Here is a 56,127-nt window from a genome sequence, read left to right on the forward strand (position 1 = left end):
AGGCGGCGGGCGATCGGTTACTTCAGCTGCTGCATGAAAATTCAGTTACATATGGCCGGCTGCGACGGCATCGCCGGTCGCAGCAGCGCTGGCGTCAGTTGCTCAGCAACGAGCCGCTGCGGAACGGCGTCGCGCCGGCGATGCGCGCGAACTCGAGGCCGGCCGTCGCGAAACGCGCCAGATGCCGCGCGTACAGCAGGCCGGCCACGGTGTTCTTGATCGTGACGACGCGGTCCGTCAACGGATCGACGATGTCGGCGATTTCCTGGCCCACGTCGACCCACGTGCCGACCTCGCAGCGATACACGAGCACGCCGCTGATCGGCGCGACGAGCGGCTCGGCGCCCGCGAGCGGCGTCGCCGCGAATTCGAGCGGCGGCAGCGGCGCCGGTTCGCCGTCGACCACGCCGCGCAGGGTCAGATACTCGATGATCGCCTGCGCGTCTTTTTCCGCGTACTCGTATGACACGTCGCGCTGGCCGCGCAGTTCGATCGTGACCGAGATGCCGCCGTTCGGGATCGGGAAGCGCTCGCCGAAACGGCCGCGCAGATCCGACCAGCAGAAGCTGTGGATCTCGTCGAACGGATTGCCGACCGAGTTCAGCGCGAGCAGCGACGCCTTCGCATCGATGTAGCGCGCGAGCGGTTCGACTTCGGGCCACAAGTCCGGATTGGTATACAGGTGCATCGCGGCTTCCCAGTCGCAATGCAGGTCGAGCACGACGTCGGCGTCGTACGAGAGTTTTTGCAGCGCGAGGCGTTGCGAGCCGAGTTCGGTGGTCGGCTTCTGCGCGTCGAGCGCTTCGCGCATCGCCGCGCGGATGGCGGCGCGGTTCTCATCGATGTCGCCGGTCAGACGCGACTCGATGGTCGGCAGCACGAGTTCCGCGAGGTCGTAGAAGTTGCGGTTGAAGTTCTGCGCGCTGCCGGTTTCGAAGCGCCCGAGCATCTGGCCGAGCAGATGCTGGTTCAGGCCGATCGGATTCGGCACCGGCACCACCACGACTTCGCCGCGCAGCTTGCCCGCGGCCTCGAGCGCGGCCAGCTTGCGGCGCAGCGACCACGACACCAGCATGCCGGGCAGCTCGTCCGCGTGCAGCGACGACTGGATATAGATTTTCTGTCCGCCGCCGGGACCGTAGTGGAAACTCGTCAGTTCACGGGCGGTGCCAAGCGACGGGGCAATCAGCGGATGGGTCTGGGTTTGCATGGTTTTGACTTCGCGGCCCGTTCGTAGCGGCCGCGCTAGGTTGTTGATTGCAAGGGGAAAGGTGCGCGCCGGCTGCGCGCGAGGTCCGCGTGCGCGGACTGCGGCCACCTGTCTCCCGGCGACCGCGCGTTGCACGATCTTAGCCGATATGCCGCACGATGTGGCTTCATGTGGCTGGATGTGGAGCCGCAAAACAAAACGGGCTCCGCATCGCGGAGCCCGTTTCGGACAAGCTGCCGGCGCGCCGTGCGGCGCGCGTCGGCGATTTAGCTGCCGTACACGTCGAAGTCGAAGTACTTCTTCTCGATCTTCTTGTAGGTGCCGTCCTTGATCATGTCGGCGATCGCCTTGTCGACCTTCGCCTTCAGATCGGTGTCTTCCTTGCGCATGCCGATGCCGGCGCCGCTGCCGAGGATCTTCGGATCGTTGAGGTCCTGACCGACGAACACGAAGCCCTTGCCGCGCGGCGTCTTCAGGAAGCCCTGGTCAGCCTGCACCGCGTCCTGCAGCGCTGCGTCCAGACGGCCCGAGATCAGATCGGCGTAGACCTGGTCCTGATTCTGATACGGCACGACTTTCGCGCCCGCCGGTTCCCAGTACGTCTTCGCGTAGGTTTCCTGGATCGTGCCCTGTTCGACGCCCACCGTCTTGCCCTTCAGCGATTCAGCGGTCGGCAGGATGCCCGAGCCCTGCTTCGCGACGAGGCGCGTCGGCGTGTTGAACAGCTTCGACGAGAAGGCGATCTGTTCGGCGCGTTGCGGCGTCATCGACATCGACGACAGCACGCCGTCGAACTTCTTCGCCTTCAGTGCCGGGATCATGCCGTCGAAGTCGTTTTCCACCCACACGCACTTCGCACCGACGCGCTTGCAGATTTCGTTGCCGAGATCGATATCGAAGCCAACGAGCTTGCCGTCTGCGCCTTTCGACTCGAACGGGGGATAGCTGGCATCAACGCCAAAACGGATCGTCGACCAATCTTTAGCGTGTGCGCCAATGGAGACGGTGGCAATCAAGGCAACCGTCAAAGCCGCTAGCAGTTTTTTCACTGTTTTTACTCCTCGGTGTAGTTCAATTTCGCCCTCGACGGTTGTGCCGCCTCGGGACGCCCGGCGCGACTGGCAACGGGCTTCTGGTCAGGATGCAAGCCGGGGTGGCCTGCAACGCGCGCCAAGCTTATCAGTTCAAAAATATTGGGAAGCTAGTAAAACACCGGATGGCGCAGGAGGAGGCCCTCTAGAGCGACGCGTGCGCCCAAGCCGATGTGACCGGATCGTACACCGTTGGTGGTGTTTGCGTAACACGGATGTAATGCACGAGGGGTAATACGGTGAGCGGCGAGCGTGATCGACCGGAATATACGGCGGCATTCTTTGCGAATTCGCCGAAAAGCGGTTCGAAACGCGGGTTTGAAACTTGGATATCGTTAAAGCTCGTGGCCGAATTTGCCGTTATTCAACAGCGGCCTCGATACCATTGGCTTACACGGTATTACCAGCGCCGATATTTTTGCGCAACCGTTTCGGACCTGTGCGAAAACCACGGCTTTTGGCGCTATCATCGATGCTCCATGCGTAGGGCGCCGACCGCCCGCGCAGGCGCGGATCGCCCCGAAGCATATCGTCGGACCGCCGTTAAGATTCAAATGCCGCGCATTTGCGCTAGATCAAAAGGCCTTTCTGCTCAACGGTGTTATTCATGCGCACGATGTCGTTTACGGCGGATCAAACAGGCTGTTGTAAACAGACTTTTAAGCGACAAATCGCGAGCGTCGGCGCGCGGGTGCGCGCGGCATTATTGCAGCGTCGTTTTTTTGTCGGCTTTTCGTCGAGAATTACATCGGGATTTATATCGATTGGCGTATCGGGGTATCGGTGCGACGTTTTGCCCCGCGCGTTGCGCGTTCTGACAGGCGCACTGCTGTGCGTGAGTTTCGCCGTGACCACGCCAGCCGCGGCTGCCGACAAGGTGCTGCACGTACTCGCATGGCCTGGCTACGCGGACCCGGATGTCGTCAAGGCGTTCGAAGCGCGCTACGGCGCGAAGGTCGAGGTTACGCTGGTCGATTCCGACGAGGCGCTGTGGGCGCAGATGCATAGCAAGGGCGAGCCGCCTTTCGACGTGCTCGCCGCCAACACCGCCGAAATCCGCCGTTATGCGCAGGCTAATCTGCTTGCGCCGCTCGATCTCGCGAGTCTGCCCAATACGAAGAAGCAGTTGCCGCGTTTCCAGGCGCTCGGCTCGATCGGCGGCCTGACGTCGGCGGGCAAGGTCTACGCGATTCCGTTCACCTATTCGTCGATGGGTCTCATCTACGATCGCAAGCAGATTCCGGTGGCGCCGCATTCGATGCTCGAACTGTGGAACCCGCGCTATCGTGGCAAGGTGCTCGACTTCAATAGCGCGCAGCACAACTTCTCGTTCACCGCGCTCGCGCTTGGCTATCCGCATCCGTTTCAACTCGACCCCGCGCAGATGCGCACGATCGCGCACAAGCTCGTCGAGCTGCGCCGCAATCTGCTGACCTACTACACGCTGCCCGAGGAGGCGACCGCGTTCTTCATCCAGCACAAGGTCGCGCTGATGTTCGGCAACTACGGCACGCAGCAGGTGCAGTTGCTGCGGCGCGCTGGTGCCGACGTCGGCTATGTGATTCCGGACGAAGGCGCGCTCGCGTGGCTCGACTGCTGGTCGATGACGCGCGCGGCGAGCGACCAGCCGCTCGCGCTCGCGTGGATCAACTACATGCTCGAGCCGAGCGTGAGCGCGCTGCTGACACAGCGCCAGGGGCTCGCGAATACGCTGACCGAGCCGGCCGAAGGCAACCCCAACGCGCACATCGTCTGGATCAGTCCGGTCGAGGATATCGACCGCCGCGAGCAATTGTGGACGCGCATCGTGTCGGGCGACCGTTCGGAGCGCTTCTGATGCTGCATCGCGGCCTGACCTTCAAGCTATCCGTGCTGCTCGCGTGCATCGGCGTGCTGGCGTCGGGCGCGACCGGTTATTACGCGTATCGCGCGAATCGCACGATGCTGGTCAACGAAGCGGAGCGCAGCCTGCAGACTTCGACGGAGCTGCTCGGCCAGCGCATCGCCGTATCGATCGACGACGTCGCGGCAGACGCGCTGGTGCTGGCGACGATGCCGTCATCGGTGAGCGTCACGCAGACCGACGACGGCATCCGCCCGAACCTCGGCCGCGAGCGGCTCGCGCAGGTGTATTCGAGCTTCATGCTGCACCACCCGGAGTATCTGCAGGTGCGGCTGATCACGCGGCAGCATCACGGGCTCGAGCTGATCCGTTTCGATCGCGACAGCGACGGCCTCGTGCGTGTACAGGGTGACGATCTGCAGGAAAAAGCTCAGTTTCCCTACGTATTCGAAACGCTCGCGTTTTCACCCGGACGCATCTACACCTCGCCGATTTCGATCAATCACGAATACGGCACGCATGCGGCGCAAGGCAGGCCGACGCTGCGTCTTGGCACGCCGATCGCGGATGCGCGCGGCACGGTGGTCGGCGTCGTCGTGATCGACGTCGATCTGGCCGGCATGCTGCGGCGTTTGCAGAGCGATCTGCCGAGCGACTACCAGGTCTATCTGGCGAACGAGTGGGGCGACTTCCTGGTACATCCCGACGCGTCGAAGACCTTCGGTTTCGACCGCGGCCGGCGCGTGCTGATGCAGGACAGCTTCCCGGTCACGAAGCAGCTGTTCGAGCAGCGGCGCAGCGAAGTGCTCGTCAACGGTCTCGCGCGGCCCTATGAGGCGCACGGACGGGTGCTCGCGTTCGTGCGGCGGCCGTTCGGCGATTCGGAAGGCAATCGCTTCATCGTGCTCGGTCTCGCGAAGCCGCTCGAGGACGTGTTGAGCGGCGCGAATCAGCTCGGCACGCGGATCATTCGCATGGTGCTGGTGTTCAGCGCTTTGTCGGTACTGCTGGCAATTCTGTTCGCGCGAGCGCTGACCAAGCCGCTGCATCAGCTCGCGCATGCGGCGACGCATCTGTTCGCCGAGCACGCGATGCACACCTTGCCGCTCAAACGCACCGACGAAATCGGCGTGCTCGCGCGCTGCTTCGAGCGTTTGCGCCGCGAAATCCGCGCGCAGATGGATGCGCTGCACAGCAAGCAGAGCGAGCTCGTGCATCTGGCCTCGCACGACGTGCTGACCGGCTTGCCGAACCGCATGCTGTTCATGCAGAAGCTCGAGAACGCGATCGAGGAGGCAAGCTTCCGCCGCGAAGGCCTCGCGGTGCTGTTCGTCGACCTCGACCGCTTCAAGCAGATCAACGATCAGTTCGGTCACTCCGTTGGCGACAAGGTGCTGGTCGCGGTCGCGCGCCGTCTGAAGGAGGTACTGTGCGCCGGGGACGTGGTCGCGCGGCTCGGCGGCGACGAATTCATCGTGCTGATCGAAGGGCAGCGCGCGGCCGAGGTCACGCCCGAAATCGCCGAGCGCATCATGGATGCGCTGAACGAAACGCTGAGCGTCGACGGCAATAGCATGACGGTCGGCGCGAGCATCGGCATCAGCGAGTTTCCGCACGACAGCGGCAATGCCGAGGAACTGCTGCTGAACGCCGATGCGGCGATGTATGCGGCGAAATCGGGTGGCCGCTGCGCGTATCTGCGCTATCAGGATCTGCTCGCCATGCGGCTCCACGAACAGGCCGAGCAGGCGCGGCTTGCCCACGCGCAGCTCGCGCAGGCGCACGCCGCGCGAGATGCGACCGAGGGGTGCGAGGAGGAGCCTACCGCGTGACGCGGTGTTATCCGCGCGGCTGAGCTGTCGACCTGAGACGCAGGCGCGCCTTCAGTTCCCCACTCAAACAATCCGCACCCCGCCGCGATAAGTCGCGCGCGGCACTGGCAGCTTGTCGAGCATCGTCACGCGCACGAGATCCGCGCGCAAGCCCGGCTCGATCGCGCCGCGGTCCGTGAGACCGGCGGTGCGCGCCGGTTCGGCCGAGACCGTTGCCATCGCGCGCGGCAGCGACCAGCCCGCTTTTTCGACGAGATCGAACACCGCGGTCAGCAAGCTCGACGGCACGTAATCCGACGACAGAATATCGAGCAGATCCGCGCGCGCGAGTTCGAGCGCCGACACGTTGCCCGAATGCGAGCCGCCGCGCACGATGTTCGGCGCGCCCATGATCGTTGCGATGCCGTGCTCGCGCGCGGCTTGCGCGGCGATGCGCGTGGTCGGGAATTCGGCCAGCACGATGCCTTCGGCCTTCGCCTGTTCGACGTGCTCGATCAACGTGTCGTCGTGGCTCGCGACCGGAATGCCGAGCCGCCGGCACCGCGCGACGATCTCGCGGCGATGCTCATCCGCGTAACGCTCCTGTTCGACCGCGAGTTCGGCGAGCGTGCTCGCGACATGCTCGTCGCTCATCTTGCCGTTGCGCTCCTGGAAGCGGCGCCATTGCTCGCGATCGTGCCATTGGCGCTGTCCCGGCGTATGGTCCATCACCGACGCGAGCCGCAAGAGCGGATGCGCGCACAGCGAATCGAATACCTCGAGCACGTCGGCGGTCGCAATCTCGCAGCGCAGATGCAGAAAGTGCTCGGCGCGCAGCAGCCGACGCGTGGACAGCCGCAGCAGCGATTCGGCGCATTGCGTTTGCACGTGGCGGTTACGCAGCCCAACGCTCGAGCGCGAGCCGATCGCGAGCGCGTCGAATACCGTCGTGATGCCGGCCGCGGCGACCTGCGCGTCGTGGATCACGAAAGCCGCGTCGGTATTCCATTCGACGCCGGGACGCGGCACGAGGTGCTTCTCGAGATTGTCCGTATGCAGTTCGATCAGACCGGGCAGCAGATAATCGCCGTCCCAGTCTTCGGCGTTGCGCGCCGAACTCGCGCCGCGTTCGACGTCGCGAATCACGCCGTCTTCCACGCGCACGGTGCCAATGAATTCTTCGTCTCGCGTCACGATGCGAGCGTTGCTGATCAACATCGACTTGCTCCGTAGTCAGTCGGGACTGGTGTCAATTTAATGCCGCAGCGGCGGCCGCAGTTCCAGGCGGCGCGTCGCGACCTTGTTGCGAGTCTCTTCGTCGTGAAAGATACCAACGATCGCCGCGCCGCGCTCGCGCGCCTCGACGATCAGATCGGCCACAACGTCGCGGTTTTCGGCATCGAGCGAAGCGGTCGGTTCGTCGAGCAGCAATAGCGGATGTTCGGCGATCAAACCTCGCGCGATGTTCACGCGTTGCTGCTCGCCACCCGAAAACGTCGCGGGCGCGAGCGACCACAGACGTTCCGGCACGTTGAGCCGCGCGAGCAATTCAGCGGCGCGCGCGTTTGCTTCAGGTTCTGCGACGCCATGCAGCATGAGCGGCTCGGCGACGAGCGCGAGCGTCGGCACGCGCGGAATCACGCGCAAAAACTGGCTCACATAGCCGACCACGCTACGTCGCAGACGCAGCACGTCACGCGGTTCGGCACCGGTGATCGTGACGGGCCTGCCCTGATCGCTGGTGTCGCGAATCGCAATCGAGCCGGTGCTCGCCAGATAGTTGCCGTACAGACAGCGCAGCAATGTGCTTTTGCCCGCGCCCGACGGCCCGACCAGCACCACGCATTCACCGCGCTCGACTTCGAGCGATACGTTCGCGAGCGCGTCGATTCGCACACCGCCCTGGCCGTGCAGCGTGAAAGTCTTGCCGATGCGGGTGGCGCGCAGCATCAGCGCCGTGTTGTCGGCGAAAGCGCGCTCGCCGTGACGTGCCGCGCTGCCTGCGTCAATTACTACCTCAGTGGATCGCATTGTGAGCCTCAAACCGGCAGAACCGAGGAAACCAGCGTTTGCGTATAAGGGTGCTGCGGATCGTCGAGCACCTGATCGGTTAGACCCGCTTCGACGACTTCGCCTGCCTGCATCACCATCAGCCTATGTGCGAGCAGACGCGCGACGCCGATATCGTGCGTGACGATCAGCACCGACAGATGCAGCGTCGAGGTCAGCGTGCGCAGCAGATCGAGCAGACGCGCCTGCACGGACACGTCGAGACCGGCGGTCGGTTCGTCCATGAACACCAGACGCGGACCGGTGACGAGATTGCGCGCAATCTGCAGACGTTGCTGCATACCGCCCGAAAAGGCGGCGGGGAATTCGTCGATGCGCGCTGGGTCGAGTTCGACGCGCTCCATCCATTGCGTGGCCGTGCGGCGAATCTCGCCGTAGTGCCGCGCGCCGACAGCCATCAATGGCTCGCCGATGTTGGCGCCGGCCGAGACGCCGCTGCGCAGGCCGTCGCGCGGATTCTGCTGCACGAAGCCCCATTCAGTGCGCATCAGCAGACGGCGGCGCGGCTCCGACAGCGCGCGCAGATCGAGCAGGTCGCCGTGCGAGGCGGCGTAGTGCAGCGAGCCGCTATCGGCCTCGGCCTTCAGCGCCAGCGTATTGAGCAGCGTGGTCTTGCCCGAACCCGATTCGCCGACGATGCACAGCACCTCGCCCGGATACAGATCGAAGCTCACGTTGCGGCAACCGTTGCGGCCGCCATACTGTTTGGTGAGCGCGCGGGCGCTCAGAAGCGGCGTCATGCGGATTCTCCTTCGCGTTCAGCGCGGGGCAGTGGTGCTTGCGGTTCGATCTCGCCGTCGCCGCGCCGCTCGTGACAGTAGTCGCTATCCGAGCACACGAACATGCGCGTGCCGGCGTCGTCGACGATCATCTCGTCGAGAAAGCTTTCCTTCGATCCGCACAACGCGCACGCGTGCTGCCACTTCTGCACCTCGAACGGATGATCGTCGAAGTCGAGACTGCGCACCGGCGTATAAGGCGGAATCGCGTGAATGCGGCGCTCGCGGCCCGCGCCGAACAGTTGCAGCGCGGCGTTCATATGCATCTTCGGATTGTCGAACTTCGGGATCGGCGACGGCGATGTCAGATAGCGATGATTGACGATCACCGGGTAGTCATACGTGGTCGCGATGCTGCCGTGATGCACGATGTCTTCGTACAGCTTCACGCTGATCAGCCCGTAATCGGCGAGCGCATGCAGCTTCTTGCATTCGGCGACGCGCGGTTCGAGCCGGAACAGCGGCTCGGGCATCGGCACCTGATAGACGAGGATCTGCCGCTCGGTTAGCGGCGTTTCGGGAATCCGGTGCCGCGTCTGGATGATCGTCGCCTCGCTGGTGTGCCGGGTGGTCGCCACACCCGTGGTGCGCGCGAAGAAGCGGCGAATGTTGACGGCGTTGGTGGTTTCGTCGGAGCCCTGATCGATGACCTTCAGCGTGTCCGTCTTGCCGATGATCGCGGCGGTAACCTGGATGCCGCCGGTGCCCCAGCCATACGGCAGAGGCATTTCTCGTGATGCGAACGGCACCTGGTAGCCCGGCACGGCGACTGCCTTCAGCAACGCGCGGCGCAGCATGCGTTTGGTCTGCTCGTCGAGATACGCGAAGTTATAGCCGTGCGCGGCGCTGTCGTATGAGGTGTTTGCAACAGCGGTGTCGGGCGCGTTCATGCTGCTTGCTCCTTATCGGTGGCGTGGCCTGATTCATCGTTGCCGTGATGCTGCGCGCGCAAGCGCCGCACCAGTTCCAGCTCCGCCTGGAAGTCGACGTAATGCGGCAGCTTCAGGTGCTGCACGAAGCCCGACGCCTCGACGTTATCGCTATGCGACAGCATGAATTCGATGTCCTGTGTCGGCGACGAGAGCGTCTCGCCGAGTTCTTCGGCGCGCAGCGCGCGATCGACCAGCGCCATCGCCATCGCCTTGCGCTCCGAGTGGCCGAACGCGAGCCCGTAGCCCTGCGTGAAGGTCGGCGGCACCGCGCTGCTGCCCGCGAACTGGTTGATCATCTGACATTCGGTGATGTCGATATCGCCGATGTCGACCGCTTCGCCGAGTTCGTCGAGGTCCATTTCGACCGCGATCGTGCCGAAACGGATCTCGCCCGCGAACGGATGCGAGTGCGCGTAGCCGCGTTGTGTCGCATAGCCCATTGCGAGCAGAAAGCCTTCGTCGCCGCGCGCGAGGTTCTGCAGACGCGTCGCGCGGCTCGCTGGAAACGCGAGCGGTTCGCGCGACAGATCGCCGGGTTCCGCGCCATCCGGTGTCGGGCGCTCCTGTTCGATCAGGCCTTCCTTGTCGAGCAGCGACACGACGCGCGGCATCGCTTCCGGCGCGGGCGGTTCTTGCGAAACCGGCGCATTGCCTTGCGTCACGTGCTGCCGCGCGTCGTCGCCATCGGCGAGCAACGCGAAATCGAGCAGGCGCTGCGTGTAGTCGTAGGTCGCGCCGAGCAACTGGCCACCGGGCAAGTCCTTGAAGGTCGCCGAGATGCGCCGCTCGACCCGCATCGATTCGGTATCGATGGCGCGCGTATAGCCGAAGCGCGGCAACGTGGTGCGATATGCGCGCAGCAGGAAGATCGCTTCGACCAGATCGCCGGCTGCCTGCTTGATTGCGAGCGCGGCAAGCTCCTCGTCGTAGACCGAGCCTTCGGTCATCACGCGCGCGACCGCGAGCCGCAACTGCTCGCGAATCTGCGCGACGCTCAGTTCGGCGATCTGCGTATCGCCGCGGCGCGCTTTGTCGAGCAGGCGCCACGACGCTTCGATCGCGCGTTCTCCACCTTTGACGGCAACGTACATCAGTTCACCTTCGCTTCAGTTGTGCGCGGCAGGCCGATCACGCGCGGGCCGCAAACCAGATAACAGTCGATGCCGCACGGAAACAGCGGTGCGAGCATCGCGCGCTCTTGCCAGAACCGTGGGGGAAGACCAACCGGCGAAATCGTTTGGCTCTCCAGAATGCCGGGGCCGCTCAGCGTGACCGGTGCGCCGCCCGTCAGCGCGTCGACGCGGATCAGCAGCGTGGCCGATTGCTCGGGCGACTCGGCGCTGCCGGGTGCGAAGCTTTCGAGCGACGGCAACGCGTCGGCGTCGTGCAGATAGACGAATGCGGCGTCGCCGGGCGCATCGACGAGCGGCGCGCCGGTGTGAAAACGCAACGCCGACGCGAGCGCGGTATCAGGCTGCGCGAGCCAGACCGGTGTCGCGTAGTCGCAGAGCGTCAGCAGCGCAGCGAAGGCGGCGGGTTCGACCGGCGTGTTGCGCAACTCGGGCAGCACGTCACGAATCACGCCGTTCGTGCCGGGGCGCGACAACGCGTCGAGCAGCGTGCGAAACACGGCCCGGGTGTCGTGGACCGGGTCCGCGAAACCCGGCGTCAGCGTGGACAACGCAATCGGTGAATGTTCCATCAGTCGCCTCGCACCATCGTGAAGAATTCGACGCGCGTCGCCGCGGCGTCCTGCTGCTGTTGCTCGCGCCGTGCCTTCTGTTGCGCGGCGAACGGCTCGATCAATTGACGATGCAGGCTGTCGTGATGCTCGGGCATCTGCAGCAAGGCATCGGCGAGCGCCGCAAGTTCGGCGCGACGGCGGTCGCGTCCCAGATGACAGGCGACGCCGACGGCGGCCTCGGCGTCGCCGCTGGCATGCAGACGCAGCGTGGCGCGCGTGACCGTTGCTTCGCCGAGATTGAAAGGATCGCCGCTGCCGCCGATGCGCCCGCGCACCATCGCGAGGCCGATTGCAGGGGGGCGCAGCCAGTCGTAGGCGGGGATAGGTTGATCTTGCAACGCGCGCTGCAGCGCGGCTTCGAGGTCGGCGCGCGGCGTGCGGGCCAGCACGGCCATCCAGGCGCGCCGCGCCGCCGAAGACACGGCGGGCAACGGCGCAGAGGGCGGAACGGAACTCGGGCTCATCGGATTTCCTGTCGATCCAGCGAGTGGACATTGGAGCATCTATTCATCTAAACGTCTAGACGTTTACAGGCGTAGTTGTCTGGACTGTGGTGCGCGGCGGACGTTTCATATTTCCATCACGGCTTGCGCACTACAATGCACGTCATGGCGATCATTTGAACCGAAGGGAATGACAGCACCATGACATCGAACGACAGCGCGGCGCCGGCCACGATGCTCGAACGCGGCGCGGGCGTGGCCGTCTGGAGACAGATCGAACAGATTCTCGCCGCCGAGATCGCGGCAAGCGGGTTTGGGGAAGAAGGACGGTTGCCGAGCGAGGGTGAGCTGGCGAAGCGCTTCGACGTCAACCGTCACACGGTGCGTCGCGCGATGCTCGGCCTCGCAGCGCTCGGCCTCGTCAGCGTCGAGCAGGGGCGCGGCACGTTCGTGCAGCCCGGCGCGATCGACTATTCGATCGGCCGCCGTACGCGTTTCACCGAGAACCTGCGTCAACAACATCACTCGCCCGGCGGCACGATGCTGTCGGGCGCGCGCGTGAAAGCCGAGCCCAGCGTCGCAAAGGCGTTGGGTCTGCGCGCGGGCGCGGCGGTCTATCGGATCGAATCGCTGAACGAGTCCGACGGCGTGCCGCTTACGTTCGCGCGCAGCTGGTATCCGGCCGCGCGTTTTCCGGAGTTGCCGGAGGTCGTGCAACGCCTCGGCGGCACGACGAAGGCGCTGGCCGAATTCGGCGTGGACGATTATCTGCGCAAGTGGAGCCGCATCGGCAGCGTGCTGCCCGAGCCGGAGGTCGCGCGGCGGCTCAACATCAACCGTCAGCAGCCGGTGCTGTGGGTCGAGAACGTCGACGTCGATTTGCACGGCACGCCGGTCAAATACGGCTTCACGCACTTTGCGGCCGACCGCGTGCAACTGCTCGTGGAGCATGACCTGTGAGCGGCCCCGCATGGAGTGCCGAAGCGCGCTTTGCGCTGTACTACGCGCCGTCATGTGAATCGGCGTGGTGGCAGGCGGGCTCGACATGGCTCGGCCGCGATGCGCAAAGCGGCGAGCGCCGCGCGCAGCCGCAGCCGCCAGGCCTGACGCGCCCGCTCGCCGCATTGACGGACTCGCCGCGCCGCTATGGCTGGCATGGCACGCTGGTCGCCCCGTTCCGGCTCGGCGCCGGTGTCACGCAGCACGACGTGCTCGCGGCTGCGCGGGCGTGGGCGCTAGGGCGGCAGCCGTTCGCGTTGCCGGTGGAAGCGGCCACGTTGGGCGACTTCGTCGCATTGCGACCGGCCGATGCAGATGGCGAGACGCGCATTCGCGAGCTTGCGTCGAACGCGCTGGAGTCGCTAGACGGGCTGCGCGCGCGGCCGTCTGCGGCCGATCTCGAGCGCCGGCTCGCCGCACCGCTCACCGAACGCCAACGTGCGTTGCTGCTGCAATGGGGCTATCCGTACGTGTTCGACGAGTTCCGTTTTCATATGACGCTGTCCAGTTCGCTCGCCGATCCTGACGAGCGCGCGACGCTGCTCGCATGGTGGCGTGAGCGCGCACCTGCGCTGGGGCCGCTCGCGGTCGATCAGGCCGCGCTGTTCGTCGAGCCGGCGCCGGGCGAGCCGTTCGTGCTGTGGCAGCCACTGCCGTTCAGCGACGGCGCGAGACACGGCGATCGCAAGGACGAGCAGCAAGACGAGGTGAGCAGCCAATGAACGGGCGTTTGATCTATGTGATGGGGCCGTCCGGCGCGGGCAAAGATTCGCTGCTGCAATTCGCGCGCACGCGGCTCGCCGGCGAGCCGGTCGTGTTCGCGCATCGTTACATCACGCGGCCGAGCGGCAATGGCGAAGTGCATGTCGCACTGAGCGTCGAGGAGTTCGCCGCGCGCTCGGTGCTGGGCCTGTTCGCGCTCGAATGGTCGAGCCATTCGCTGCGCTATGGCATCGGCATCGAACTCGATGCGTGGCTCGCGCGCGGCTGCACGGTGGTCGTCAATGGCTCGCGGCAGTACCTGCAGCATGCGCTCGCGCGCTATCCACGCGCGGAAGTGGTGCACGTGAGCGCCGCGCCGCATATTCTCGAAGCGCGGCTCGGCGCGCGAGCGCGCGAATCGTCGGAGCAGGTCGCGGCGCGGCTCGCGCGGCGCGCGCCGTTTGCGTTGCCGGCCGGCGTGCGCTGCACGACGATCGACAACTCCGGCACGCTCGAAGAAGCGGGGCACGCGTTGATCACGGTGCTCAAGGAGCGGGTGAGCGCGTAACGCAGTCACGCGACCTTATTGCACGGCCCCCATCCGCTCCCGCGTGACCTGCCGCAAACACGCGACGAACTGCTGTACGGCCGGCGTCGGCAGTAGATCGCGTCGCGAGATGATGCTCAGATCGTATTTCGGCAGCGCGTCTTCGATCTGCGCGACGCGAATGCCGAGCGGCGCGACCCGCTGCGCGAGCGGCCGCGTGAAGCAGCTGATCACGTCGGTCTGCGATACGAGCCCGAGCGTCACCGCAAACGACGACGGCGCGCGCAGCAGCCGCTTCGGCAGCGGCAGACCATGCGCGCTGAACATCGCCATCATCACGCTGTGCGGGAAGTGATCGGCGCCGACCGTGACGATCCACTCGGCGTCGAGCAGCTCGGACAGACGCGTGACGTTCGCGAGCGGATGCCCGGCGCGCATCGTGACGACGAACTGCGTCGAGTACAGCGGCACCTGCACCAGATCGTTATCCAATGCCTGAACGTGATGGATCGCCGCGAGATCGAGTGTGCCGTTGCGCAGACGCGCGAGCGCATCGGGCACCGTCACTTCCTCCAGATGCAGACTCACGAGCGGCATCTTCTCGCGAAAGCTCGACATCGCATGCGGCAGCACCGTCAGCGCGAGCGATGGCATCGTGCCGACGCCGACCTTGCCGGCCAGTTCTCCTTTCACCTGCTCGACGGCCTCGACAGTGCGGCGCATGTCGCCCAGCAACTGCTCGGCGCGCGGCAACAGCGCGAGCCCGCACGCGGTCAGCTCGATGCCGCGCACGCTGCGCACCATCAGCTCCGCATTGAGCGCGCTTTCCAGCTCGCGAATCGTATGCGTGACGGCCGGCTGCGTGACGCCGAGCTCACGCGCGGCGGCGCGCAGGCTGCGGTGATGCGCAGCGGCGACGAAGGCCTGCAACTGCTGCAGTTTCATCAGGGTAACCCCGTATATAAGAGCTGTTAATCAGGGTGAAAAAAATAGCATCTTATTTGAACGAAACGGCATGGATATAGTGCGAGGCTATTCACTGGAGCGATGCAAACGATGAACCAGACCCCGCGTTTGACCGAAGTGTCCGATCTGGAACCCGCCGCCGCGAGCCTGCGCGAGATTCGCCATCACATTCACCACCATCCCGAACTCGCGTACGAGGAAGTGCGAACCGCGGCGCTCGTCGCGGAAAAGCTCGAACAGTGGGGCTGGCAGGTCACACGCGGGGTCGGCAAGACCGGCGTGGTCGGCACAATGAAGGTAGGCGACGGCAAGCGCAGCATCGGCATTCGCGCGGACATGGACGCACTGCCGATCATCGAACAGACCGGCCTGCCGTACGCGAGCGGCACCCACGGCAAGATGCACGCGTGCGGCCACGATGGTCACACGACGATCCTGCTCGGCGCCGCGCAACGTCTCGCGGCCACGCGTAATTTCTCGGGCACCGTGCATCTGTACTTCCAGCCGGCCGAGGAAAGCGGCATCGACAGCGGCGCCTTGAAGATGATCAACGACGGCCTGTTCGAGCGCTTCCCGTGCGACGCCGTGTTCGGCCTGCACAATCATCCTGGCGCAGAGCCGGGCATGCTGCTGTTCCGCAAGGGGCCGTTCATGTCGGCGGGGGACAAGGCGACCATCACGATCGAAGGCGTCGGCGGCCATGCGGCGCGTCCGCATCTGACCGTCGATCCGGTCGTGGTTGCCGCGAGCATCGTGATGGCGCTGCAGACGATCGTCGCGCGCAACGTCGATCCGTCGCAGCCAGCCGTGGTGACGGTGGGCTCGATGCACGCGGGCACCGCGAACAACGTGATTTCTAGCAGCGCGCGGCTCGAACTGAGCGTGCGCTCATTCAGCCCCGAGGTGCGTGAGTTGCTGAAGAAGCGCATCACCGAGCTGGCCGAGTCGCAGGCGGCGAGCTATGGCGGCAAGGCGCACGTCGAGTACATCGAAGGTTATCCGGTCGTCATCAATACGGACGCCGAAACGGAGTTCGCGGCGCAGGTCGCGCGCGAGCTGGTCGGCGACGACAAGGTAGTCGAGCAGACCGACATCCTGATGGGCAGCGAGGACTTCGCGTTCATGCTGCAGAAGCGGCCGGGCACGTTTCTGCGCATCGGCAACGGCGTCGGCGAGGACGGCTGCATGGTGCACAACCCGCACTACGACTTCAACGACCGCAGTCTGCCGATCGGCGCGGCGTTCTGGGCGCGGCTGGTGGAGCGCTATCTCGCGCAGTGAGCGACAAGAGCAAATGCCGGGGCCCGCAGCAAACGCGCGCGTTCGCAGATAGCCGCGTGCGTCAGCCGCGCCGCGCGACCATCTCCGAGACCGTCTGCGCGGCTTGCTGCAGCGGTTCCAGAAACGCCTTCACCATCTGTTTCGCCGAATTGCGCTGCGCGTTGCCGCTGATGTTCATCGCGGCGATCACGCGGCCTTGGCGATTGCGAATCGGCGCGGATAGCGAAATCAAACCGCCTTCGAGTTCCTGATCGACGATCGCCCACCCCTGGCGACGCACCTGCTCGATCACCTTCTTCAGTTCTTCCTTGTCGGTGACGGTGCGCGGCGTGTGCGCGTAGAGCGGCGACGAGTTCAGCGTCGCGTCGAGCGTTTCCTCGTCGAGCGAGGCGAGCAGCACGCGGCCCATCGACGTGCAGTACGCAGGCAGGCGGCTGCCGATCGACAGATTGATCGTCATGATCTTGTGAGTCGGCACGCGCAGCACGTAGACGATCTCGGTGCGATCGAGCACCGCCGCCGAGCAGCTTTCGTGCACCTGTGCCGACAGGCTTTCCATCACCGGTTCGGCGAGGTTCCAGAACGGCATCGAGGTCAGGTACGCGAAGCCGAGGTCGAGAATCTTCGGCGTCAGACGAAACAGGCGTCCCTCGGCTTCCACGTAGCCCAGCGTTTGCAGCGTCAGCAGAATCCGGCGCGCGCCGGCGCGCGGGAGGCCGGTCGCCGCGGCGACGTCGGTGAGCGTCTGTTCGGGGCGCGTCGCGTCGAATGCGCGGATGACCGCGAGGCCGCGCGCGAACGACTGCACGTACGAGTCGCCCGGTTTCTCCGGGGCCGGTTCGACGTTGGCGGGCGCGACGGAAGACGGCGGCAGGGCTTTGCTCATGGACCTTGATCGTGGTTGCAAAAGTGTGCGCGCGGAGGACCCGCGACGCGCGTTCGTTTCGATGCGGCGCTGCGTTTTGCGTTGCGGCGCAAAGGCGAGACGATAGCTTAAGCCTTCTATTTCGCCAAATAACGCCGATTCGTGCAAAAAACCCAGGGTTTGCCTGGATGCGATTCCCGTCTCAAAATTTGTATGATGACCCGATGACATGACCAGTTCGCGGCACCCGATCCAACCCAATCGATCCACCATGTTCGACAAGATTCCCTCGCGCGCTTTGAGCGACACCGTCGCGCAGCAACTGCTGAAGCAGATCGACAAAGGCACCTTCGCGCGCGGCGCCAAGCTGCCGACCGAAGCCGTGCTCGCGGAACAGTTCGGCGTGAGCCGCACGGTGATTCGCGAGGCGTTGTCGCGGCTAAAGAACGAGGGGGTGGTCGAACCGCGCCAGGGCAGTGGCGTGTTCGTCGCCGGGCACGGCACGATCCGCCCGCTGCGGATCGACTACGCGGAAGCCGTCGAGCCGGGCTCGGTCGTGCAGATCCTCGCGCTGCGCCGCGCGATCGAGGCGGAGGTCGCGTCCGAAGCCGCGATGCGTCGCAGCGATGCCGACATGGCCGCGATCGACGCCGCGCTCGCTCAGATCGAGCGCGCGGTCGCCAATGGCGAAGACGGCGTCGCCGAAGACGTCGCGTTTCATCGCGCGATCGCGGCTGCGACGGGCAATCCGTATTTCCTGAAGACGCTGACGTTCCTCAATCAATATCTCGAAGCGGGCACGGTCGTCACGCGCCGCAACGAGGCGCTGCGCGAGGACTTCTCGCGGCAGGTGCGCGAGGAGCACGCGGCGATCGCCGCGGCGATTCGCGCCGGCGATCCGATGGCGGCGCGCAATGCCGCGCAGACGCATCTGTACAACGCAGCGCGGCGGCTTGCCGAGGCGGGCATCGCCTGACGCGCGGAAGGCGCGCGGCGATCCCGCTGCGCGCGAACGCACCAATGCAGCACCAATCCATAGAGGTCACGCATGTCGAGAAATGTCGGTGTCATCGGTCTGGGAGCGATGGGGCTTGGCGTCGCGCGTTCGCTATTGCGCGCGGGCTTCAAGGTCCACGCGTGCGACTTGCGGCGCGACGTGTTGCAGGCGTTCGTCGCTGAAGGCGGCGTCGGCTGTGCGACGCCCGCGGAGCTCGGCGCGCAGTGCGAGGTCGTGATTACGCTGGTCGTCAATGCCGCGCAAACCGAGGCCGTGCTGTTCGGTGAGCACGGCGCGCTCACGGCGATGAAGCCGGGCGGCGTCGTGATCGCGAGTGCCACGGTCGCGCCGGAATTCGCCAGCGATCTCGGCAAGCGCGTCGAGGCGGCCGGTCTGCAGATGCTCGATGCGCCGGTGTCGGGCGGCGCGGCGCGCGCCGCGTCGGGCCAGATGACGATGATGACGTCCGGTCCCGCAGCCGCTTACGCCGCATGCGAGGACGTGCTCGCCGCGATCGCCGGCAACGTGTATCGGCTTGGCGCGGCGCATGGCGCGGGCTCGAAGGTGAAGATCATCAACCAGCTGCTGGCCGGCGTGCATATCGCGGTGGCCGCCGAGGCAATGGCGCTCGGCCTGCGCGAAGGCGTCGATCCGGACGCGCTGTACGACGTGATAACGCACAGTGCGGGCAATTCGTGGATGTTCGAAAACCGCGTGCCGCATATTCTCGCGGGCGACTACACGCCGCTGTCGGCGGTCGATATCTTCGTGAAGGACCTGGGCCTCGTGCTCGATACCGCGCGTCGTTCGAAGTTTCCGTTGCCGCTGTCGGCGGCCGCGCATCAGATGTTCATGATGGCGTCGACGGCGGGCCACGGCGGAGAGGACGACTCGGCGGTCGTGAAGATTTTTCCCGGCATCGAATTGCCGGCAAAGCGATAAGCGAGGACAGTGCTCATGACGGCTCGAACGAAACCTGCGCTGCTCGGCTGCATCGCCGACGACTTCACCGGCGCCACCGATCTCGCCAACATGCTTGTGCGCGGCGGCATGCGCACGGTGCAGACGATCGGCGTGCCCACCTCCAACGAAGCGCCGGGCGCCGATGCGCCGGGCGCCGCTGCGCTCGACGCCGATGCACTCGTCGTCGCGCTGAAGTCGCGCACGATCCCCGCCGGCGACGCGGTCGCGCAATCGCTCGCCGCGCTCGCCTGGCTGCGCGCGCAGGGGTGCCGGCAATTCTTCTTCAAGTACTGCTCGACCTTCGATTCGACTGATGCGGGCAACATCGGCCCGGTGACCGATGCGTTGCTGAACGCGCTGTCCGCCGAGTTCGCCGAGCGCGCATCGTTCACGATCGCGTGTTCCGCGTTTCCCGAGAACGGCCGCACGATTTTCCGCGGCCATCTGTTCGTCGGCGATGCGCTGCTCGATGAGTCGGGCATGGAGAACCATCCGCTGACGCCGATGCGCGACGCGAATCTCGTGCGCGTGCTGCAGCGGCAAACGCAGTCGAAGGTCGGGCTCGTGCGTTACGACCGGGTCGCGCAAGGCGACACGGCCGTGCGCGCCGCATTCGAAGCGCTGCGGGCCGACGGTGTGCGCATCGCGATTGCCGATGCGGTGTCCGACGCCGATCTGCACACGCTCGGCGCGGCCTGTGCGGACCTCGCGCTGATCACCGGTGGCTCCGGCGTCGCGCTCGGCTTGCCGGCCAACTTCCGGCGCGCGGGCCTGCTCGGCGAGCAAACCCATGCCGCGCAATTGCCGCGCGTAGAAGGTTTGTCGGCGGTGCTCGCGGGCAGTGCGTCGAAAGCGACCAACGCGCAGGTCGCCGCCTGGTGCGCGACGCGGCCCGCGTTCCGCATCGATCCGCTCGCGGCGGCGCGCGGCGAGGACGTCGTCGGCGAAGCGCTCGAGTTCGCGCAACAGCGCTTCGTGCACGCCGAGCCGGTGCTGATCTATGCGACTGCCTCGCCCGACGAAGTGCAGGCGGTGCAGCGCGAACTCGGCGTCAACGAGGCCGGGCATCTGGTCGAGAAGACGTTGGCATCGATCGCGCGCGGCCTGCGCGAGCGCGGCGTGCGCAAGTTCGTCGTCGCGGGCGGGGAGACCTCGGGCGCGGTTGTGCAAGCGCTCGACGTGCGCATGCTGCGCATCGGCGCGCAGATCGATCCGGGCGTGCCGGCCACCGCGACGACCGAAGCGGAACCGCTCGCACTCGCGCTGAAGTCCGGCAATTTCGGCGCTACGGACTTCTTCGACAAGGCGCTGCGTCATCTCGACGGAGCCGCGCAATGAGCGGCGCACCGGCACTTCAGGTCTCCGCCGAAGCGCGCGTGCGCGAGGAAATCTGCGCGGTCGGCGCGAGTCTGTATCAGCGCGGCTATACGGTCGGCAGCGCCGGCAACATCAGCGCGCGGCTCGACGATGGCTGGCTGATCACACCGACCGACGCCTGTCTCGGCCGCCTCGATCCCGCCGATATCGCGAAGGTCGACGCAAACGGCCACGCGATGTCGGGCGGCAAGCCGTCGAAGACGCTCGCGCTGCATCGCGGTATCTATGCGCGCAACGGCGAGGCGCGCGGCATCGTCCATACCCATTCGACGCATCTGGTCGCATTGACGCTCGCGGGCGTATGGAGCGAAGCGGATGTGTTGCCGCCGATCACGCCGTACTACGTGATGAAAGTGGGCCACGTACCGTTGATTCGCTATCAACGCCCGGGCGATCCGCAAGTGGCCGCGCGGATCGCCGCGCTGGCCGACCGCGTACGGGCGGTGCTGCTCGAACGTCTGGGGCCGGTGGTGTGGGAGCGCTCGGTCGCGCATGCGTCGTATGCGCTCGAAGAACTCGAGGAAACCGCGCGCTTGTGGCTGATGACGAATCCGCGGCCCGCGCCGCTCGACGCCGCCGCGATCGAAGAACTCCGTGCCGCGTTCGGCGCGCGCTGGTAGCAGCGCGCATTGCCGATGTACGCCACGCACCGTATCGCACTGTCTTGAAGGAGCTGTCGCCATGCCTCGCTTCGCCGCCAATCTGTCGATGATGTACAACGAGCACGCGTTCCTCGATCGCTTCGCCGCCGCCGCGCGCGACGGTTTCCACGCGGTCGAATACCTGTTTCCCTACGAATTCCGCGCGGGCGAGCTGAAGTCGCGGCTCGACGCGCACGGCCTTACGCAGGCGCTGTTCAATGCGCCCCCGGGCGACTGGAACGGCGGCGAGCGCGGTCTTGCGTCGCTGCCGGGGCGCGAGGACGAGTTCCGCCGCAGCATCGATACGGCACTCGAGTACGCGCGCGTGCTCGGCAATCGCAAGCTGCATGTGATGGCGGGGCTGATCGCCGGCGATCAGGCGGCCGAAACGCAGCGCAAAACACAACGCGACGTGTATCTGAACAACCTCGCCTATGCGGCGCGGGCCGCGCAAGCGGAACAGATCACCGTCGTCATCGAACCGATCAATACGCGCGACATGCCCGGCTATTTCCTCAATCGACAGGACGACGCGCAAGCGATCTGCGCCGAAGTCGGCGCGCCGAATCTGAAGGTGCAGTTCGATTGCTATCACTGCCAGATCGTCGAGGGCGATCTCGCGATGAAGCTCAAGCGCGATATGGCCGGCATCGGTCACATCCAGGTTGCGGGTGTGCCCGAGCGGCACGAGCCCGACATCGGCGAGCTGAACTACCCGTACCTGTTCGATCTGATCGATGCGCTCGGCTACGACGGCTACATCGGCTGCGAATACCGGCCGCGCGCGGGGACCTCGGCGGGGCTTGGCTGGCTGAAGCCTTATCTCGACGCCCGGCGCTGACTCTCTCCGACAACCACTGACGGAACCGTAACCATGAAAGTACTGATCACCGGCGGCGCCGGTTTTCTCGGCCAGCGTCTCGCGCGCGAACTGCTCGCACGCGGCGAGTTGAAAGATGCGCACGGCACACCGCGAGCGATTACCGGGCTGGTGCTGCTCGACGTCGTGCGCGCTCATGATTTCGGCGATGCGCGCGTGCGTGCCGATGTCGGCGATATCGCGGAGCGCAGCGTGCTCGAACGCGTGATCGACGATCAGACTTCGGCGATCTTTCATCTCGCTGCGATCGTCAGCGGGCAGGCCGAGGCGGACTTCGATCTCGGCATGCGCATCAATCTCGATGCGTCGCGGCTGCTGCTCGAAGTCTGCCGCCAGCGCGGGCACCAGCCGCGCGTCGTATTCACCAGTTCGGTCGCGGTCTACGGTGGCGATCTGCCCACGGTCGTACAGGACGACACCGCGCTGAATCCGCAGTCGTCGTATGGCGCGCAGAAGGCAATCGCCGAGCTGCTGCTCAACGATTATTCGCGGCGCGGCTTCGTCGACGGCCGCGTGCTGCGGCTGCCGACCATCAGCGTGCGGCCGGGGCGGCCGAATGCGGCGGCGTCGTCGTTTGCGAGCGGCATCATTCGCGAGCCGTTGAATGGCGAGGAGGCCGTGTGCCCGGTCGCCGGTTCGACCCGGCTGTGGCTGCTGTCGCCGCGCAAGGCGATCGACAGCCTGATTGCCGGCCTCGAACTCGATGGCGCCGCGCTTGGCAAGCAGCGCGTGCTGAATCTGCCGGGCCTGTCGGTCAGCGTCGACGAAATGATCGCGGCACTGCGCGAGGTCGCGGGCGAGGCGGTCGCGAGCCGCATCGTGCGGCAGCCGGACGAGCGCATCGAGAAGATCGTCGGCAGCTGGCCCGGCGCGTGGGATACATCGCGCGCCGAACGGCTCGGGCTTGTCGCCGAGCACAACTTCGCGGATGTGATTCGCGGCTACATCGCCGATGAAAGAATCGAAGTTCGCTGAAGATCACCCCTCCGCGTATTCCCTGGTGTCGTTTGGCACGGCTGCGGCCGTGCTTGACACGCTTTCGCGCCGGCGCCTATTATCGAGCCTGTTTTGTTCGATATATGACCTTGTGTTCGTATACAGAACACAAGGCGGGCATGGAAGACGCAAAAACCGTATCGGTCGTCACTCCCAAGCCCATCGTTCACGATCCTGCGCTAAGCTGCTTTGACGTATCGGCCGCCACACCGCTGCCGTTTTGCAGCTTCCCGCGCGCGGCCGTCGGTCCCCGGGCCGATGCCTCAGGGCATCGAACCGGCGTCATCGGTGCAAGGCCGGCCGCGGCACGGCGCAGCGCACGCAGCATCTCAACTGGAGACATCCCATGACCGAAGCATTCCTGTGCGACGCGATTCGCACCCCCATTGGCCGCTATGCGGGTTCGCTGTCATCGGTGCGCGCCGACGACCTGGGCGCGGTGCCGCTCAAGGCGCTGATGGAGCGCAACCACAACGTCGACTGGACCGCGATCGACGACGTGATCTACGGCTGCGCGAACCAGGCCGGTGACGACAACCGTAACGTCGCGCGCATGTCGCTGCTGCTCGCGGGTCTGCCGAAGGACGTGCCGGGCTCGACGGTCAACCGTCTGTGCGGCTCGGGCATGGATGCGATCGGCATCGCCGCGCGCGCGATCAAGTCGGGCGAAGCCGCGCTGATGATCGCCGGCGGCGTCGAAAGCATGAGCCGCGCGCCGTTCGTGATGCCCAAGGCAACTAGCGCGTTCTCGCGTCAGAACGAGGTCTACGACACGACGATCGGCTGGCGTTTCGTGAACCCGCTGATGAAAAAGCTGTACGGCGTCGACTCGATGCCGGAAACCGGCGAAAACGTCGCGACCGACTACAACATCAGCCGCGCCGACCAGGACGCGTTCGCGCTGCGCAGCCAGCAGAAGGCCGCGCGCGCGCAACGCGATGGCACGCTCGCGCAGGAAATCGTCGGCGTGACGATCGCGCAGAAGAAGGGCGATCCGATCACGGTCACGCAGGACGAGCATCCGCGCGAAACGAGCCTCGAAGCGCTCGCGAAGCTGAAGGGCGTCGTGCGTCCGGACGGCACGGTTACGGCCGGTAACGCGTCGGGCGTGAACGACGGCGCGGCCGCGTTGCTGCTCGCCAACGAAGAAACCGCGAAGCGCTTCGGCCTGACGCCGCGCGCCCGCGTGCTCGGCGTGGCGACCGCGGGCGTGGAGCCGCGCGTAATGGGCATCGGCCCGGCGCCGGCCACGCAGAAGCTGCTCGCGCGTCTGGGCATGAAGATCGACCAGTTCGACGTGATCGAGCTGAACGAAGCGTTCGCCTCGCAAGGCATCGCCGTGCTGCGCGCGCTGGGCGTCGCCGACGACGATCCCCGCGTGAACCCGAACGGCGGCGCGATCGCGCTCGGCCACCCGCTCGGCATGAGCGGCGCGCGTCTGGTGACGACCGCGACGTATCAGCTGCAACGCACGCAGGGCCGCTTCGCGCTGTGCACGATGTGTATCGGCGTCGGCCAGGGTATTGCGATCGCGATCGAGCGCGTGTGATGCACGTGTAGCGCGACGAACATCGCAAGCGGTTTGCGACCGTTCATGAAACAGCCCCATCGTTCCTGCGATGGGGCTGTTTGCTTTTGCGCGCTGCCTCGCGCGTACAATCGTTCGCGTCGTATCGTTTGCAGTAGTTGTCCTGAGGATGTGGAGTTCATGGCGGCGGGCACGAACACTGCGTAGCGCGAAGTCATACGCGGCGCTCATCATGACCGTCACGCCGGATCGAAACCCCTGTCGAGGAGAACGCGAATGAAGACAACGACGATAGGCGCAGCGTTGATGCTGGCGGCCGCGGCCACAACCCAGCCGACGCGCGCGCAGAACGACATGGCGAGCACCGCCCAGGCGGTGCTCAGCGCGGCGCAGCCGGTGCATATGACGGCCGAGATCGTCGGCATCGATGCCGGCAACCGCGCGCTGACGCTGAAGGGCTCGGGCGGCAACGTCGCGATCGTACTCGTCAGTCAGCAGGTTGCTGGTTTCGATCAACTGAAGATCGGCGATCGCGTCGACGTGCTCTACAAGAATGCGCTGCTCACGAAGGCGGAAAAGGTCAGCGGCGCGGGCAAGGGGATTCGCGAGCGGGCCGACAAGCAGAGCTATGCGCCGGCCTCAGGCGGTTACGAAGCGGCGCGCCAGACCGAGGTGCTCGCGACCGTACTGAAGATCGATCATAAACAGCGCCTCGTGACGCTGCGCGGCGCCTATCAGACACAGACGTTCCAGGCCGCGCCCAACGTCGACCTGAGCGACGTGAAGGTCGGCGATACCTTGCATGCGGTGTTCGTGTCGGCCGCCGCCGTGCAGGTGACGCCAGTGGGCCAGTGAGCGGCTGGGATCGCGGCCCATGTCAGCGTCCGGGAATGTTTCGCAAACTATGTCGAAATATGTCGCGCCGCCCGACGAATGCCCGCACAGCCTTGCCTGGCGGGCCTGAGTCGCGGTGAAACAGCGCGACATATCTTCCCTGATGATTTCCACGGTGTGTCCTTCTATAGTCCGTTCGTCGCCACGCGGTAATGACGCAAGTGGCCCGAATCCAGCAAGGACATATCGTGAAGAATCGTTCATTCGCAGGTTCCGACAAGGTCTGCGCCAGCATCGCGCGAGGCGCGCTGCGCAAGGCGATGTTCGGCGCCGCCGCCGCCGTGTTCGCGCTTGGCAGCGCATCGGCGTTCGCGTGGTCGGGTCATGGCACCGCGTACACGTCGCGCGGCGTCTATAACGGCGCGCACTACGGCTCGTGCGGCGGCGGTAGCTGTTCGCATGCGGGTAGCGTGGCTGGCCCCTATGGCGGCTTCGCGAGCAACACCGGCACGGTCACGCGCACGGCGCCCGGCCAGTTCTCGAACTCGGGTACCGCAACGGGCCGCTACGGCAACACGGTGCAGCACTCGGGCGACACCAACTGCGCAGGCGGTACCTGCTCGCATACCGGCACGATGACGGGCCCCGACGGCAAAACGGCGACGACGTCCGGCGACGTGACGCGCACCGCGCCGGGCCAGTATTCGTCGTCGGGCTCGATCACCGGGTCGAACGGCAATACGGCCAATCATTCGGCGTCGGCCAATTGCGCGGGTTCGACTTGCGCGCGCTCGGGCACGGTGACGGGGCCGGACAACAACAGCGTCTACCACTCCGGCACCGCGACGCGGGTCGCGCCCGGCGTCGTCACGACATCGACGAGCGTGACCGGCACGCAGGGTCACACGGTGACGTCGAGCGGTACAGTGGTCACAGGCGGCGTGGTGGTCGCGGGCGGCGCCACGACGACGACCGGCACGACCGTGGTCGTCGCGCCGAAGCCGGTGGTGGTCGCGCCGCCGCCTCCGCCGGTCGTCGTGCCGCCGCCGGTCGTGTACGTACCGCCGAAGCCCGTTGTGGTGACGCCGCCGCCGGCCTATGTTCCGCCGGCCCCGGTGGTGTACGTGCCGCCGCCGGCCGTCTACGTCGCGCCGCGTCCCGTGTACGTCGCGCCGCGGCCTGCGGTGTGGGTGCCGGGCCATTGGGTCGGGCGCGTATGGGTGCCGGCGCATTGGGCTTGACGATGGGCGCGCTCCGCAGAACGGCTGCATTTGCGACGATCGTCGTGGCGACCTTGTTGGCAATCCACGCAATCATCGACGCCATCGACACCAGCGACGCCAACGACGACCGTCGCGCGAATCCCGCCGCCAGCGTGACGAGAGACTGTTCCGCGCGCTATGCCGCGTTGCTCGATCTGGCCGAACTCGCGCGGCGTGACGGCAAATCGTCCAAGGTGGTCGTGCGTGGATTAAGACAGCAGAACGGCGCGATGAGCGAGTGCCTACCTGCAGGCTGGGTCAGGCCTGCACCGCGATTACATTGAACGCGGCCGCGTCAGATCGCATTCCAGAAAAATCGCGCCGGGGATCGGATTGAACACGTAAGCGTCGATCGGCTCAAAACCCAGCGATGCATAGAGCCCGAGTGCCGCTTGCATCGTGGGCAGCGTGTCGAGACGCATGCGGCGATAGCCCGCTTCTTTCGCGGCCGCCAGGATACGCGTGGCGAGTTGCCGCCCCACATGCAGACCGCGTCCCGCCGGACGCACATACAGGCGCTTCATTTCGCAGATCGTGTCGTCGATCGGACGCATCGCGACACAGCCGACGATATCGCCAGGATCGTCGCCCGTGCCGTTGCTCGCGAGCAGCACGCGGCCGCGTGGCGCCGCGAATTTGCCCGGCAGGCTGGCGAGTTCGTCGTCGAATTGCTGGAAGCAGAGATCGAAGCCGAGACTCTCCGCGTATTCGCGGAAGACGGTCCGTACAGCCTCGATCTGCTCGGGGAAGCGGGCAGTATGCAGATGGATCATGCGATGGGTCGGGTCATTGAACATGCAGCGGAAATCGGATCTCGAACGTGGTCCCCACGCCCTCGCGCGACGCAAACTCGATCTGTCCATCGAGCACGCGGCATAGCTCCTTGACGATCGCGAGCCCGAGACCCGCGCCCGGGATTTCCTCGCTGGCCGCGCGCTCGAACTCGTCGAACACGCGCTCCGCATCGGCGGGCGCAATGCCGACGCCGGTGTCGGACACGCGAATCGTCCAGTGTTCGGGGCCATGCATCGCGAAGCGGAATTCGACTTGTCCCGACTTCGTGTACTTGATCGCGTTGGACAACAGATTGACCGCGATCTGCTTGAGCTTCAGCCGATTCGACGTGACGACCGGCAGCGCCGCGTCGAACTCGCTGCGCAGCGCGAGTCCTTTCGCGTCGATCGACGGCTGCGTGGAAGCGATGAGTTCGTCGAACAGTTCACGCAAATCGACGTCTTCGAACACGACTGTCGCCGTGTCGCCGAGTACGACCGAGTACTCGACCATCTGGTCGACCAGTTGCTTCATGTCGGCGGCCTGGCGGTTCGCGAGTGTCAGCGCGGCATCGGCTTGCGACGGCGCTCGCTCGATCAGTTGCAGCGCGACCGAAAACGCGTTGAGGAAATTGCGCAGATCGTGCGCAACGCTGCGCGTGATCTGCATGCGTGAATCGTACAGATCGCCGACCAGCCGTTGCTTGAGGGTCAATTCGTTATTCGCGCGTTCGAGCCGGCTTGTGTATTCGTCGATCTTGCGATCGCGCTCGCCGACCACTTCCTTGATCGACGCATACCTGACCACGCTGAACGCTTCGGCGAGCAGATGCCGCGCGCGGCTCTCGTGACGGCGCGTGCACGTCCGGTCGCGTTCGACGAATTCTTCGAGCGCTTCGACGAGCACCTGCTGAAAGAGGTCCAGTTCGCGCACCAGTTCTTCGATCCGGTAGCCTTGCTGCCAACGGACATTGCCGTGCTTCTTCGCGTCGCGCTCGATCGATGTTTCGGCGCGTTCGAGATCTTCCGCATCGAGCGCCATGCACAGCTGGTCGAGGATTTCCGGCAGATGATCGGCCAGTTGTTGATACGTGAGCTTGTCCGCTTCGACGAGATCGGCATCGATGGCGACGGCATCTATCCATTGCCGCGTCAGACGGCCCCGTTCCGCACGGATGAAGTTGGCGAAGTTGCGCAGCGGGCTCACGCGTCTGTCGGTCATGATGGATACCGGAATGGAGTTTCTACAACATACAAACACGCGAACAGTTCCGAACGCCTCGATTTGACGCGGGCACCGCAGGCCTGATTGCGCCGGCAATCGGCCAGGCATCCGATGCGCGCCGGCAACCCGGGTCATTATCCGCGCAATTGCCGCGTGTGGAACATCTCTTGCGAGACTCTGGGCAGACAAAAGAAGCAAGTTTCGTCAGCAAACCATGATGTATTCGATATTGCTGGTGGACGACGAACCGGAAATTCTAGCCGCGTGGCGGCTGATTCTGGAAAGCGAAGGGTATGAGGTGAGTTGCGCGAGCAACGGCGCCGAAGCGCTCGCTTGTGTCGTCGCTCACGTTCCCGACCTGATCGTTACGGACTGGATGATGCCGATCATGGACGGCGCGGAGTTGTGCCGCCGTTTGAAATCGATGCCGCTATCCGTCAACGTACCGATTCTGGTCCATACCGCGGTGCCGCCGTCGGACAGCGAAGCGCAGTACTGCAGCGCATGTTTGCTGAAGCCGATCGGCGCGGATCTCTTTCTGACCACGATCGCGCAACTCTGCGCGCCACGGTGTTGATACGGCACGATCACCCATCGTGTGATCAAATCAACCGCGTGCTGAGTCGACCTTCAGGAAATCGACGAACGCGCGCAGCGGCGCGGGCACGTGACGATGGCCCGGATAGTACAGGAAGGGCCCTGAAAACCGCTGCCACCACGGTTCGAGAATCGCTTCGAGCGCGCCGCTGTCCAGATGCGGGCGCAGCATGTCTTCGAACAGGTGAATGATGCCGAGACCCGCGACCGCGCCGCTGACCGCGAGGTCGATCGCGGCGCCTGGCCGCACCAGCAGCGGTCCGGTCGGATTCAATTGCAGCAGCTCGCCATCGCGCTCGAAGTACCAGGTGGGCATCGCGCCGCTCGCGAACTGGCCGCGCAGACAGGCATGCGCGAGCAGTTCGCTGGGATGCTCCGGACGGCCGTGCGCGTCGAGATACGCAGGCGACGCGGCGGTCGCGAAGCGCTGCACGCGTGCGCCGATCGGCACCGCGATCATGTCCTGTTCGAGGCGCTCGTCGTAGCGAATGCCCGCATCGCAACCGATCGACAGCACATCGACGAAACCATCCTCCACGACGACCTCGACGCGAATGTCCGGGTACTGCTTCAAAAAGCGCGCGAGCACGTCGGGCAGCACGATGCGCGCGACGCTCGACGGCACGTTGAGCTTCAGCGTGCCGGTCGGCTTGTCGCGAAAGCCGTTCAGCACATCGAGCGCCGCTTCCATTTCGCCGAACAGCGGCGTCAGCTTCTCGATCAGACGCAGCCCGGCTTCGGTCGGCGCGACGCTGCGCGTGGTGCGGTTCAACAGGCGCAGCCCGAGCTTCGTTTCCAGACGCCGCACCGCGACGCTCAGACTCGACGCCGACACGCCGCTCACGCGCGCCGCGTCGCGAAAGCCGCCCGCGCGGGAAACCGACACGAAGGCGGCCAGATCATTCAGTTCCATGACGATTGATTGTGCAGAATTTTGAACAACCCGTACAAGTTAGACCCGTTTATTCAACAACGCAATTGGGGCGATACTGCCGCTCATCACTTCACAAGGAGATCGTGATGCCGAACTTCAGCTCCATCGACACTTTCGTGCTAGCCGGCCGTGCGGTGCGGCGCATGGGCTATGGCGCGATGCAGCTGGCCGGCCCCGGCGTGTTCGGGCCGCCGAAAGACCGCGACGCAGCGCTCGCGGTGCTGCGCGAGGCGGTCGCGTCGGGCGTCGACCACATCGATACCAGCGATTTTTACGGGCCGCACGTGACCAACCAGGTGATCCGCGAGGCGCTGCACCCGTACCCCCGCGATCTGACGATCGTCACGAAGGTCGGCGCGGTGCGCGACAGCGCCGGCGCCTGGCTGCCGGCGCAGGAGCCCGCCGATCTCGAGCGCGCGGTGCACGACAATCTTCGCAATCTCGGGCTCGATGCGCTCGACGTGGTCAACATGCGCGTGATGGGCAACGTGCACGAGCCGAGCGAGGGCTCGATCGAAAAGCAGGTCACGGCGCTCGCCGAACTGCAGCAGCGCGGGCTCGTGCGTCATATCGGCCTGAGCAACGTGACGGCCGCGCAGATTGCCGAAGCGCAGCGCATCACGAAGGTCGTGTGCGTGCAGAACCATTACAACCTCGTGCATCGCGACGATGATGCATTGATCGATGCGCTCGCGGAGCAGGGCATTGCCTACGTGCCGTTTTTTCCGCTGGGTGGCTTTACGCCGATTCAATCGTCGGAGCTGTCGGAGCTTGCGCTCAAGCTCGAGGCGACACCGATGCAGGTCGCGCTTGCCTGGCTACTGCATCGGGCGCCTAACATTCTGCTGATTCCGGGCACGTCTTCGGTGGCACATCTGCGCGAAAACCTGCAGTCGGCGCAATTGAAGCTCAGCGACGAGGTGCTCGATCAACTGGATGCGATCGGCGCTGAGAAGGGCTGACTACACCGACGCCGCAATAAACTCGCGCAACCATTGATGCGCAGGATCGCGATGCACACGCTCATGCCAGAGCATCGCCATCTCGTAGCCCGGCACCTCGACCGGCGGCTCGACCATCCGCAACGTGTCCGAGCCGCGCACGAGACGCGCGGGCAGCATCCCCACGAGATCGGTGCTCGCGAGCACCGACTGCATGAACAGAAAGTGCGGCACCGACAGCACGACCTTGCGCGCGAGCCCCACCTTTGCGAGCGTCTCGTCGGTGACGCCGAAAAAGCCGCCGCCATCGGGCGACACGATCACGTGTTCGAGCTTGCAGAACTGCGCCAGAGTGGGCCGGCGCTTTAGCTTCGGATGACCCGCGCGGCCGACCAGCACGTAGCGCTCGGCAAACAGCACGCGACGGCGCAAACCTTCGGGCGCGCCTTCGCTGGTATGAAAGCCGATATCGATGTCGCCCTGTTCGGCCTGGCGAGCGAGCCGCGGCGGCACCGCCTCGACGATCGCGAGACGCGTGCCGGGTGCCGCCGCGCGCAAGCCCGCCAGCATCGGCAGGATGATCGTCGACTCCGCGTAGTCCGTTGCGGCGATGCGCCAGGTTTGCGTCGCCGCGGCCGGATCGAACGGGCTGGTTGGCGCGACCGCGCGCTGCAGTGTTTCGAGCGCTTCGCGTAGCGGCTCGCGCAGTGCCTGCGCTTTCGCGGTGGGCCGCATGCCGCGCGGTCCGGGCAATAGCAGCGGATCGCCGAATACGTCGCGCAGTTTCGCCAGATGCACGCTGACCGACGGCTGCGAGAAGTTCAGCCGTTCGGCGGCGCGAGTCACGTTGTGCTCTTCGAGCAGCACATCGAGCGTGACCAGCAGGTTCAGGTCGAGTCTTCTGAGATTAACCACGGCAATACCTGACATGTTCGGAATTCATTTCCAATATACCTCGGCGATGACTATCGTGACTGTTTTCAGCCACGAGGGTCTCGTCATGAACGTTCTTATCATCTATGCGCATCCCGAACCGAAATCGTTGAACGGTTCGCTGAAGGACTTCGCAGTCCGTCATCTCGAGCGGGCCGGCCATACGGTGCAGGTGTCCGATCTGTACGCGATGAACTGGAAAGCGTCGCTCGATGCACACGACACCAGCGAGCGTCATAGCGCCGAGCGCTTCTTCGCGTCGCTCGAATCGAAGCATGCGTTCGAGAACGGCTTGCAGCGCGAGGACATTGCGCGCGAGCAGGACAAACTGAAGTGGGCCGATGCGGTGATCCTGCAGTTTCCGCTGTGGTGGTTCTCGATGCCGGCGATCATGAAGGGCTGGGTGGAGCGCGTCTATGCGTACGGTCTCGCGTACGGCGTCGGCGAACATTCCGATTCGCGCTGGGGCGAGCGTTACGGCGAGGGCCGTTTCGCGGGCAAGCGCGCGATGCTGGTCGTCACGACAGGCGGGTGGGAGTCGCACTACAGCGCGCGCGGCATCAACGGTCCGATCGACGACGTGCTGTTCCCGATCCAGCACGGCGTGCTGTATTACCCGGGCTTCGACGTATTGCCGCCGTTCGTCGTCTATCGCACGAGCCGTGTCGACGACGCGAAGTATGCCGAGGTCAGCGCGGCGCTCGGGCGACGGCTCGACACGCTGTGGACGACCGCGCCGATCGCGTTCCGGCCGCAGAACGGCGGTGCGTATGAGATTCCGGCGCTCACATTGCGGGACGATCTGGCGCCGGGGCAGGTTGGGTTTGCCGTGCACGTCGAAGATGTCGGCGCGGCGAGCGCAACGCAAGCGAACGAAGCGGCGGAAGCCTGACTGGATCGTATGTTTCGCTGAAATTTGGTTGTAAGTCGCCATTGCTAGAGTCGTCGGCGTACACAGGCCGAAGCATGCCAGGACGGCTTTATTCTGGATGCCTGACGAAGGTAAGCAGCCGGAGCGTAGCTGAAACGAGCGGAAGGGCGACCCACCATGAATCCAGTTCGTAGGTTCTGGCTCATTTTGATGCTGATCGCATCGCCGGCGTGGGCGTTCCAGTCGCGCGTCGTCACGATCCCGAGCGCGGCGATGCATCGTACGTTCGACGCCACCGTCGTGCTGCCCGATCAGTACGCGCGCGGCAACCAGGCCGCGCGCTTTCCGGTCGTCTATGTGCTGCACGGCTCAGGCGGCGACTACACGGACTGGACCGCGAATTCGCATATCGGCAAGCTCGCCGATCGCTATCACGTGATCCTCGTGATGCCCGACGGCGGGCGCGATAGCTGGTACATCGATAGTCCCGTCGATCCGCGCAGTCGCTATGAAACCTACGTGGGCACCGAAGTGGTGGGCTATATCGACAGCCATTTTCGCACGATCGCGACGAGGCAGGCGCGCGCGATCACAGGCTTGAGCATGGGTGGATTCGGCGCGCTACGCATCGCGCTCGACATGCCCGATGCGTTCGGCGCGGCGGGCAGCATCAGCGGTGCGGTGGACCCGCGCAGCAGCGAGGACGAGCCCGGCATCGCACGGGTGTTCGGCGACCCGTCCCAACATGCGGACTTCTGGGATAGCGAAGCGATCGTCGCCAGCGCGGAGGATTTCGGCCGCGACCATATCGCACTGACGATTGACTGCGGCGTGAACGACTCGCTCGTGCAGTCGAACCGTCTGCTGCACGAGCGGCTCGTCGAACTCGGCGTGCCGCACGATTACGCCGAGCGGCCCGGCGGCCATACATGGACGTACTGGTCGAACGCGGTCAAATACCAGGTGCTGTTCTTTGCCGGCACGTTCAGGCAGGCGGCGCGCGAAATGCGTGACGCGCGCGCCGCGGCCGCGGCTTGAGCGGCGCACGCGGCTGTCCGCGTCAATCGATTCCGTGAAATACCGCGTCGTCCGGTCCCAGGTAGACGGGCGGGCGCCACGTGGCATCGCGCATCGAATGCTGGACCTGTTTGTCAACGCCGAGCAGTACCGCGAAAATCGCCATCCGCACCGGAATGCCGTTGTCGGTCTGCCGGAAAATCGCGAGCCGCGAATCGTGGTTGAGGTCGGTGCTCAGATCGTTCGCGCCGGGCCGGCTGTCGCGCGGCAGCGGATGCATGATCAGCGTGTCGGCGCCGCACACGCTATCGACGAGCGCCTGGTTGATCTGGAAGTCGGGCGTGTAGCCTTCGAACGATTCGTCGGCGAAGCGCTCCTTCTGGATGCGCGTCGCATACACGACGTCGGCGCCGCGCAGACCGGTGCGCAGGTCATGCGTCTGTTCGATCACGTGACCATTGCGCGAAATCTGCTCGACGATATAGCCCGGCATTTCGAGCATCGGCGGCGAAATCAGCGTGAACTTGATGCCGCGATACAGCGCCAGCAGCTTCACGAGCGAATGCACGGTACGTCCGTACTTGAGGTCGCCGACCAGCGCGATATGCGCGCCATCGACGATCTTGCCCAGGCGCGAGAACTCACGCTGGATCGTGTACAGATCGAGCAGCGCCTGGCTCGGATGCTCGCCGGGACCGTCGCCGCCGTTGATCACCGGCACGTTGGTCGCGCGCGCGAATTCGGCGACTGAGCCTTGCTCCGGGTGGCGGATCACCAGCGCGTCGACATAGCCGCTCATCACGCGGCTCGTGTCGTAGATCGATTCGCCCTTCGCCATCGAAGAAAACGTGAAGCCGGTGGTGTCGCACACCGAGCCGCCGAGCCGGCAGAACGCCGCGCCGAAGCTCACGCGGGTACGGGTGCTCGCCTCGAAGAACAGATTGCCGAGCACCGCGCCTTCGAGCACGCGCGAGATTTTGCGGCGCCGCGCGATCGGCTGCATGATGTCGGCGACGCGAAAGAGCGCCTCGACCGAGTCGCGCGAAAACTGATCGACCGACAGCAACTGCGGCTTGCCCTCGAACAGCATCTGGCTTGCAAGCGATTGCGAGTCTACGCTTTGCGTATATCCTTCGCCAGGCTCCGTATTGGCGACGATCTCCGACACGAAGCGCTCGACGATTTCCGGCATCGCCCGCGATTCCTGCGAGTCGTCCGGCAGCAGCCACGTATCCAGCGCCCGGCGCGACACGCCGATGCGGTTAGCGAACGTATCGCGCGTCATGTTCAGGCGACGCATCGCATCGCGTAGGAAGGCTTGTTGCGGAACGCTCATGAGGGCACCTGTCGCAAGTGTAGGGATCGGCGGGAGTCAGACAGCAAAATGCGTTGATGTACGCGGTGCGTATATTAGTTTCCGGCGCGTAGATGTCAAGCGTTTTCGTCCGCAGCTGCTTCGTGAGGCGCCGAAGGCCCCGCCGCGCGGGTTTCGCGGTTACACTGCGGTTCATGCACTCCGGCCCTATCTTCCCGCTCCGTTCGTCGACCTTCGCCCGCGCCGCTCTGGCGAGCGTGGCGGTCGCCCGCGCGAACGGTGCTTCGCGTAACGTCGGCGCCAAAGCCAAAAAACAGCCGCTCATCTGACCGGAGCGCGCAGTTCCGTCGTCAGATGTGCGACGGAACGACCGGTCGACCGCCCGCCTGCGGCTTTCTCCTGTGTTCTCCCTCGCACCGCTGACCCGGATTCGATACGGTCGTCATCGAGGTAGAAAACATGTCTGATTTCTCGGGTATCTGGATTCCGCTGATTACGCCGTTCGCCGACGGCGCCGTCGATCACGCCGCGTTGCGCGCGCTGGTGCGCCGCTATGCGGACGCCGGCGTGGCTGGGCTCGTCGCGCTCGGCACGACCGGCGAGCCCGCCACGCTCGACGCCGCCGAACAGGACGCCGTGCTCGCGACGATTCTCGACGCCGCGCAGGCCGACGCCGACGCCGCCGACGCCACCGACGCGCAGCGGCGTCCGTTGCCTGTGCTGGTCGGCGTCTCGGGCAATCACACGGCGAGCATGCTCGCGCGGATAGAGCAGTTGAATCCGTTGCCGATTGCCGGCGTGCTGATCGCCGCGCCGTATTACACGCGGCCCGCGCAGGCCGGCATCGTCGCGCATTTCAGCGCGCTAGCCGACGCGAGCGCGCATCCGGTCGTGCTCTACGACATTCCGCAGCGCACCGGCGTGCGGCTCGAACTCGACACGCTGCTGACGCTCGCCGCGCATCCGCGAATTCAGGCGATCAAGGATTGCGCCGGTTCACTCGACACGACGCTCGCGCTGATTCGCGACGGCCGTCTGCAGGTGCTCGCGGGCAACGACCTCGAGGTCTTCTCGACGGTGTGCGCGGGTGGCAGTGGAGCGATCGCGGCGTCCGCGCATTGGCGGCCCGAGCGTTTCGTCGCGCTGTACCGCGCGTTGACGGAGGGCAAGCTCGACGAAGGACGGCGCATTTTTCACGCGCTCGTGCCGCAGATCCAGCTCGCGTTCGCGGAACCGAATCCCGCGCCGATGAAGGCGCTGCTCGCGGCGACGGGGTGGGTGCGCAATGAATTGCGCTTGCCGATGACGCGCGCGAGCGCGGCGTTGACCGAACGGCTCGCGGCGTTGGGAGAGACGCTGCCTAGATAGCCACTCCGCTCGCGCCCATCGTTCTGCTGCGTAGCATGGCGCCGAAGTCGTCGGCGCTGACTGGCTTGCCGAGCAGGTAGCCCTGCATTTCGTCGCACATCATCGAGCGCAGCTTGTCGAGCTGCGATTGAGTTTCGACGCCCTCGGCGACTACGTCCATTTCGAGTGAGTGCGCGAGCGCGATGATCGCCGACACGATCGCGCTGCCCGCCGCGCCGTTCGCGTCGAGACCGTGGGTGAAGAAGCGGTCGATCTTCAGCTGCTTCACCTGAAAGCGCTGCAGATAGGCGAGGCTCGAATAGCCGGTGCCGAAGTCGTCGATCGAGATGTCGAAGCCGCTCGCCTGAAACGCGCGGATCACTTCGACGGTGCGCGCGGCGTCCTGCATCGCGACGGTCTCGGTGATCTCGAACATGATCTGCTCGCACGCGACGCCCTCGTTCCTGACGATCTCCTGGATCGTCTCGACGAGGTCCGGCTGCAGCAACTGACGCGGCGACAGATTGATCGCCACCTTCATCGCCGGCAGGCCCTGTTCGATCCAGCCGCGAATGCGCCGGCAGGTCTCGCGCACGACCCAGTAGCCGATCTGCACGATCTGCCCGGAGCGCTCGGCGACCGGGATGAATTCGGCCGGCGTCAGCGCACCCAGCTGCGGATCGTGCAGGCGGATCAGCGCCTCGGCGCCCGCGAGCGCGTCGCCGCCATGCTGAAACTTCGGCTGGAACAGCAGCGAAAAGCGCTCGTTCGCGAAGGCGTCGTGCAGCACTTGCTGGATCTGCAGCGTGCGCGTGGCGGCCTCGTTCATGCTGCGCTCGAAGAAGCGGTAGGTGCCGCGGCCGGCGCGCTTCGCTTCGTACATCGCGGCGTCCGCGTGCTGGAGCAGCGTCTCGACGCTCTCGCCATCGCGCGGATAGAGCGCAATGCCGATGCTCGGCATCACCTGCAGCGGTTGTTCGTCGCTCCACGTACCTTGGCGCATCCGCTCGAGCACGCCGTCGGCGAGCGCGGCCGCGTCTTCGCCGCAGGTAAGATGTTCCGCGAGCACGACGAACTCGTCGCCGCCGAGTCGCGCGACGGTGTCGCTCGAACGCACGCATTGCTGCAGACGTTGCGCGAAGGCGGACAGCACCGCGTCGCCGGCCGAGTGACCAAGCGAATCGTTGATCGTCTTGAAGCCGTCGAGATCCATGAACAGCACCGCGAACGACGAGCGCTGGCGGCGCGCGACGCTAATCGCGCGCTCGATCCGCTCGGTCAGCGTCGCGCGGTTCGGCAGGCCCGTCAGCACGTCGAGCGTCGCGAGCCGCACGATCTGGCCGTTCAGCTTCGACACCGCGCCGAGCAGGAAGGTGGTGCGCACGTCGAAGCGCGACAGCATCAGCGTGACGATCAGCACCGCGAACGTGAGCAGGATCACCGCGGTGGCGAGCCATTGCGCGTCCATGTCGTTGGCCGCGCCGCAGATCGCACCGGGCGCGAAATCCGCGGCGCCCATCGCCGTATAGTGCATGCCGCTTATCGCGACGCCCATCACCAGCGCCGCGGCCAGACGTTTGCGCGCGATATGACGCTCGTGTTCATTGCTGAGCGCGCGCGCCATCCACAGCGCGGCGCTCGATGCGCCGATCGCGATCGCGATCGAGGCCGCGAACCATACAGGCTGATAGTGGATGGCGGGCGCCATGCGCAGCGCCGCCATTCCGGTGTAGTGCATGCCGGCGATACCGATTCCCATCACCACGCCGCCCGCCAGCAGCCGGGCCGGCGTCAGGCGTTGCTGGGTCGTCAGGAAGAGCGCCAGATACGAAGCGCCGATCGCGAGCGCCAGCGAACAGGCGGTCATCGCGATGTCGTAGCCGAGCGGGATCGGCAGCGAGAACGCGAGCATTGCGACGCAGTGCATCGACCAGATGCCGACGCCGAGCGCGAACGCGCCGCCGAGCCGCCAGGCATGCCGCCGGCGCGCCGAGGCGAGCAGGAAGATGCGGCCCGTCAGATCGAGCGCGGTGTACGACGCGAGCGTCGCGACCGCGAACGAAATCGCCACGAGCCATAAATTGTAGGAACTCTGCATGTTGGGTCCGCCGCGCGAGGAATGCGGCTTGACATCTTATCGGCACTCTTAGCATTTTGTTTAACTTATTTGCGCCTTTCCAACAGGGGCCAAAACGGGCTCGCGGACGAAGGCGGAGCCGCACTGGAAGGCTTGTCCGAGGGCGGGCCGCGCTATGCGGCGGAGCGCGGGTCGGACGACGGACCGGCGTCCTGACGGCTCAGCGCGAAACCCTCGTCGAGCCAGCCGGTGACGCCGCCCGCCATCAGCTTGACGGGGCGCCCAAGCCGGGCGAGCCGCAGTGCGCCGCGCGCCGCGCCGTTGCAGTGCGGCCCCGCGCAGTAGGTGACGAACAGGGTGTCCGGCGCATAGGCCGCGAGCTTCGACGCGACGATCTTGCCGTGCGGCAGATTCAGCGCGCCTGGCACGTGGCCCTGCGCGAACAGCGCGGGACTGCGCACGTCGAGCAGCACGAAGCCGGGCGCGCCGCTCGCGAGCGCGGCGTGGACGTCGGCGCAATCGGTTTCGAAGCGCAGCGACGCGTGGTAGTGCGCGATCGCGGCGGCGCTGTCGGCGGCGGGAATCGCGGTGACGGCGTTCGGGGCGCTGGTGAGGTTGTCGTGAGTCATGGCAAGGAACGAGGAGTTGATCGGGTGGTCTGGTGGCCGAGTCGATTGTGACGAGCGGCGGGTCAGCCGGTAAGTGGCGGGATCGTCAATCTTCGGTAACATCGCGCCATGCACAATCATCTCGTCGTCGCGCTGGCCTACGACCGGCTCTGCACCTTCGAATTCGGCTGCGTGACCGAACTGTTCGCGCTCGAGCGTCCCGAGCTCGGCGTGCCGTGGTATCGCTTCGCGGTCTGTGCGGGCGAGCCCGGTCCGATCCGCGCGGCGGGCGGCATCACGCTGGCCGCGCCGTACACGCTGAAGCTGCTCGCGAGCGCCGACACGATCGTGATTCCTGGCTGGCGCGATGCCGACGAAGTGCCGCCGGCCGCGCTGCTGCGCAGGCTTCGCGCGGCCTACGAGCGCGGCGCGCGGCTCTGCTCGATCTGCTCGGGCGTGTTCGTGCTCGCGGCGGCCGGCGTGCTCGACGGCAAGACCGTGACGACCCACTGGCGCTACGCGGACAAGTTGCAGCAGCGCTATCCGCAACTGCGCGTGCAGGCCGACGCGCTGTATGTCGATGAAGGGCAGGTGATCACGTCGGCGGGATCGGCGGCCGGGCTCGACATGCTGCTGCATCTGGTGCGGCGCGATCATGGCAGCGCGGTCGCGAATCGGGTCGCGCAACGGCTCGTGGTGCCGCCGCACCGCGAGGGTGGCCAGGCGCAGTTCGTGCCGCGTCCGATGCCGCACGACGAAAGCGGACGGATCGCGAAGCTGATGGACTGGGTGCGCGGCCATGCGGCCGAGCCGCATACGCTGAGTTCGCTGGCCACGCGGGCGGCAATGAGCCCGCGCACACTGCAACGGCAGTTCCGCGACGCGACCGGCATGGCGCCCTATGAATGGCTCGTCAGGGAGCGCGTCGCGCTTGCCCGTGAGTTGCTCGAAGCGGCGACGCCGCTGCCGATGGCGCGCGTCGCCGAGCTGGCGGGGTTCGGCTCGGAGGAATCGTTGCGGCGGCATTTTCGGCGGATCGCGTTGACGAGTCCCGGGGCGTATCGGCGCAGGTTTGGCGGGGAGGGGTGAGCGCGCGCGGAGCGCGGCCGCATCGGCGGCGCCGCCTGCGGCAGGAAACGTGGACGGCGCTCAGGAATGCGGCGGCCGCCCAGCCAGCGCCGATCACGGCGCTCGTCGCGACCTCGATCAACGAAGTGCGCAGCGCGCAGGGTTCGCTGAATCCGCGCCGAACCCGGCATTGAATTCGCTGCACGCGCCGATGTCACAGCAGCACGCACGCAGCTCACGCCGAGCTTGCTCATTCAACGGAACCCGCTATGTCCGACATCGCAAAGATCATCGCCAGCTTCAACGCCGGGCGCGACCCCGAACGGCTCGCGATGAAATACAAAGCCATGCGCGGCTCGCCGTTCGTGTTTCTGCGCGGCACCTGTCATCTGTTCTATCAGCGTCTGCCGCGCGCGAGCGTGCTCGACGACGCGCCGCACGTGTGGATCTGCGGCGACATGCACCTCGAAAATTTCGGCAGCTACAAGGGCGACAATCGCCTCGTCTACTTCGACAACAACGACTTCGACGAAGCCTGTCTCGCACCGGCTCCGTACGAACTGGTGCGTCTGTTGACGAGCGTGCTGGTCGGCGCGGCCGACCTGAAGCTGAGCCGCGCTGAAGCGCTCGCGCTATGCCACACCGCGCTCGATGCCTACGGCGCCGCGCTCGCCTACGGCAAGTCGCGCTGGATCGAAGCGGAGACCTCGGTCGGCATGGTGCGCGATCTGTTCGTCGCGCTCGCGAGCCGCACGCGCGCCGCGCATCTGGACCGGCGCACGGTGCTCAAGGGCAAGACGCGCATGCTGAAGGTCGACGGCAAGAAAGCGCTGCCGGTCAGCGATGAGCGGCGCGCGGCGGTCGTGCAGTTCATGCAGCGGTTCGCGGCGACCGAGCCGAATCCCGACTTCTACCGCACGCTCGATGTCGCGCGACGCATCGCGGGCACGGGTAGCCTCGGTGTCGATCGCTACGTGATTCTGGTCGAGGGCAAGGGCTCGCCCGATGGCAACTACCTGATCGATCTGAAAGAGGCGCTGTCATCGTCGGTCAGTGCACACGTGAGCGCAACGCAGCCGAACTGGCAAATCGAGGCGCAGCGCGTCGTCGAGGTGCAGCGGCGCAATCAGGCGGTCTCGCAGGCCTTTTTGCACGCGGTCGAATTCAATCAGCGCTCCTATGTGCTGCGCGGTTTGCAGCCATCGGAAGATCGCGTCGCCCTTGCCGACTGGGACGGCAAGCTGCCGCGGCTCGAAGCGGTGATCAACAGCATGGCCGAGTTGAGCGCGTGGGCGCATCTGCGCAGCGGAGGACGGCAGAAGTCGGCGATCGCGGACGATCTGATCGCGTATGGCAGTCGGCGCGATTGGCAACTGCCGCTGATCGATCTGGCCACGCAGTGCGAAGCGCAGGTCGCGGCGGATTGGAAGGCTTATTGCGAGGCTTATGACCGGGGGAGTTTCGAGGCGAGCGGCGCGGGCCAGTAGACGATCTTCGTCTCGCCAGCCTGCGAGAGCGTTAGCGCCGCGGACGGCGTCGCGGTGATCGGCGCCGCTCGACGACGAACTGGGAAGTTGCGCGAGTCAGGCCCGCTCGCGATTGACGAAGCGGGAAGCGCAGCAGGATCACGTGCGCGCGGACCGGACGGTCCGCGCGTCGAAAGCCGCGTTGTCTCATATGTGCCCCAGCAACTTCCACCAAAGCGGCCCAACCACCAGCCAGGCGACCATGTAAAACAGACTCATCAAAAAGCCCGCCTTCCACCATTCACCCTGGGTCACGTAGCCCGCGCCGAACATCACCGGACCGGAGCCGATGCCATATTGCGTCAGGCAACCGTTCACATTGCTGAGAATGCCGAGCGAGACCGCGGCGACGAAGGGCGGGACGCCGGCGGCGACCATCAGCGCCATCGAAAGTGGAAACAGCGCGCTGATATGCGCGGTCGCGCTGGCGAAAAAGTAGTGAATGTAAACATAGATCGCCGCCACCAGCATATAGACGGCCAGCATCGGAAAGCCCGCGAGGTGCTGGCCGAATTCCTTGCCGAACCAGGCCACCATCCCATATTCGTTGAGCTTGGAGGCCAGCATGATGAGCAGGCCGATCCAGATCATCGTGTCCCAGGCGGACTTCTCGTTCAGCGCGTCCTGCCAGGTCAGCACGCCGCTGATGAACAGCAACGACACGCCGATCGCCGCCGCGAGCGTCGCGCCGATGCCGAGATCGTCGCCAAACACCCACAGCACCAGCAAGCCGACGAAGATGCACGCCATGATGATTTCTTTGACCGAGATGGAGCCCATCGTCGCGAGCTCCCGTTGCGCGAGGTCGGTCGCATCGGGGGTGCGTCTGACATGCGGCGGGGCGATCCACAGCATCGCGATCGGAATCACGGCGAGGCACAGCAGACCGGGGATCGACGCCGCCAGCGCCCAGTCGAGCCAGCTGATCGACACGCCCTGGTCCGCGGCCAGCTTGACCGCCAGCGGGTTGCCCGCCATCGCCGTGATGAACATACCCGCCGTGATGATGTTCGCGTGAAACGCGCAGAGGATCAGATAGCGTCCCACCTTCGCGCGTGATTCCGGATCGTCGGCGTGGCTGCCCAGCACTTCGGAAATCGCTCGCGTGATAGGCAACATCACGCCGCCCGCGCGCGCGGTGATGCTCGGCATCGCGGGGGAGATCACGAGTTCAGTCAGCACGAGCCCGTAGCCGAGTCCCGTCGTGCGCTTTCCCAGCAATCGCATGAACAGAAGCGCGATCCGGCGGCCAAGGCCGGTCTTGATCACGCCGCGTGAAATGAAAAACGCGAGCATCACGAGCCAGACGAGGTCGGTGCCGGTGGATCGGGTGACGTCGGCGAACGTCAGGACGCCGACCAGCACGCCGATGGTCGAGCCGATGATGGCAACCACCGACATCGGCAGCGGGGCGGTCATGATGCCCGCAATGGTCGCGACGAACACGGCGAACATATGCCAAGCCTTCGGCTGCAGGCCGGCTGGCGCGGGCAGAAACCACAGCACGAGGCCGACCGCGACCGGCACCAGATATTTCCAGATGCCCGCGGGCAGTCCGACCGAGGGCTTCGGCGTGGCGGGCGGGGAGCTGGTGGGCTGTGAAACCTTGGCAGGTGTGGGAGCCATGTTGGACCTCGTGCCGGCGTTGCTGGGTCTTTTCGGAGTGCGCGAGAAAGCGTCACTGCTCGTGAAGCACGCTTTGCGTCGCCTCCTTGACGATGCGCGCGCTTCCCAGCAAGGCCTCGCGCTCGATAGGGTCAAGTTCAGGATAGGCGATCAGGCGCGCGCCCGCGCCATTGACGACCATCGGCAGCGACACGCACACGTCCGGTACGCCTTCCACTTCGGGCTGGACGATGCCGACCGTCAGGATCAGATCCATGTCGTGCACGATGGCCTCGCAGATCCTTCCAATCGCGCTGGCGATGCCGTAATGGGTGGCGCCTTTGCCTTCCTTGATGAGCTTGGCCGCCTCGTGGACGGAGCGCAGGATCAGATCCCGGCTGGCGGGGCCCAGCTCCTTGCCGTTCCTCGTCAGGAAGGTTTCGAGGGGCATGCCGCAGACGGTCGCGGCCGACCACTGGATCACCGCCGATTCGCCATGCTCGCCGAGCACATAGGCGTGAATCGCGGAGGCCACCACGCCGAGCCGTTCGGACAGCAGGGAGCGCAGCCGCCCGGTGTCGAGCGAGGTGCCGGTGCTGATGACGCGCTCGCGCTCGCCACGCAGCTGGTCGTACACGGCGCCGGTCAGCACGTCGCACGGGTTGGTTGCGATCAGGTAGATGGCCTCGGGTGCGAGCGGTGCAATGCGCCCGACGATTTCGGTCGCGATCTCCGCATTGGTTCTGGCAAGGTGCAGGCGCGTCTCGCCGGGTTTGACCCCGGCGCCGGCCGTGATCACGACGATGTCGGCGTCGCGCGCGTCTTCGTAGTCCCCTGCGCGGAACCGGCTGTGCCCCCAGAATGCCGCGGCATGGGCGAGATCCAGAGCCTGCCCTTCAGCGCGCACCCGCGCGACGTCGATGATGACGACTTTCGCGCTCGGAATGGCCAACGCCACGAACAGGGCTGCCGATCCCCCAACCAGCCCCGCGCCGACGATAACGATCTTGGCCTGCCGCATCGCGAACCTCGCTAAGTTCGGGTTTCACCCCGAAGCATAGTCGCACCCGCGCGTTTGTCATCAATCAGACCTTAGTCCTACACGGCGGCGGCGCGTTTTTTCGCCTCTGGAGAGAAGGCGAGCGCTCGGTCAGCTGCGGCGACATCTGTTGCTCGGCACGCCGCGCGCCTGCGAACTGGTGCCTGAATTCAACCGGTGTCATGGCCTTGGCGGCTTTGAATTGCCGGTTGAAATTCGCCACGTTTGCAAACCCGGAGCGCGTCGCAATGACGGAAATCGGCGCTTGCGTGTCCGTCAACATCCGGCACGCGTGGCCGATTCGCACACGCGTCACATAGCGCCCGACGCTCTCGCCAAGATGCTGCGTGAAATGCCGCGTCAAAGAGCGCTCAGACAGCCCCGACGCCTTGGCAAGCGCGGAAAGCCGCAGTGGATGCGCGAACTGTGTCTCGATCAATGCGAGCGCGCGATTGAGCTGATCGGATTCGTGGCCAGTGGCGGCGCCGGTCCGCGCATCGAATGCGCTTGGGGATGCGAGCGGCGCGGCGGGAAGCGCCGACAGCAGATCCAGCACGTCGAGCGCCGCCTGCAAGCGTTCGCGCGGTTTGTCGGACAGCAGGCGGTCCAGGTGCTCGCGCATACGCGCGCCGGCACCCTCTTCGAATGCGAGGCCGCAGGCCGCTCTGCGCAACAGGTCGCAGAGGCTGTTGTATTCGGGGCAGACATCGGCGAGTCGCCGCAGCCACGCGCCGTCGAACCAGACGACGATCGCGACCTGCGGGTGCGCCGCGTCGATCGAGCGGTTCGAGGCCCAGGTGTGCGGCAAATTCGGCGGCACCAGCACCAGATCGTCCGCGCCGTAGGTCGCGACCGAGTCGCCGATGTACCGCTTGCCCTGACTGTTCATCGTCAGCGTCAGCTCGTACTCGGGATGGTGGTGCCATTCGAAAGGGATGCGGGGCAGCCGGCGGTGATAAACCCTGACCGAACAGTCCCGGCCAAAATCCACATGTTCGAAAGCGGCTTTCATGTCCGAAATCGTCAAATCATTGACCGGATAGTATCACGCGCGCACTGCTCGTTCGCGTACGCTTCAAGCATCAGAAACCCCATGGAGACGATGCAATGGCCTTGCAAATCGACGACCTGCCGGCAGCCATCCGTCAAGCGAAGCGCGAACTGCGCGCAATGCTGCCGAACTACCGTGAAGTGTTCGCCGACGTCGCAGCGGCGATGACGAAGGAGGCCGAGCGAATCGCAACGCTGCGTGAGCGCGGCGAGCCGGTGATTCCGGAAATCCAGTTCGCCGACATCGTCGCGAACCGCGTCACCGACGAGCAGATCGCGCTCGTCAAAGCTCGCGGCGCCTGCGTGATCCGCAGGGTGTTCGACCGGCCGCTCGTCGAGCAATGGGATCAGGACATCGCGGAATACGTCGAGCGTAACGACCTCGACGCCAAGCTGCTGAATCGCGCGGAAGACAAGTACTTCGGCCAGCTCGCTTCGAGCAAGCCGCAAATCTACGGCGTGTACTGGTCGAAGCCGCAGGTGCTCGCGCGCCAGTCGAGCGCGCTCACCCAGGCCCGCGTGTTCCTGAACCGGCTGTGGCGCACCGAGAGCGAAGGGCGCGTGCATTTCGATCCGAACCATGTGCCGGTGTATGCGGACCGCCTGCGTCGCCGGCCGCCCGGATCGGAATCGCTCGGATTGTCGGCCCATTGCGACGGTGGTTCGGTCGAGCGCTGGATCGAGCCGAATTTCCGCAACGTCTATCGCCATGTGTTCTCTGGCCACTGGCGCGACTACGATCCGTTCGATGCCGCGTGGCGCACAGAAGTCGAGGAGATCGCTTCGCCGGCCGTCTGTTCGATGTTCCGCACGTTCCAGGGCTGGACCGCGCTGACGCCGCAAGGTCCCGGCGACGGCACACTGCAACTGGTTCCGATGGCGAACTCGATGGTCTACATCCTGTTGCGCGCGCTTCAGGATGATGTCGCCGAAGACGATCTGTGCGGAGCGATGCCGGGGCGCGCGCTGTCGATCAAGTCCGAGTATCACGCGCCGCTGTTTCATGCGCTGTCGTCGATTCCGTTGATGCAGGCGGGCGACACCGTGTTCTGGCATAGCGACGTCATTCACGCGGTCGAGGACGCGCATCGCGGCAACGGTTATAGCAACGTGATGTATATCGCTTCGCTGCCGGCCTGCGCGAAAAACGATGCGTACCTGAAGCGGCAACTGCCGAGCTTTCTCGAAGGCAGGAGCCCGCCGGATTTTCCGGCCGATAACTTCGAAGTCGATTTCGTCGGCCGAGCGACGGCGGACGATCTCACCGAGCTTGGCCGTGCGCAGATGGGCTTCGATTCGTGAGCGGAAAGGACATGGCCGCCTCTGGACGGGAGCGGAACTTGCTGCCATTTCAGCATGGCAACGACCCAAGGAGGACCGGCCATGGCCACCACACCGAACAAGGATGAAAACCCGATCCGGCCGGATCAATCCGACGTCGTGCAGACGGATCTGCCCGACATCGGTCCATCGCAGGACCCGGACGCGCCGCCGCTCGATCCCGACATCGACCCCGATCGCGAAGACGACAAGCCGTAGACGAGCGCGTTGGCTCGATAAACAAAATAGATGTGCCGCTGCGCGGTTCGGTGCAGCGTCAATCGTGGCGACGGGCTGATGCCACAGCGCAGCGCGTGAGCGCGGCGTGTCCCTGCGCCGCTACAACTGACTCTCGATCGCGGCTTTGTCGATGACCGACCAGACTTGCTGGATCTTGCCGTCACCGAACTCGTAGAAGACGTTCTCGCAGAACTCGACGCGTTTGCCTTGCACGGGAAGGCCGAGAAACATGCCGATGGGCGTGCAGTCGAAATGCAATCGGCTTGCGATATGCGGCGGCTCGCAAACCAGTATCTGAATCTCGAAGTGCAGGTCCGGAATTTCGCGGAAATCTCTTTCCAGCATCTCGCGATAGCCCGGCAAACCGATTCGTTGTCCGTTGTACTTCACGTCTTCGCCAACGAAGTCCCGCAGCTTTGACCAGTCCTGCGTGTTCAGACAGGCGATATAGCCGCGATAGAGTTTCGACAGATTGAATTCGCTCATCGCAATCGTCTTCCATGCCTAAGGAGATAAGCCGATTGTCGGCGATCTGGGATTTAGCGTTGAATGGCGGCTCCCTCGATGCACCCCGCATCACCTCGCACGGATGCGAGAAACCCTCTCCAGACAAACCCGGATTGCTGCTCCGATTTCGCCACTGTTATCGTTCACTCGACAGTGTGGAAGCGCTTCCACTTAAGTGTTCACCGTAAGTTCGAACGAGAGCGCATCGAGTTCCGCCACACCCGGTTCAACGACCTCATCGCAGGAGAGAATCCGTGGTAAACAACGCATCCGCAGTCGTCGACGCCGAACATCCAAGCGCTCACGGCGATCCACATTTCGATCCATTCACACCGCCCGCCGATTCGTCGCTATGGCGCCAGGATTTCCTGCTCGGCGCGGCCACCGCGTCGTATCAGATCGAAGGCGCGGTCAATGAAGACGGCCGCCTGCCGTCGATCTGGGACACGTTCTCGGCCACACCGGGCAAGGTGCTGGCGGGCGACACCGGCGCCGTCGCATGCGATCACTATCATCGCTGGGAACAGGACGTCGATCTGCTCGCGGGCCTCGGCCTCGAAGCGTACCGGCTGTCGACCGCATGGCCGCGTGTGATGGACGAAAACGGCGCGCCGAACCACAAGGGGCTCGACTTCTACAAGCGCCTGCTCGGACGGCTCAAAGAGAAGAACATCACGACTTTCGTCACGCTGTATCACTGGGATCTGCCTCAGCATCTCGAAGATCGCGGCGGCTGGCTCAATCGCGAAACCGCGTACCGTTTCGTCGATTACGCGGATCTGATGAGCCGCGAACTGCACGGCTTCGTCGATGCGTGGGCGACGCTCAACGAACCGTGGTGTTCGGCGTATCTCGGCTACGGCAATGGTCATCACGCACCGGGACTCTCGAACCTGCGTTTCGCCGCGCAGGCCATGCATCATCTGCTGCTCGCGCACGGTCTCGCGATTCCGGTGCTGCGCGCGAACGATCCGCGTTCGCACAAGGGCATCGTCGCGAACGTCGGGCGCGGCACGCCGAATAGCGACAGCGCCGCCGACCGTCGCGCGGCCGAACTGTTCGAAGTTCAGCACAACGCGTGGATTCTCGATCCGCTGTTCAAGGGCGAGTATCCGCAAGACCTGGTCGAGCTGTGGCCGGGCAGCGAGCCGCTAGTGCTCGAAGGTGATATGCAGACGATCAATACGCCGCTCGATTTCCTCGGCATCAACTATTATTTCCGCACCAACGTGGCGAGCGACGGCGGGCATGGATTCAAGGACGTGCCGCTTGCAGATGTCGAGCGTACGCAGATGGGATGGGAGGTTTACCCTGACGGTCTTCGCGATCTGCTGACCGGCTTCAAGGACACCTATGCCAATCTGCCGCCGATCTACATCACCGAGAACGGCATGGCATCGGACGACAAGGTCATCGACGGCCGCGTCGAGGACACGCAGCGCATCTCGTTCCTGAAGCGCCATCTCGCCGCGGTCGATCAGGCGATCAAGGCGGGCGTCGACGTGCGCGGCTATTTCCTGTGGTCGCTGATGGACAACTTCGAGTGGGCTTTCGGCTATGAGCGGCGCTTCGGCATCGTGCACGTCGACTACCAGACGCAGAAGCGCACGATTAAACGCAGCGCGGAGCTGGTGTCGAAATTCCTCGAAGATCGCAAGGCGCAGGCGCAATAAACACAATCAAAACGACGCAGCAACGATGTAAAACCGGGTGGAGCTGGTTGGTATTTCGACTTGACACACGGGCGCGGAGCCTGGAGGAGACGGAATGAACAGCAACAGAATGGTCTTGCGAGGCGTAGTTGCGGCACTGGCGCTGTATGGCGTCGTCGCGCATGCGGAGCCGCTCAAGGCTAACGTGATTCACTGGTGGACCTCGGGTGGCGAATCGGCGGCGATTCGTCAGTTTGCCGTCGCGTACGACAAGGCCGGCGGCCAATGGGTCGACAACGCGGTCGCCGGCGGGGACCAGGCGCGCGCCACCGCGATCAACCGCATCGTCGGCGGCGATCCGCCCACAGCAGCACAGTTCAATACGTCGAAGCAGTTCCACGATCTGATCGATCAGGGACTCCTGAATAACGTCGACGACGTCGCCGCGAAAGAAAACTGGAACGGCATTTTTCCGCAATCGATTCTCGACAGCATCCGCGTGAAGGGCCATTTCTACGCGGCGCCGGTCGACATCCATATGCCGGCGTGGTTCTTCTACTCGAAGCCGGTGTTCCAGAAAGCGGGCATCACGAGCGAGCCCAAAAGCTACGACGAATTCATCGCCGATCTCGGCAAGCTGAAGAGCGCGGGCGTGATTCCGCTCGCGTTCGGCGGTCAGCCGTGGCAGGAGAAGATCACGTTCGACGCGGTGCTCGCCGATGTGGGCGGCCCGGACCTGTATATGAAGGTCTATCGCGATCACGATCAGAACGCGGTGAACTCCGAGGCGTTCAAGAAGGTGCTCGTGTCGTTCAAGAAGCTGCACGATTACGTCGACCCGGGCTCGCCTGGCCGCAACTGGAACGACGCGACCGCGCTCGTGACTTCGGGCAAGGCCGGCGTTCAGATCATGGGCGACTGGGCGAAGGGCGAGTTCCTCGCGGCGAATCAGACCGCGGGCAAGGACTTCGGCTGCTTCCCGGGCTTCGGTCCGCGTTCGCCGTACCTGGTTGCGGGCGACGTGTTCGTGTTCCCGAAGACCGACAGCGCGTCGGCGATCAAAGCGCAGAATCTGCTCGCCACGGTAATGACCTCGCCGTCCGCGCAGGTTGCGTTCAGTGCGAAGAAGGGCTCGATTCCGATTCGGGGTGACGTGGATGAAAGCAGCCTCGACATCTGCGCGAAGGAGGGCATCGCGATCATGAAGGACAAGTCGCGCCAGTTGCCGAACCCGGAAATGCTGCTGTCGCCCGATACGCAAGGTGCGCTGACTGACGTCGTGACGAACTTCTGGAACAAGAACGAGTCCGTCGACGACGCGCAGAAAGCGTTCGCCAGCGCGCTGAAGGGCTAGGCCTCGCCATGCACGCGCTCAAGCTGCCAGCCGAGGGTTCGAACCCACCGGGCAAGTCGCAACCCAGGCCGCGAAGCAAGCCGCTGAACCGGCGGTTTTCGATCGCGGTCTGGCTGGCCTTGCTGCCGATGCTCCTGACCGTCGTGTTCACGTATCTGGGCACGATGGTCTGGACCGCACGCGTGTCGCTCAGCAATTCGCACACGTTTCCGTCGAACGACTTCGCGGGCCTCACGCAGTACGTACGGCTGTTCCACAACGACCGCTGGCTGATGTCGCTGCAGAACATCGTGATCTATGGCGTGTGCTTCATCGTCGCGTGCATGGTGATCGGTTTGCTGCTGGCGATCTTCATCGATCAACGGGTGGTCGCGGAAGGCGCGTTGCGCACGGTGTTTCTGTATCCGTACGCGATGTCGTTCGTCGCGACCGGGCTCGTGTGGCAGTGGATTCTGAATCCCTCCCTCGGTGCGCAGCAGGTGCTGCGCAACCTCGGCTTCCCGCATGCGCGCTTCGACTGGATCGTCGATCAGGACTGGGTCATCTACACGATCGTGATCGCGACCGTCTGGCAGGCTTCGGGCCTCGTGATGGCGCTGCTGCTCGCGGGCCTGCGCGGCATCGACGAAGAGTTGTGGAAAGCCGCGCGCATCGACGGCATTCCACGCTGGCGCGTGTATGCGAGCATCGTGGTGCCGATGCTCGGACCGTCGATCTCGACCGCGTTCGTGCTGCTGTTCGTGATGGTCGTGAAGCTGTACGACGCTGTCGTCGCGATGACCCAGGGCGGCCCCGGCACCGCCAGCGAAGTGCCGGCCAAATTCATCATGGACTATCTGTTCGGACGCGCGAATATCGGTCTTGCGTCGGCAGCATCGATCGTGCTGCTCGCGACGGTGCTCGCGGTTCTCGCGCCATTCTTCTATGCACGCAGCCGTGCGGCGCTGCGCGGGGAGAGAGGATGAACACGCTCGATTCGACGCTCAAAGGCGGCTTGCCGCAGCGCGCGCGCACGCGGCCTCGCCGTTCGGTGTTCTCGCCGGCGCGCCTCGGCATCTACGCGTTCCTGCTCACCGCCGCGGTGTTCTTTCTGTTGCCGCTCTATGTGATGCTGGTCACGTCGTTCAAACCGATGAGCGAGGTCCGCCTCGGCAATCTGCTTGGGTTTCCGATGCATTTCACGCTCGACGCGTGGGTTGCCGCATGGCAGTCGGCCTGTACCGGGCTCGATTGCAACGGCATTCGCGTCGGCTTCTGGAACTCGGTGCGCATCGTCGCGCCGAGCACGGTGCTGTCGATCATGGTCGGCGCGGTGAACGGCTACGCGCTGTCGTTCTGGCGGCCGCGCGGCGCGGGCCTGCTGTTCGGCGTGCTGCTGGTCGGCGCGTTCATTCCGGTGCAGGTGATGATCTATCCGCTCGTGCGGGTGCTCGCGAGCGTGCATCTGTTCAGCTCGCTGCCCGGCATCGTGCTGATTCACACGATGTTCGGCATGCCGGTGATGACGCTGCTGTTCCGCAACTACTACGCGTCGATTCCGCAGGAGCTGTTCAAGGCCGCGCGCATCGACGGCGGCAGTTTCTGGCGCATCTTCTTTCAGCTGATGCTGCCGATGTCGACGCCGATCATCGTCGTCGCGCTGATCATGCAGGTCACGAACATCTGGAACGACTACATTCTGGGCCTCGTGTTCGCCGGCACGAAGAATCTGCCGATGACGGTGCAACTGAACAACATCATCAACACGACGACCGGTGAGCGGCTCTACAACGTCAATATGGCGGCGACCATTCTGACGTCGATGGTGCCGCTCGCGGTTTATTTCATCTCGGGCCGCTGGTTCGTGCGCGGCATTGCGTCGGGCGCCGTCAAGGGGTAAGGCATGACAGACATGGCTAATACGATCGACGCGGCCGCCGTGCCGGGTGCAAGCGCGGGCGCTGCCGCCGACGCCGCGGCGCTCATGCACCCCGCCAATGTGGCGGTCCGCAATCTGACGATTCGGCTCGGCGCGAACACGGTGATCGAGAACCTCGATCTCGACGTGCTCGCCGGCGAGTTCGTCGTGCTGCTGGGGCCGTCGGGCTGCGGCAAGTCCACGCTGCTGCACAGCATTGCCGGATTGATCGACGTCAGCGACGGCAGCATCGAGATCGCCGGCGAGGACATGACGTGGGCCGATCCGAAAGATCGCCGCATCGCGCTGGTGTTCCAGTCGTACGCGCTCTATCCGACCATGAGCGTCGAGCGCAACCTGTCGTTCGCGCTGCGCATCAACGGCACGCCGAAGGCGGAAATCGCAAGGCGTGTCGCACGCGCGTCGGAGATGCTGCAACTGGGGCCGCTGCTCAAGCGCAAGCCGTCGCAGCTGTCGGGCGGACAGCGGCAGCGCGTCGCGATCGGCCGCGCGATCGTGCGCGAAGCCGATGTGTTCCTGTTCGACGAACCGCTGTCGAACCTCGACGCGAAGCTGCGCACCGAGCTGCGCCGTGAGCTGAAGCAACTGCACCACAGCCTCGGCGCGACGATGATCTACGTGACGCACGACCAGGTCGAGGCGATGACGCTCGCGACACGGATGGCCGTGATGCGCGGCGGCGTGATCCAGCAGTTCGGCACGCCGGCCGAGGTCTATGCGCGGCCGAACAACCTGTTCGTCGCGACCTTCCTTGGCTCGCCGGCGATGAATCTGCTGAAGGGCACGCTCGAAACGCGCGACGGCGTGCTCCACTTCTGCTCCGGGAATGCGCAGATCGACGTGTCGGCATACGAGTTCACGCAGGCACCCGCGCACGGTGTGCCGTGCGTACTCGGTGTGCGCGCCGAAGACGTGCATATCACGGCAGGCGGCAGCGAGCGCGGAAAAGTTTCGCTGATGGAGCCGATGGGCAACCACCGCGTGATCTGGCTCGACTATCATGGCGAACAGATCGCGTCGATCGATCAGACAAAAGCGCCGATTGCGGAGGATGACACCGTGGCGTTCTCGTTCGACGCCGCGCATGTCTCGCTATTCGACGAAGCGAGCGGCGCGCGCTTATAACGCCGCGCCGCGTCACGCGCGAAGCGGCTCGTCGAGACAGGTTTGATGGAGAACCGCGTGGCAACACTCAAGGACGTCGCGCAACTGGCCGGCGTCGGCATGTCGACCGCCTCACGAGCGATTTCCGGCAAGGGACCGATTTCCGCCGATGCCGCGGCGCGCGTGAAGGCGGCGATCGAGGCGCTGAACTTCCGCCCGTCGTCGATCGGCCGGGCAATGGCGACGCAGCAGCTAGGCATCATCGGCATCTTCGTGCCGACCTTCTTTGGCCCGTACTACGGCACGATCCTGAAGCAGACCGACACCGAGTTGCGCGCGGTCGGCCGGCATGTCGTGGTCGCGACCGGTTGCGGCGAGGTGTCGCCGCGCGAGCAGGCAATCGAGGCAGTGCGCTTTCTGATCGGCCGCGATTGCGATGGCGTGGTCGTGATCAGCCACGATCTGCACGACGAAGACCTGATCATGCTGCATGGCATGCATCCGAAGATGGTGTTCCTGAATCGCGCGTTCGAGCAGTTGCCGGAAGCGTCGTTCAGCGCGGATCATCGGCGCGGCGGCGAACTCGCGGCGCGCACGCTGCTCGATCACGGGCATCGCGACATCGCGGTGATTTCCGGGCCCGCTACCGCGTCGGACAACGTGATGCGGATCGACGGTTTTTTCGCCGAACTCGCGCGAGCAGGCATTGCGCGCGACGACGTCCTGCTGATCGAATCCGACTTCTCGCCCGAAGGCGGCTACGCGGCCGCGCAGAAGCTGCTCGAGACGCAGCGGCGCGTGACCGGCCTGTTCTGCGCGAACGACACGATGGCTGTCGCCGTGCTCGCGCGTTTTCACCAGGCGGGCATTTCGGTGCCGAACGACATTTCGGTGATCAGCTACGACGACGACTACTCGGCCGCGTACGCGGCGCCCGGGCTCACGTCGGTGCATATTCCGACCGGAGACCTGACGCAAAACGCGGTGCGCTGGCTGATCAACCAGTGTTACGGCACCACGTGGGAGATCTTCCGCGAGTTTCCGGTCAGCGTGACGATGCGCGAATCGGTCGGGCCAGCGCCGATACAGAAGAAAAATACGCGTGGCGCAACCCGGTAGAGGGATTTGCCTAATCGTGGCGGTGTGATGTCTGGCGCGCGGACGCGCGCCGTCCCGGCTGTGTTATGCCGGCGCCGTTTCAAACTTGCGAACTAAACGGGGACGCGGCTACCAGCTATACGCGGCGAGGCTTTTCTCAAGTCCGACGGATTTTTCTTCGAGTTTTTTAACGCGAGCCGTCGCGCGCTTATTCGCGTTTTCACTTACGGATGTGACGGTTTTTTAAAGGTCGTCGTAATTCTTCGCAAGACTGCTTTGCGTTTTCCCTCATTAAACTTGCGTCAAATTTCTTTAAACTCGGCTGTAACAAGTTGTTACGGGGTGAGTGTGATGCTGGCCATCTTTCTGATCGCCTGTCCGATCGGCATCGCTGCGCTGTTTAGCTTTGCGCGCCATGTGGATCCGCAGACCGGACGTTTCAAACGGTAGATTTTCTTCGCGCGTTTTTTCCGCGGCCGTGCCGTGGAAATTTTCGCATTGCGATTGGCATTCGTTGGTTCGTCGTCAATTTGAAAGGGACAACCGTTTGCGTCCTTTCGATTTGCTTTCTCGTTTTCGTTTTCGTCAATAGCCCGTTTTACCTTTCAGCAAGTCTTGCCTTGGCGTGCGGGTTCGCGGCACGATGCGCGATTACCTTCGTTTTGGGTCGGCATCGCATATGCGAGATTCTCTGCAGAAAATGGCGGCACGTGCGAGCGTGCTGAAGGGCGTTTTTCCTTTGAGCCGGATCGCGGCGGCGCGTGATGCGCTGGCCGGTGTGCAGCTTGCGTCGATGGATATACCGCAGGTGCTCGGCTATGCGCGCATTGCCGGCATGCCGGCCGTCACCGGGCTTTATACGGTATTCCTGCCGCTCGTGGCGTTCGCGTTTTTCGGCGCGTCGCGGCATCTGGTCGTCGCTGCCGATTCGGCCACGGCGACGATCTTCGCGAGCCGTCTCGAGACGATGGCAGCCGCGTCGAGCGCCGAATACGCGGCGCTCGCGGCGATGGTCGCGCTGCTGACGGCTGCGTTGCTGCTCGTCGCGCGCATCTTCAAGCTCGGTTTTCTCGCCGACTTCCTGTCGCGCACCGTGCTGGTCGGCTTTCTCGCCGGCGTCGGCGTGCAGGTCGGCATCGCGATGCTCGGAGACATGCTCGGCGTGCCCGGACATGCGACGCGCAGTGTGGACCAACTGCTGCTCGTCGTGAGCAAGGCCGCGCAGATCAATCGGCCGACGCTGGCGA

At 65.0% G+C, this 56,127-nt stretch carries 55 protein-coding genes (1 of these 55 only partly in view); 33 read left to right on the top strand and 22 right to left on the bottom strand.

Annotated features, from left to right (window positions below):
- Positions 1-94: 94 nt before the first annotated feature.
- Together AB3X95_RS17665 and AB3X95_RS17670 are read right to left on the bottom strand one after the other, a co-directional pair.
- Complete coding sequence (locus AB3X95_RS17665) at positions 95-1,210, bottom strand: succinylglutamate desuccinylase/aspartoacylase family protein (protein WP_176124638.1); 1,116 nt, start codon at positions 1,208-1,210, stop codon at positions 95-97.
- 266 nt (positions 1,211-1,476) lie between these two features.
- Entirely contained in the window at positions 1,477-2,259 is a 783-nt protein-coding gene (locus AB3X95_RS17670) for an ABC transporter substrate-binding protein (protein ID WP_176107730.1), read from the bottom strand.
- A gap of 649 nt (positions 2,260-2,908) precedes the next feature.
- Here AB3X95_RS17670 and AB3X95_RS17675 point away from each other — a divergent pair.
- Complete coding sequence (locus AB3X95_RS17675; protein ID WP_368622037.1) at positions 2,909-4,138, top strand: PotD/PotF family extracellular solute-binding protein; 1,230 nt, start codon at positions 2,909-2,911, stop codon at positions 4,136-4,138.
- Positions 4,138-5,976 (top strand): diguanylate cyclase, encoded by a 1,839-nt coding sequence (locus AB3X95_RS17680; RefSeq protein ID WP_368622038.1) that lies wholly within the window; start codon positions 4,138-4,140, stop codon positions 5,974-5,976. The genes AB3X95_RS17675 and AB3X95_RS17680 overlap by 1 nt, the downstream gene beginning before the upstream one ends.
- Before the next feature lie 63 nt (positions 5,977-6,039).
- Here the strand turns inward: AB3X95_RS17680 and AB3X95_RS17685 are convergent, their stop codons facing one another.
- Genes AB3X95_RS17685 through phnG form a run of 7 tightly spaced genes read right to left on the bottom strand, consistent with a single transcriptional unit; the run spans position 6,040 to position 11,944 of the window.
- Positions 6,040-7,173, bottom strand: coding sequence for an alpha-D-ribose 1-methylphosphonate 5-triphosphate diphosphatase (locus AB3X95_RS17685; protein WP_368622039.1), 1,134 nt, complete (start codon positions 7,171-7,173; stop codon positions 6,040-6,042).
- 36 nt (positions 7,174-7,209) lie between these two features.
- The gene (gene phnL, locus AB3X95_RS17690; RefSeq protein ID WP_176124650.1) at positions 7,210-7,986 is read right to left on the bottom strand and encodes a phosphonate C-P lyase system protein PhnL; all 777 of its coding nucleotides are present in this window, start codon (positions 7,984-7,986) and stop codon (positions 7,210-7,212) included.
- Between the two features lie 8 nt (positions 7,987-7,994).
- A complete protein-coding gene (gene phnK, locus AB3X95_RS17695) occupies positions 7,995-8,765 on the bottom strand; it encodes a phosphonate C-P lyase system protein PhnK (protein WP_176366647.1) in 771 nt (256 codons plus the stop codon).
- On the bottom strand, positions 8,762-9,694 hold the full coding sequence (locus AB3X95_RS17700) for an alpha-D-ribose 1-methylphosphonate 5-phosphate C-P-lyase PhnJ (RefSeq protein ID WP_184227340.1): 933 nt from the start codon (positions 9,692-9,694) through the stop codon (positions 8,762-8,764). Before AB3X95_RS17700 ends, phnK begins: the two co-directional genes overlap by 4 nt.
- The gene (locus AB3X95_RS17705) at positions 9,691-10,827 is read right to left on the bottom strand and encodes a carbon-phosphorus lyase complex subunit PhnI (protein WP_176381059.1); all 1,137 of its coding nucleotides are present in this window, start codon (positions 10,825-10,827) and stop codon (positions 9,691-9,693) included. Before AB3X95_RS17705 ends, AB3X95_RS17700 begins: the two co-directional genes overlap by 4 nt.
- Entirely contained in the window at positions 10,827-11,438 is a 612-nt protein-coding gene (gene phnH, locus AB3X95_RS17710) for a phosphonate C-P lyase system protein PhnH (RefSeq protein WP_368622040.1), read from the bottom strand. The genes AB3X95_RS17705 and phnH overlap by 1 nt, the downstream gene beginning before the upstream one ends.
- On the bottom strand, positions 11,438-11,944 hold the full coding sequence (gene phnG / locus AB3X95_RS17715; RefSeq protein ID WP_368622041.1) for a phosphonate C-P lyase system protein PhnG: 507 nt from the start codon (positions 11,942-11,944) through the stop codon (positions 11,438-11,440). Before phnG ends, phnH begins: the two co-directional genes overlap by 1 nt.
- Positions 11,945-12,124: 180 nt before the next feature.
- Here phnG and phnF point away from each other — a divergent pair, with 180 nt between their 5' ends.
- The 3 genes from phnF to phnN are packed head-to-tail and all read left to right on the top strand — an operon-like array spanning position 12,125 to position 14,192.
- Positions 12,125-12,883 carry a phosphonate metabolism transcriptional regulator PhnF gene (phnF, locus tag AB3X95_RS17720; protein ID WP_176124661.1) on the top strand — a complete coding sequence of 253 codons (759 nt, stop codon included), beginning with the start codon at positions 12,125-12,127 and terminating at the stop codon, positions 12,881-12,883.
- Positions 12,880-13,644 (top strand): DUF1045 domain-containing protein, encoded by a 765-nt coding sequence (locus AB3X95_RS17725; RefSeq protein ID WP_176124663.1) that lies wholly within the window; start codon positions 12,880-12,882, stop codon positions 13,642-13,644. The genes phnF and AB3X95_RS17725 overlap by 4 nt, the downstream gene beginning before the upstream one ends.
- On the top strand, positions 13,641-14,192 hold the full coding sequence (gene phnN, locus AB3X95_RS17730) for a phosphonate metabolism protein/1,5-bisphosphokinase (PRPP-forming) PhnN (protein ID WP_368622042.1): 552 nt from the start codon (positions 13,641-13,643) through the stop codon (positions 14,190-14,192). The genes AB3X95_RS17725 and phnN overlap by 4 nt, the downstream gene beginning before the upstream one ends.
- 15 nt (positions 14,193-14,207) lie before the next feature.
- Here the strand turns inward: phnN and AB3X95_RS17735 are convergent, their stop codons facing one another.
- Complete coding sequence (locus AB3X95_RS17735; protein ID WP_368622043.1) at positions 14,208-15,116, bottom strand: LysR family transcriptional regulator; 909 nt, start codon at positions 15,114-15,116, stop codon at positions 14,208-14,210.
- A gap of 111 nt (positions 15,117-15,227) precedes the next feature.
- On the opposite strand from AB3X95_RS17735, the gene AB3X95_RS17740 reads away from it, so the two are divergent.
- A complete protein-coding gene (locus AB3X95_RS17740; protein ID WP_368622044.1) occupies positions 15,228-16,418 on the top strand; it encodes a M20 aminoacylase family protein in 1,191 nt (396 codons plus the stop codon).
- 61 nt (positions 16,419-16,479) lie between these two features.
- On the opposite strand, the gene AB3X95_RS17745 is transcribed toward AB3X95_RS17740, so the two are convergent.
- Positions 16,480-17,304 carry an IclR family transcriptional regulator gene (locus AB3X95_RS17745; protein WP_368622045.1) on the bottom strand — a complete coding sequence of 275 codons (825 nt, stop codon included), beginning with the start codon at positions 17,302-17,304 and terminating at the stop codon, positions 16,480-16,482.
- A gap of 250 nt (positions 17,305-17,554) precedes the next feature.
- On the opposite strand from AB3X95_RS17745, the gene AB3X95_RS17750 reads away from it, so the two are divergent.
- The 10 genes from AB3X95_RS17750 to AB3X95_RS17795 all read left to right on the top strand — a co-directional run bounded on the left by AB3X95_RS17750 (position 17,555) and on the right by AB3X95_RS17795 (position 27,045).
- Entirely contained in the window at positions 17,555-18,259 is a 705-nt protein-coding gene (locus tag AB3X95_RS17750; RefSeq protein ID WP_176366655.1) for a FadR/GntR family transcriptional regulator, read from the top strand.
- Positions 18,260-18,331: 72 nt separating this feature from the next.
- On the top strand, positions 18,332-19,222 hold the full coding sequence (gene ltnD / locus AB3X95_RS17755) for an L-threonate dehydrogenase (RefSeq protein WP_176366656.1): 891 nt from the start codon (positions 18,332-18,334) through the stop codon (positions 19,220-19,222).
- A gap of 15 nt (positions 19,223-19,237) precedes the next feature.
- A complete protein-coding gene (gene otnK, locus AB3X95_RS17760) occupies positions 19,238-20,581 on the top strand; it encodes a 3-oxo-tetronate kinase (protein WP_368622046.1) in 1,344 nt (447 codons plus the stop codon).
- Complete coding sequence (locus tag AB3X95_RS17765) at positions 20,578-21,240, top strand: aldolase (protein WP_368622047.1); 663 nt, start codon at positions 20,578-20,580, stop codon at positions 21,238-21,240. Before otnK ends, AB3X95_RS17765 begins: the two co-directional genes overlap by 4 nt.
- A gap of 61 nt (positions 21,241-21,301) precedes the next feature.
- Positions 21,302-22,102, top strand: a complete 801-nt coding sequence (gene otnI / locus AB3X95_RS17770; protein ID WP_368622048.1) for a 2-oxo-tetronate isomerase — start codon at positions 21,302-21,304, stop codon at positions 22,100-22,102.
- A gap of 33 nt (positions 22,103-22,135) precedes the next feature.
- On the top strand, positions 22,136-23,116 hold the full coding sequence (denD, locus tag AB3X95_RS17775) for a D-erythronate dehydrogenase (protein WP_368622049.1): 981 nt from the start codon (positions 22,136-22,138) through the stop codon (positions 23,114-23,116).
- 367 nt (positions 23,117-23,483) lie between these two features.
- Entirely contained in the window at positions 23,484-24,686 is a 1,203-nt protein-coding gene (pcaF, locus tag AB3X95_RS17780; RefSeq protein WP_184227328.1) for a 3-oxoadipyl-CoA thiolase, read from the top strand.
- Positions 24,687-24,941: 255 nt separating this feature from the next.
- Positions 24,942-25,520, top strand: coding sequence for a hypothetical protein (locus AB3X95_RS17785; protein WP_368622050.1), 579 nt, complete (start codon positions 24,942-24,944; stop codon positions 25,518-25,520).
- Positions 25,521-25,792: 272 nt separating this feature from the next.
- On the top strand, positions 25,793-26,740 hold the full coding sequence (locus tag AB3X95_RS17790) for a hypothetical protein (protein WP_368622118.1): 948 nt from the start codon (positions 25,793-25,795) through the stop codon (positions 26,738-26,740).
- Positions 26,716-27,045 (top strand): hypothetical protein, encoded by a 330-nt coding sequence (locus AB3X95_RS17795; protein ID WP_368622051.1) that lies wholly within the window; start codon positions 26,716-26,718, stop codon positions 27,043-27,045. Before AB3X95_RS17790 ends, AB3X95_RS17795 begins: the two co-directional genes overlap by 25 nt.
- On the opposite strand, the gene AB3X95_RS17800 is transcribed toward AB3X95_RS17795, so the two are convergent.
- Together AB3X95_RS17800 and AB3X95_RS17805 are read right to left on the bottom strand one after the other, a co-directional pair.
- On the bottom strand, positions 27,037-27,534 hold the full coding sequence (locus AB3X95_RS17800; RefSeq protein WP_368622052.1) for a GNAT family N-acetyltransferase: 498 nt from the start codon (positions 27,532-27,534) through the stop codon (positions 27,037-27,039). The two genes, AB3X95_RS17795 and AB3X95_RS17800, sit on opposite strands and share 9 nt — an antisense overlap.
- 13 nt (positions 27,535-27,547) lie before the next feature.
- Positions 27,548-28,756, bottom strand: coding sequence for a sensor histidine kinase (locus AB3X95_RS17805; RefSeq protein ID WP_368622053.1), 1,209 nt, complete (start codon positions 28,754-28,756; stop codon positions 27,548-27,550).
- Between the two features lie 217 nt (positions 28,757-28,973).
- On the opposite strand from AB3X95_RS17805, the gene AB3X95_RS17810 reads away from it, so the two are divergent.
- Positions 28,974-29,336: a response regulator gene (locus AB3X95_RS17810; RefSeq protein ID WP_176107760.1), complete on the top strand. Its 363-nt coding sequence runs from the start codon at positions 28,974-28,976 to the stop codon at positions 29,334-29,336.
- A 30-nt stretch (positions 29,337-29,366) separates the two neighbouring features.
- On the opposite strand, the gene AB3X95_RS17815 is transcribed toward AB3X95_RS17810, so the two are convergent.
- Positions 29,367-30,269 carry a LysR family transcriptional regulator gene (locus AB3X95_RS17815; RefSeq protein WP_368622054.1) on the bottom strand — a complete coding sequence of 301 codons (903 nt, stop codon included), beginning with the start codon at positions 30,267-30,269 and terminating at the stop codon, positions 29,367-29,369.
- A 107-nt stretch (positions 30,270-30,376) separates the two neighbouring features.
- Between AB3X95_RS17815 and AB3X95_RS17820 the strand changes: the two genes are divergently transcribed.
- Positions 30,377-31,252, top strand: coding sequence for an aldo/keto reductase family oxidoreductase (locus AB3X95_RS17820; protein WP_368622055.1), 876 nt, complete (start codon positions 30,377-30,379; stop codon positions 31,250-31,252).
- Here AB3X95_RS17820 and AB3X95_RS17825 read toward each other — a convergent pair whose 3' ends face one another.
- Entirely contained in the window at positions 31,253-32,161 is a 909-nt protein-coding gene (locus AB3X95_RS17825) for a LysR family transcriptional regulator (RefSeq protein WP_368622056.1), read from the bottom strand.
- 70 nt (positions 32,162-32,231) lie between these two features.
- Between AB3X95_RS17825 and AB3X95_RS17830 the strand changes: the two genes are divergently transcribed.
- Entirely contained in the window at positions 32,232-33,056 is an 825-nt protein-coding gene (locus AB3X95_RS17830) for an NAD(P)H-dependent oxidoreductase (protein ID WP_368622057.1), read from the top strand.
- 156 nt (positions 33,057-33,212) lie between these two features.
- Entirely contained in the window at positions 33,213-34,073 is an 861-nt protein-coding gene (locus tag AB3X95_RS17835; protein WP_368622058.1) for an alpha/beta hydrolase, read from the top strand.
- Positions 34,074-34,095: 22 nt separating this feature from the next.
- Here AB3X95_RS17835 and AB3X95_RS17840 read toward each other — a convergent pair whose 3' ends face one another.
- The gene (locus AB3X95_RS17840; protein ID WP_176107769.1) at positions 34,096-35,388 is read right to left on the bottom strand and encodes an aspartate carbamoyltransferase; all 1,293 of its coding nucleotides are present in this window, start codon (positions 35,386-35,388) and stop codon (positions 34,096-34,098) included.
- A 438-nt stretch (positions 35,389-35,826) separates the two neighbouring features.
- Here AB3X95_RS17840 and dapA point away from each other — a divergent pair, with 438 nt between their 5' ends.
- Positions 35,827-36,735 (top strand): 4-hydroxy-tetrahydrodipicolinate synthase, encoded by a 909-nt coding sequence (gene dapA, locus AB3X95_RS17845; protein WP_368622059.1) that lies wholly within the window; start codon positions 35,827-35,829, stop codon positions 36,733-36,735.
- Here dapA and AB3X95_RS17850 read toward each other — a convergent pair.
- Together AB3X95_RS17850 and AB3X95_RS17855 are read right to left on the bottom strand one after the other, a co-directional pair.
- Positions 36,728-38,812 carry a putative bifunctional diguanylate cyclase/phosphodiesterase gene (locus tag AB3X95_RS17850; RefSeq protein ID WP_368622060.1) on the bottom strand — a complete coding sequence of 695 codons (2,085 nt, stop codon included), beginning with the start codon at positions 38,810-38,812 and terminating at the stop codon, positions 36,728-36,730. The two genes, dapA and AB3X95_RS17850, sit on opposite strands and share 8 nt — an antisense overlap.
- 152 nt (positions 38,813-38,964) lie before the next feature.
- Positions 38,965-39,420 (bottom strand): rhodanese-like domain-containing protein, encoded by a 456-nt coding sequence (locus tag AB3X95_RS17855; RefSeq protein ID WP_368622061.1) that lies wholly within the window; start codon positions 39,418-39,420, stop codon positions 38,965-38,967.
- A 108-nt stretch (positions 39,421-39,528) separates the two neighbouring features.
- Between AB3X95_RS17855 and ftrA the strand changes: the two genes are divergently transcribed.
- The 3 genes from ftrA to AB3X95_RS17870 all read left to right on the top strand — a co-directional run bounded on the left by ftrA (position 39,529) and on the right by AB3X95_RS17870 (position 41,954).
- A complete protein-coding gene (gene ftrA, locus AB3X95_RS17860) occupies positions 39,529-40,488 on the top strand; it encodes a transcriptional regulator FtrA (RefSeq protein WP_176366673.1) in 960 nt (319 codons plus the stop codon).
- Positions 40,485-40,661 (top strand): hypothetical protein, encoded by a 177-nt coding sequence (locus tag AB3X95_RS17865; protein ID WP_176107774.1) that lies wholly within the window; start codon positions 40,485-40,487, stop codon positions 40,659-40,661. Before ftrA ends, AB3X95_RS17865 begins: the two co-directional genes overlap by 4 nt.
- 75 nt (positions 40,662-40,736) lie before the next feature.
- Positions 40,737-41,954: a DUF2252 domain-containing protein gene (locus tag AB3X95_RS17870; protein WP_368622062.1), complete on the top strand. Its 1,218-nt coding sequence runs from the start codon at positions 40,737-40,739 to the stop codon at positions 41,952-41,954.
- A gap of 186 nt (positions 41,955-42,140) precedes the next feature.
- Here the strand turns inward: AB3X95_RS17870 and AB3X95_RS17875 are convergent, their stop codons facing one another.
- The 3 genes from AB3X95_RS17875 to AB3X95_RS17885 all read right to left on the bottom strand — a co-directional run bounded on the left by AB3X95_RS17875 (position 42,141) and on the right by AB3X95_RS17885 (position 45,649).
- Positions 42,141-43,619 (bottom strand): DASS family sodium-coupled anion symporter, encoded by a 1,479-nt coding sequence (locus AB3X95_RS17875; protein ID WP_176124721.1) that lies wholly within the window; start codon positions 43,617-43,619, stop codon positions 42,141-42,143.
- Positions 43,620-43,671: 52 nt separating this feature from the next.
- A complete protein-coding gene (locus tag AB3X95_RS17880; protein WP_176124723.1) occupies positions 43,672-44,619 on the bottom strand; it encodes a lactate dehydrogenase in 948 nt (315 codons plus the stop codon).
- Between the two features lie 64 nt (positions 44,620-44,683).
- On the bottom strand, positions 44,684-45,649 hold the full coding sequence (locus AB3X95_RS17885; protein WP_176366674.1) for an AraC family transcriptional regulator: 966 nt from the start codon (positions 45,647-45,649) through the stop codon (positions 44,684-44,686).
- 95 nt (positions 45,650-45,744) lie between these two features.
- On the opposite strand from AB3X95_RS17885, the gene AB3X95_RS17890 reads away from it, so the two are divergent.
- Together AB3X95_RS17890 and AB3X95_RS17895 are read left to right on the top strand one after the other, a co-directional pair.
- On the top strand, positions 45,745-46,989 hold the full coding sequence (locus AB3X95_RS17890; RefSeq protein ID WP_368622063.1) for a DUF1479 domain-containing protein: 1,245 nt from the start codon (positions 45,745-45,747) through the stop codon (positions 46,987-46,989).
- Positions 46,990-47,070: 81 nt separating this feature from the next.
- Entirely contained in the window at positions 47,071-47,226 is a 156-nt protein-coding gene (locus AB3X95_RS17895; protein WP_018433572.1) for a hypothetical protein, read from the top strand.
- Between the two features lie 120 nt (positions 47,227-47,346).
- On the opposite strand, the gene AB3X95_RS17900 is transcribed toward AB3X95_RS17895, so the two are convergent.
- Positions 47,347-47,733, bottom strand: coding sequence for an ester cyclase (locus AB3X95_RS17900; RefSeq protein WP_176124731.1), 387 nt, complete (start codon positions 47,731-47,733; stop codon positions 47,347-47,349).
- Between the two features lie 275 nt (positions 47,734-48,008).
- Here AB3X95_RS17900 and AB3X95_RS17905 point away from each other — a divergent pair, with 275 nt between their 5' ends.
- The 7 genes from AB3X95_RS17905 to AB3X95_RS17935 form a co-directional block, all read left to right on the top strand.
- Positions 48,009-49,427 carry a GH1 family beta-glucosidase gene (locus AB3X95_RS17905; RefSeq protein ID WP_176124733.1) on the top strand — a complete coding sequence of 473 codons (1,419 nt, stop codon included), beginning with the start codon at positions 48,009-48,011 and terminating at the stop codon, positions 49,425-49,427.
- A gap of 94 nt (positions 49,428-49,521) precedes the next feature.
- On the top strand, positions 49,522-50,760 hold the full coding sequence (locus tag AB3X95_RS17910) for an ABC transporter substrate-binding protein (RefSeq protein ID WP_176124735.1): 1,239 nt from the start codon (positions 49,522-49,524) through the stop codon (positions 50,758-50,760).
- Between the two features lie 8 nt (positions 50,761-50,768).
- A complete protein-coding gene (locus tag AB3X95_RS17915; RefSeq protein WP_368622064.1) occupies positions 50,769-51,725 on the top strand; it encodes a carbohydrate ABC transporter permease in 957 nt (318 codons plus the stop codon).
- Entirely contained in the window at positions 51,722-52,639 is a 918-nt protein-coding gene (locus tag AB3X95_RS17920; protein ID WP_368622065.1) for a carbohydrate ABC transporter permease, read from the top strand. Before AB3X95_RS17915 ends, AB3X95_RS17920 begins: the two co-directional genes overlap by 4 nt.
- Positions 52,640-52,642: 3 nt before the next feature.
- The gene (locus tag AB3X95_RS17925; protein ID WP_368622066.1) at positions 52,643-53,803 is read left to right on the top strand and encodes an ABC transporter ATP-binding protein; all 1,161 of its coding nucleotides are present in this window, start codon (positions 52,643-52,645) and stop codon (positions 53,801-53,803) included.
- A 45-nt stretch (positions 53,804-53,848) separates the two neighbouring features.
- Positions 53,849-54,901, top strand: coding sequence for a substrate-binding domain-containing protein (locus AB3X95_RS17930; protein WP_176366681.1), 1,053 nt, complete (start codon positions 53,849-53,851; stop codon positions 54,899-54,901).
- A 658-nt stretch (positions 54,902-55,559) separates the two neighbouring features.
- On the top strand, positions 55,560-56,127 hold the beginning of the coding sequence (locus AB3X95_RS17935) for a SulP family inorganic anion transporter (protein ID WP_368622067.1). The gene runs 1,145 nt beyond the window's last position; only the first 568 of its 1,713 coding nucleotides appear in the window; the start codon lies at positions 55,560-55,562; its stop codon lies off the right edge, out of view.

Source organism: Paraburkholderia sp. BR13444 (genome assembly GCF_040948755.1).
GTDB lineage: Bacteria > Pseudomonadota > Gammaproteobacteria > Burkholderiales > Burkholderiaceae > Paraburkholderia > Paraburkholderia youngii.

Bases quoted from the DNA above. Each gene is read 5' to 3' on its own strand.
- phnG (WP_368622041.1), bottom strand. From the start codon at position 11,944: ATGAGCCCGAGTTCCGTTCCGCCCTCTGCGCCGTTGCCCGCCGTGTCT.
- AB3X95_RS17810 (WP_176107760.1), top strand. From the start codon at position 28,974: ATGATGTATTCGATATTGCTGGTGGACGACGAACCGGAAATTCTAGCC.
- AB3X95_RS17815 (WP_368622054.1), bottom strand. From the start codon at position 30,269: ATGGAACTGAATGATCTGGCCGCCTTCGTGTCGGTTTCCCGCGCGGGC.
- AB3X95_RS17895 (WP_018433572.1), top strand. From the start codon at position 47,071: ATGGCCACCACACCGAACAAGGATGAAAACCCGATCCGGCCGGATCAA.
- AB3X95_RS17835 (WP_368622058.1), top strand. From the start codon at position 33,213: ATGAATCCAGTTCGTAGGTTCTGGCTCATTTTGATGCTGATCGCATCG.
- phnL (WP_176124650.1), bottom strand. From the start codon at position 7,986: ATGCGATCCACTGAGGTAGTAATTGACGCAGGCAGCGCGGCACGTCAC.
- AB3X95_RS17910 (WP_176124735.1), top strand. From the start codon at position 49,522: ATGAACAGCAACAGAATGGTCTTGCGAGGCGTAGTTGCGGCACTGGCG.
- phnF (WP_176124661.1), top strand. From the start codon at position 12,125: ATGACATCGAACGACAGCGCGGCGCCGGCCACGATGCTCGAACGCGGC.
- AB3X95_RS17700 (WP_184227340.1), bottom strand. From the start codon at position 9,694: ATGAACGCGCCCGACACCGCTGTTGCAAACACCTCATACGACAGCGCC.
- AB3X95_RS17785 (WP_368622050.1), top strand. From the start codon at position 24,942: ATGAAGACAACGACGATAGGCGCAGCGTTGATGCTGGCGGCCGCGGCC.
- AB3X95_RS17850 (WP_368622060.1), bottom strand. From the start codon at position 38,812: ATGCAGAGTTCCTACAATTTATGGCTCGTGGCGATTTCGTTCGCGGTC.
- AB3X95_RS17735 (WP_368622043.1), bottom strand. From the start codon at position 15,116: ATGAAACTGCAGCAGTTGCAGGCCTTCGTCGCCGCTGCGCATCACCGC.
- AB3X95_RS17675 (WP_368622037.1), top strand. From the start codon at position 2,909: ATGCGCACGATGTCGTTTACGGCGGATCAAACAGGCTGTTGTAAACAG.
- AB3X95_RS17705 (WP_176381059.1), bottom strand. From the start codon at position 10,827: ATGTACGTTGCCGTCAAAGGTGGAGAACGCGCGATCGAAGCGTCGTGG.
- AB3X95_RS17915 (WP_368622064.1), top strand. From the start codon at position 50,769: ATGCACGCGCTCAAGCTGCCAGCCGAGGGTTCGAACCCACCGGGCAAG.
- AB3X95_RS17680 (WP_368622038.1), top strand. From the start codon at position 4,138: ATGCTGCATCGCGGCCTGACCTTCAAGCTATCCGTGCTGCTCGCGTGC.
- ltnD (WP_176366656.1), top strand. From the start codon at position 18,332: ATGTCGAGAAATGTCGGTGTCATCGGTCTGGGAGCGATGGGGCTTGGC.
- AB3X95_RS17830 (WP_368622057.1), top strand. From the start codon at position 32,232: ATGAACGTTCTTATCATCTATGCGCATCCCGAACCGAAATCGTTGAAC.
- AB3X95_RS17800 (WP_368622052.1), bottom strand. From the start codon at position 27,534: ATGATCCATCTGCATACTGCCCGCTTCCCCGAGCAGATCGAGGCTGTA.
- AB3X95_RS17870 (WP_368622062.1), top strand. From the start codon at position 40,737: ATGTCCGACATCGCAAAGATCATCGCCAGCTTCAACGCCGGGCGCGAC.
- phnK (WP_176366647.1), bottom strand. From the start codon at position 8,765: ATGACGCCGCTTCTGAGCGCCCGCGCGCTCACCAAACAGTATGGCGGC.
- AB3X95_RS17825 (WP_368622056.1), bottom strand. From the start codon at position 32,161: ATGTCAGGTATTGCCGTGGTTAATCTCAGAAGACTCGACCTGAACCTG.
- AB3X95_RS17925 (WP_368622066.1), top strand. From the start codon at position 52,643: ATGACAGACATGGCTAATACGATCGACGCGGCCGCCGTGCCGGGTGCA.
- AB3X95_RS17795 (WP_368622051.1), top strand. From the start codon at position 26,716: ATGGGTGCCGGCGCATTGGGCTTGACGATGGGCGCGCTCCGCAGAACG.
- AB3X95_RS17890 (WP_368622063.1), top strand. From the start codon at position 45,745: ATGGCCTTGCAAATCGACGACCTGCCGGCAGCCATCCGTCAAGCGAAG.
- otnK (WP_368622046.1), top strand. From the start codon at position 19,238: ATGACGGCTCGAACGAAACCTGCGCTGCTCGGCTGCATCGCCGACGAC.
- AB3X95_RS17920 (WP_368622065.1), top strand. From the start codon at position 51,722: ATGAACACGCTCGATTCGACGCTCAAAGGCGGCTTGCCGCAGCGCGCG.
- AB3X95_RS17855 (WP_368622061.1), bottom strand. From the start codon at position 39,420: ATGACTCACGACAACCTCACCAGCGCCCCGAACGCCGTCACCGCGATT.
- pcaF (WP_184227328.1), top strand. From the start codon at position 23,484: ATGACCGAAGCATTCCTGTGCGACGCGATTCGCACCCCCATTGGCCGC.
- AB3X95_RS17805 (WP_368622053.1), bottom strand. From the start codon at position 28,756: ATGACCGACAGACGCGTGAGCCCGCTGCGCAACTTCGCCAACTTCATC.
- ftrA (WP_176366673.1), top strand. From the start codon at position 39,529: ATGCACAATCATCTCGTCGTCGCGCTGGCCTACGACCGGCTCTGCACC.
- AB3X95_RS17820 (WP_368622055.1), top strand. From the start codon at position 30,377: ATGCCGAACTTCAGCTCCATCGACACTTTCGTGCTAGCCGGCCGTGCG.
- AB3X95_RS17685 (WP_368622039.1), bottom strand. From the start codon at position 7,173: ATGTTGATCAGCAACGCTCGCATCGTGACGCGAGACGAAGAATTCATT.
- AB3X95_RS17740 (WP_368622044.1), top strand. From the start codon at position 15,228: ATGAACCAGACCCCGCGTTTGACCGAAGTGTCCGATCTGGAACCCGCC.
- otnI (WP_368622048.1), top strand. From the start codon at position 21,302: ATGCCTCGCTTCGCCGCCAATCTGTCGATGATGTACAACGAGCACGCG.
- denD (WP_368622049.1), top strand. From the start codon at position 22,136: ATGAAAGTACTGATCACCGGCGGCGCCGGTTTTCTCGGCCAGCGTCTC.
- AB3X95_RS17900 (WP_176124731.1), bottom strand. From the start codon at position 47,733: ATGAGCGAATTCAATCTGTCGAAACTCTATCGCGGCTATATCGCCTGT.
- AB3X95_RS17930 (WP_176366681.1), top strand. From the start codon at position 53,849: ATGGAGAACCGCGTGGCAACACTCAAGGACGTCGCGCAACTGGCCGGC.
- dapA (WP_368622059.1), top strand. From the start codon at position 35,827: ATGTCTGATTTCTCGGGTATCTGGATTCCGCTGATTACGCCGTTCGCC.
- AB3X95_RS17750 (WP_176366655.1), top strand. From the start codon at position 17,555: ATGTTCGACAAGATTCCCTCGCGCGCTTTGAGCGACACCGTCGCGCAG.
- AB3X95_RS17765 (WP_368622047.1), top strand. From the start codon at position 20,578: ATGAGCGGCGCACCGGCACTTCAGGTCTCCGCCGAAGCGCGCGTGCGC.
- AB3X95_RS17875 (WP_176124721.1), bottom strand. From the start codon at position 43,619: ATGGCTCCCACACCTGCCAAGGTTTCACAGCCCACCAGCTCCCCGCCC.
- AB3X95_RS17840 (WP_176107769.1), bottom strand. From the start codon at position 35,388: ATGAGCGTTCCGCAACAAGCCTTCCTACGCGATGCGATGCGTCGCCTG.
- AB3X95_RS17885 (WP_176366674.1), bottom strand. From the start codon at position 45,649: ATGAAAGCCGCTTTCGAACATGTGGATTTTGGCCGGGACTGTTCGGTC.
- phnN (WP_368622042.1), top strand. From the start codon at position 13,641: ATGAACGGGCGTTTGATCTATGTGATGGGGCCGTCCGGCGCGGGCAAA.
- phnH (WP_368622040.1), bottom strand. From the start codon at position 11,438: ATGGAACATTCACCGATTGCGTTGTCCACGCTGACGCCGGGTTTCGCG.
- AB3X95_RS17880 (WP_176124723.1), bottom strand. From the start codon at position 44,619: ATGCGGCAGGCCAAGATCGTTATCGTCGGCGCGGGGCTGGTTGGGGGA.
- AB3X95_RS17665 (WP_176124638.1), bottom strand. From the start codon at position 1,210: ATGCAAACCCAGACCCATCCGCTGATTGCCCCGTCGCTTGGCACCGCC.
- AB3X95_RS17745 (WP_368622045.1), bottom strand. From the start codon at position 17,304: ATGAGCAAAGCCCTGCCGCCGTCTTCCGTCGCGCCCGCCAACGTCGAA.